We start from the raw sequence: 57671 nt of genomic DNA, 5'->3' as shown, positions 1-57671 counted from the left end.
GGCAAGTTGTCGCGCAAGAAGATCGAAGACCTGCGCATCGGTGCGCGGATCGAGGTCGACGAAGCCAAGGAAGATCCGCTGGACTTCGTGCTGTGGAAAGGCGTCAAGCCGGGCGAGCCGAGCTGGGAATCGCCGTGGGGCGCCGGGCGTCCGGGCTGGCACATCGAGTGCTCGGTGATGTCGACCTGCTGCCTCGGTGAGACGTTCGACATTCATGGCGGCGGCAGCGATCTCGAGTTCCCGCACCACGAAAACGAAATCGCCCAGAGCGAAGCGGCCACCGGCAAGACCTACGCCAACGCGTGGATGCATTGCGGCATGATTCGTATCAATGGCGAGAAGATGTCCAAGTCCTTGAACAACTTCTTCACCATTCGCGACGTGCTCGACAAGTACCACCCGGAAGTCGTGCGGTACCTGCTGGTGTCGAGCCACTACCGCAGCGCGATCAACTACTCGGAAGACAATCTCAAGGACGCCAAGGGCGCCCTGGAGCGTTTCTACCACGCGTTGAAAGGCCTGCCGAACGTGGCGCCGGCTGGCGGCGAAGCGTTCGTCGAGCGTTTCACCACGGTGATGAACGACGACTTCGGCACGCCGGAAGCCTGCGCGGTGCTGTTCGAGATGGTCCGCGAGATCAACCGTCTGCGCGAGAGCGACCTCGAGGCAGCGGCGGGTCTGGCGGCGCGCCTGAAAGAACTGGCCAGCGTGCTGGGTGTGTTGCAGCTCGAAGCCGATGACTTCCTGCAGGCCGGCGCCGCAGGGCGTGTCGATGCCGCCGAGGTCGAGGCGCTGATCGCTGCGCGTCTGGCGGCACGTGCCGGCAAGGACTGGGCCGAATCCGATCGCATCCGCGACCAGCTCACCGCCATGGGTGTGGTGCTGGAAGACGGCAAGGGCGGCACGACCTGGCGTCTGGCTGACTGATCCGCTCGGCATGTTTGTTCCCACGCTCAGCGTGGGAATGTTTCAAGAAAACAAAACCCGCCCAGTGCGGGTTTTGTTTTTTGCGGCGGGCCTCAGCTCAAGAGCCCGGTGCTGACCGCGACGATCAGGAAAATCCCGAGTACAGCGCGGTAAATCACGAAAGGCCAGGTGGAGAACTTCTCCAGAAAGCGCATCAGGCCCCAGATCGCGAAAAACGCCGAGATACTGGCAATCACCAGACCGAAAATCAGGTGCGCCCAGGCTTGCGCCGGCAGTTGTGCATGGAACAACACCCACAACTCCTTCAAACCCGCCAGCGCGATGGCCGGCAATCCGAGCAGGAAGGAGAAGCGCGCGGCTTCTTCACGTTTGAAATTAAGGAATAGCGCCGCCGTCAGCGTCGACCCGGAGCGCGAAACGCCCGGAATCAGTGCCCCGATCTGAGCAATACCCACGATCAGCGCATCGCGCAGACGCATTTCGCCAACGGTGCGGCGGTGGCGGCACGTAAGTTCAGCGATGGCCAGCAATGCCGCCATCACCACGCAGGAAATCCCGATCACCATCAAGCCGCGCAACGGCGAGTTGCAGGCGTTGAGCGTCGAGGACAAGGCGATGCCGGCAATACCGATGGGGATGGTCGCCAGCACGATGGCCACCGCAAGGACGAACCACTGATTGTTGAAATCCCGTTGTCGCACCGCCGCCAGACTGCCCGTCGCGACCTGTCTGACGTCCCGCCAGAAATAACTCACCACCGCGGCCAGTGCGGCCAGTTGCATGGCGGCGGAAAACGCCGAGCCGGGATCCGGCCAGCCGAGCAGGGCCGGGACGATGCGCATGTGGGCGGTGGAAGAAACGGGCAATAACTCGGTGATGCCTTGAATGATGCCGAGGATGCCGATTTGCAGGTAATCGAGAGAAGCAAAGCCGGTATCAAGGCCGGTGGTGCAGATGTTGGTCAAAGAGCTTGTCCTGTGAGGGGCAGGAGGAGGGAGGTGTCTGGATCAAAGGTGCGCAGCGAAAATCTGAAACATTTCGTCACAGTCTGGTCGGTGTGGTCAATGGGTGGGCTTGATGGTTGTTGATGGCCACACTGGCGTCATCGCGAGCAGGCTCGCTCCCACAGGGGATTCGTGTCGTAGACAAAACCGCAGATGACGAAAATTTAATGTGGGAGCGACGATTTGACGTGCCTTCGGGCGACGATCACTCAGCCTGACGCAAGCGCTTGTAGAGCGTATTGCGACTGACCCCCAACCGCCGCGCCAGATGAGAAATATTGCCCCCGGCCGCCTGCAGTTCCCGATTCAACGCCTCGCTGTCATTCAGATCGATCCCCAACGGTTCTGGCATTTCCAGCGGCTCCATCTCCAGATCGACAAAGAAATCATCCGGCAGATGCTCAGGTCTTACCGGTTGCTCTTCGGCCATGGCCAGCGCGACCTGCATCACGCTACTGACCTGGCGCAGATTCCCCGGCCACGGATGACGATCGAACAACTCCAGCACTTCGCGACTCAATCCCGCCCATTGCGTCGGTTCGCGATGCTGTTCCCACAAGCGTTTGAACAGCGCTTGCTTGTCACTGCGCTCGCGCAGCGGTGGCAATTCAAGGGTCAAACCGCCGATGCGGTAATACAAATCCTCGCGGAATCGCCCCAGTTGCACCTGTTCCCTGAGCGAGCGGTTGGTAGCGGAGATGATCCGCAGATCCACCGGGAACAACTCACTGCTGCCCACCGGTTGCACACAGCGTTCCTGCAGTACCCGCAGCAATCGGGCCTGAGTCGGCAGCGGCATGTCGCCGATTTCATCGAGAAACAGCGTGCCTTTGTCGGCCTTGCGGATCAGGCCGATACTGCCTTTCTGGTTGGCGCCGGTGAACGCACCTTTCTCGTAGCCGAACAGCTCGGACTCCACCAGTTCGGCGGGAATCGCCGCGCAGTTGACGGCGATGAACGCTTGTTTGCTGCGAGAGCTGGCCTGGTGCAGGGCCTTGACGAACACTTCCTTGCCGACCCCGGTTTCCCCGTGAATCAGCAGCGGAATGTCCTTTTCCAGCAGACGTTCGGCCTGGCGCACGGCTTTTTCCACGCGGCTGTCGCCGAAGTGCAGACTGCTCAGACTGATGGCCGTGGAGGTCGTAACTTGCGGTTCGGTGACTTTGGCTTCAGCAAACACCCGCGCCTGAATGGGCGCCTGTTTAGGTCGTTTCAACAGACACTGGAAACGATTGCGCCCGGAGGTCTGCAAGGCAAACGGCAAACCGTCCGGCTGATTGATCAACTCCAGCAATGACACCTTGAACAGGCTCTCGACACTCACCCGCGACAGTCGCACGCCCAACAGATTGTCGGCCCGGCGGTTGGCCGACAGCACCTGGCCGCTCTCATCGAAAATCAGCAAACCGGCCCATTGACTGTCGAGGTTGTTCAACCCGGTGTTGAAGGTCAGTTGGAAGTGCTGGCCATGGAACAGGTTGAGGATCAGCCGGTTTTCCACGGTCTGGCTCATCATCTTGACCATGCCGAGGGTGTGCGAGGGCGGCAGGTAGCTGTCGCTGGACACATCGAGTACGGCGATGACTTTGCGCTCGGCGTTGAAGATCGGTGCGGCGGAGCCGGTCATGAAACGGTTGGCCTTGAGGAAATGCTCATCGTGCTCGATGTGCACTGCCTGTTCGCAGGCCAGCGCTGTGCCGATTGCATTGGTGCCGCTGGCGTGTTCCATCCAGCTTGCCCCGGCCTGGAAGCCGCGCGCCAGGTTCGGCTCGATAAAGCGTTGGGTGCCCCAGGACGTCAGGACCTGGCCCTGATTGTCGGCCAGCATGATCAGGCAGTTGGAATTGCTCAGGATGTTTTCGTAGTACGGCAGCACTTCCTGATGGGTGGTCTGCACCAGCGAATGGTGACTGTCGAGCAACTGCGCAATGCCGGAGGCGGGCAACTGGTCGAACGCCGGAGCACTTTGATGCTTGAGACCGAAGGCGCGGCAACGGGACCAGGAGTCCTGAACGATGGCCTCGTGAGAAAGCGGCGGGACAGGTGCGGCCATGACAGTCAGCCTCTGAAAGCAGCGTTTTTATTATTGTTATGAGGCCCGTCGGGACCTGAAAGCATCGATAGAGTGTTGTTCACTATTGTTCATTGTCAATCGTTGAACTGTTCAAATGTGTTCAGCAATGAAGGTGGTTTGCCCGTGTTTTCGGCGATTTTCGCGGCGAATCAACGGCTTGGGATTTCTGGCACGAATGTCGCTCTACTGCACACGTCGCTTGACTCCAATAATAAAAAGGCCGAGCCATGTCACTCACCCTGGAGCACGTCAGCCGCATCGTCGAGGGCCAGACCTGGATCGACGATGCGAACCTGAAATTCGAAGCCGGATCCTTCAACGTCCTGCTCGGACGGACGCTGTCGGGCAAGACCAGCCTCATGCGTTTGATGGCCGGTCTGGACAAGCCCGACAGCGGTCGCATTCTGATGAACGGCGTCGACGTCACCCAGCGTCCGGTGCGTCTGCGCAACGTGTCGATGGTCTATCAGCAGTTCATCAATTACCCGACCATGACGGTGTTCGAAAACATCGCCTCGCCGTTGCGTCAGGCCGGGATCTCCAACGAGCAGATCCAGAGCAAGGTGCAGGAAACCGCGAAGATGCTGCGCATCGAGAAATTCCTGAAGCGCTATCCGCTGGAACTGTCTGGCGGCCAGCAACAGCGCACAGCCATGGCCCGGGCGCTGGTCAAGGATGCCGAACTGATCCTGTTCGACGAGCCGCTGGTCAACCTCGATTACAAACTGCGCGAAGAATTACGCCAGGAAATGCGCGAGCTGTTCAAGGCGCGCCACACCATCGCCATCTACGCCACCACCGAACCCAACGAAGCGCTGGCGCTGGGCGGCACCACCACCATTCTTCATGAAGGCCGGGTGATCCAGAGCGGCCCGTCGACCGAGGTCTATCACCAGCCGCAAACGGTGCTGGCGGCCGAATTGTTCTCCGAGCCGCCGATCAACCTGATGCCGGGGCGTATTGCGGGCAACGAAGTGAGCTTTGCCAATTTCGTGCACTTCCCGTTGAACGTCGATCTGCGGCCGGTGGGCGAGGGCGAGTTCCGTTTCGGTGTGCGTCCGAGCCACATCTCACTGGTCCCGAGCAACGACGATGACCTCGAATTGGCCGTGACCGTCGAGGTGGCGGAAATCAGCGGTTCGGAAACTTTCCTGCATGTGCGCAACGAGCATTTCCTGCTGGTGCTGCACTTGCCCGGCGTTCACGAATACGACGTCGATGCGCCGATCCGCATCTACATCCCGACCCATAAACTGTTTGTGTTCGATGCGCAGGGCCGTCTGGTGCAGGCACCGGGCCGGCGCGTCGCGAGGGTTGCCTGATGGCCGAAATCCGTTTGCAACACCTCGCCCACAGTTACAGCAAGAGCCCGAGCGGGGCGGAAGACTACGCGATCCGCGAAATGGACCACATCTGGGAGCAGGGCGGCGCCTATGCCTTGCTCGGGCCGTCGGGTTGCGGCAAGTCGACCTTGCTCAACATCATTTCCGGCTTGCTCAGCCCGTCTCAGGGTCATGTGTTGTTCGACGGCAAAGCGGTCAACGACCTGACTCCGGAGAAACGCAACATCGCCCAGGTTTTCCAGTTTCCTGTGGTCTACGACACCATGACGGTGTTCGACAATCTGGCCTTCCCGCTGCGTAATCAGGGCATGGCCGAGGCGAAAGTCCACAGCAAGGTGCAGGAAATCGCCGAAGTCCTTGACCTGCAAAACCTGTTGAGCAAAAAGGCACGCAACCTCACCGCCGACGAAAAACAGAAAGTTTCCATGGGCCGTGGTCTGGTGCGCGACGACGTCTCGGCGATCCTGTTCGACGAGCCGCTGACGGTGATCGACCCGCACCTGAAATGGAAACTGCGGCGCAAGCTCAAGCAGATTCACGAGCAGTTCAACATCACCATGGTCTACGTCACCCACGATCAACTGGAGGCCTCGACCTTCGCCGACAAGATCGCGGTGATGTACGGCGGCCAGATCGTCCAGTTCGGCACGCCACGGGAATTGTTCGAGCGGCCGAGTCATACCTTTGTCGGTTATTTCATCGGCAGTCCGGGGATGAACCTGATCGAGGTGCAGCCGCAACCGGGCGGGGTCGGTTTCAACTCGACCCACCTGCCGCTTTCCGACGCCTTGCAGCGCCATATCGAACACGGACAGTGGAAAAACCTGAAGGTCGGCATCCGCCCCGAGTTCATTCATGTGTGGGACGAGCCGTTTGATGACGCGATGCAGGCGCGGGTCGTACACGTCGAAGACCTTGGCACCTACAAGATCATGACCCTGGATCTGGACGGCGCACCGCTGAAGGTGCGTCTGGCCGAAGACAAACCGGTGCCGCAGGGCACGGCGTACATCAGTTTCCCGGCGCAGTGGCTGATGGTCTACGCCGACGAATTTCTGCTGGATGCCACCGAAAGCGAGGTACAGCCATGAACAAGGTGCAGAACAACAAGGCCTGGTGGCTGGTGTTGCCGGTGTTTCTGCTGGTGGCCTTCAGTGCGGTGATCCCGATGATGACCGTGGTCAATTATTCGGTGCAGGACATCTTCGACCAGTCGAGCCGCTACTTCGTCGGTGCCGACTGGTACAAGCAGGTGCTGCTCGATCCGCGTCTGCACGATTCGTTGCTGCGCCAGTTCATCTATTCGGCGTGCGTGCTGCTGATCGAAATCCTACTCGGGATCGCCATTGCCCTGACCATGCCGACCAAGGGCCGCTGGTCGTCGGTGGTGTTGATCGTGCTGGCGATTCCGTTGCTGATTCCCTGGAACGTGGTCGGCACCATCTGGCAGATCTTCGGCCGTGCCGACATCGGTCTGCTCGGTTCGAGCCTCAACGCCATGGGCATCAGCTACAACTATGCGGCCAACACCATGGACGCCTGGGTCACGGTTCTGGTGATGGATGTGTGGCACTGGACCTCGCTGGTGGCGCTGCTGTGTTTCTCGGGGTTGCGGGCGATTCCCGATGTGTATTACCAGGCGGCGCGGATTGATCGGGCCTCGGCCTGGGCGGTGTTCCGTCACATTCAATTGCCCAAGCTGAAAAGCGTGCTGCTGATCGCGGTGATGCTGCGCTTCATGGACAGCTTCATGATCTACACCGAGCCCTTCGTGCTCACTGGCGGCGGACCGGGCAATGCCACGACCTTCTTGAGTCAGACCTTGACCCAGATGGCTGTAGGCCAATTCGACCTGGGGCCGGCGGCAGCCTTTTCGCTGGTGTACTTCCTGATCATCCTGCTGGTGTCCTGGCTGTTCTATACCGCCATGACCCACAGCGATGCCAACCGCTGAGGCCCGGCCATGAGCAAAAGAAAGCTTGTTCCACTGCTGCTCTACATCCTGTTCCTGCTGGTGCCGATCTACTGGCTGCTGAACATGTCGTTCAAGAGCAACACCGAAATCCTCGGCGGCCTGACGCTGTTCCCCCAGGATTTCACCTTCCACAACTACAAGGTGATCTTCACCGATCCGAGCTGGTACACCGGTTATCTCAACTCGCTGTACTACGTGAGCCTGAACACGGTGATTTCCCTGAGCGTGGCGTTGCCGGCGGCTTATGCGTTTTCCCGTTATCGCTTTCTCGGCGACAAGCACCTGTTCTTCTGGCTGCTGACCAACCGCATGGCGCCGCCGGCGGTGTTCCTGCTGCCGTTCTTCCAGCTGTATTCGTCGATCGGTCTGTTCGACACCCACATCGCCGTGGCACTGGCGCACTGCCTGTTCAACGTGCCGCTGGCGGTTTGGATTCTCGAAGGGTTCATGTCCGGGGTGCCGAAGGAAATCGACGAAACCGCCTACATCGACGGCTACAGCTTTCCCAAGTTCTTCGTAAAGATCTTCATTCCGCTGATCGGCTCCGGCATCGGGGTGACGGCGTTTTTCTGCTTCATGTTTTCCTGGGTCGAACTGCTGCTGGCGCGCACGCTGACCTCGGTGAACGCCAAGCCGATCGCGGCGGTGATGACGCGCACGGTGTCGGCGTCCGGCATCGACTGGGGCGTGCTGGCCGCGGCGGGGGTGCTGACCATCCTGCCGGGCATGCTGGTGATCTGGTTTGTTCGCAACCACGTGGCCAAGGGCTTTGCCCTGGGCCGGGTCTGAGGAACTGATGATGGAATGGATGAGCTGGACCGTCCCGACGGCGGCGTTTTTCATCGTTATAGGTTTGATCCTGGTGGGCATGACCACCTGGGAACTGCGCTCGCCAAGCATCCTGCGGCGCGGGTTTCTGCCGATTGCCACCACCCGTGGCGATCGCTTGTTCATCGGTCTTCTCGGCAGCGCCTACCTGCATCTGCTGGTCATCGGCGTGACCGACTGGAGCATCTGGGTGGCGTCCGCGTTGTCCCTGGTGTGGCTGTTGGCTGTGATGCGTTGGGGCTAGTCGAATCGCTCGGCAATCTTGCTCCGAAAAACTAACAGGAGGTCTCTATGTTCGACAAAAACAATAAGCTGCGACATAGCATTTCATTGGCAGCCATGCTGGCACTCAGCGGTTTGAGCGCAACCGCCTGGGCCGATGCGTACGAAGACGCGGCAAAAAAATGGATCGGCAGCGAGTTCAAGCCGTCGACCCTGACACCCGAGCAGCAACTTGAAGAACTGAAGTGGTTCATCAAGGCCGCCGAGCCGTTCCGCGGGATGGACATCAAGGTCGTCTCGGAAACCCTGACCACCCACGAATATGAATCCAAGGTGCTGGCCAAGGCCTTCAGCGAAATCACCGGGATCAAGCTGACCCATGACCTGCTGCAGGAAGGCGACGTCGTGGAAAAAATGCAGACGGTGATGCAGTCGGACAAGAACATCTACGACGGCTGGGTCAACGACTCGGACCTGATCGGTACGCACTTTCGCTACGGCAAGACCGAATCGATCACCGACCTGATGGCCAACGAAGGCAAGAACTTCACTTCGCCGACCCTCGACATCAAAGATTTCATCGGCATCTCCTTCACCACTGCGCCGGACGGCAAGATCTATCAATTGCCTGACCAACAGTTCGCCAACCTGTACTGGTTCCGTGCCGACTGGTTCGAACGTGCCGACCTGAAAGCCAAGTTCAAGGAAAAGTATGGCTATGAACTGGGCGTGCCGGTGAACTGGTCGGCCTATGAAGACATCGCCAAATTCTTCAGCGAAGACGTCAAGGAAATCGACGGCAAGCGCATTTACGGGCACATGGACTACGGCAAGAAAGACCCGTCGCTGGGCTGGCGTTTCACTGATGCCTGGTTCTCCATGGCCGGTGGCGGCGACAAGGGCTTGCCCAATGGCTTGCCGGTGGACGAGTGGGGTATCCGCGTCGAGGACTGCCATCCGGTGGGCTCCAGCGTGACCCGCGGCGGCGACACCAACGGCCCGGCGGCGGTGTTCGCTACCACCAAATATGTCGACTGGCTGAAGAAGTACGCGCCACCGGAAGCGGCGGGCATGACCTTCTCCGAGTCCGGCCCCGTACCGTCCCAGGGCAACATCGCCCAGCAGATTTTCTGGTACACCGCGTTCACGGCCGACATGACCAAACCGGGCCTGCCGGTGGTCAACGCCGATGGCACGCCGAAATGGCGCATGGCGCCGTCGCCGCGCGGACCGTACTGGGAAGAGGGCATGAAGTTGGGTTATCAGGACGTGGGTTCCTGGACCTTCATGAAGTCCACGCCTGAGAAACAGAAGCTCGCGGCCTGGCTGTACGCGCAGTTCGTCACCTCGAAAACCGTGTCGCTGAAGAAAACCATTGTCGGCCTGACGCCAATCCGCGAGTCGGACATCAACTCGCAAGCCATGACCGACCTGGCACCGAAACTCGGTGGTCTGGTCGAGTTCTACCGCAGCCCGGCCCGGGTGCAATGGACGCCGACCGGCACCAACGTGCCGGACTATCCACGTCTGGCACAACTGTGGTGGAGCCACATCGCCGAAGCCGCCAGCGGCGACAAGACCCCACAACAGGCGCTGGATGGTCTGGCCAAGGATCAGGACGCGATCATGACCCGTCTCGAGCGCTCCAAGGCCCAAGCGGTGTGCGCCCCGAAAATGAACCCGGAGCGCGACGCGCAATACTGGTTCGACCAACCGGGCGCACCAAAACCGAAACTGGCCAACGAGAAGCCGAAGGGCGAAACCGTGAGCTACAACGAACTGCTCAAGTCGTGGGAGGCGGCGCGCAAGTAAGCGTTTTTGCGGGACGGAACGGCACCTTCGGGTGCCGTTTTTTTCAGCCCTCGATTTCACGTTTCACCGCCCGGCGCACCGCTTTGAGGATGGCGTTTTCAAAGGCGTTGTGCCCGGCGTGCAGCAAACGGCAGTGAATGTCCATCCGTTGCCTGAGCCAGCGCACGCTGGCCATGCCGAAGGTATCGCGGATGCCCTGGATCAGCAGGGTGTTGTCATCGAGGATCAGGTCATGGTCCCGTGGCCGGAAGAAATAGCCTTGGAGGTGGTAATGCAGCTCCAGACGGATCGCGAGCACCGCTTCCTGATCGACAAAACTCTCCAGCGTACCGGGGCAAACCGTCTGCCCCGTACGGCGCAAAAGAGCATTCAACCATTCGATGGCGGCGACGCGCTGTTGCAGTGGACAGCCTTCGCCGAGTATCCGGAAGATGTCCCTGGCGCGATGGCCTGACGCAGTTTGCGGCGATTGCGTCAGCCCCTCATTGAGTGCCCGGTCGTACGCCCGGACATTGGCGGCGAAAGGTACGAACACCGAAACCAGTGTGGTTTTCAGAAGGTGCTGCGGATAGCGCTGCTGGTACTGGATCGCCAGCCAACTGCCCCAGGAAACACCGAGCACACTGATTTTTTCGAAGCCGAAGTGCTGGCGCAGGGCGTCAATGTCTTCGACACAAAGGCCGGTGGTGTTGTCGCGCAGTTCGCCGTAGGGCGTCGAGCGCCCGCATCCGCGCTGATCGAACAGGATGATGTCGAAACGGCGCAGATCGAAGAAGTCCAGATGATGACGGCTGCAGCGCCCGCCGGGACCGCCATGCAGGAAAAACACCGGTTCGCCTCCCGTAATGCCATGGCGTTCCCAATAGAGTTGATGGCCATCGCCGGTCGGGTAATAGCCTCTGCTTTGCAGGGAAAAGGTCATGCTGACAGGACCTTCAGACGATAGAACTGGAACAGTTCGACCTGCCCCGGGCGCGCTGCAACGCTGGACTCCAGTTGCAGGTGATGGGTGGCAGCGAGCCAGGCGACAGGGATCAGCACCGGCGTGTGACCAAAGACGAGGATCGTGCCGCCAGGATTGACGCAGCGGATCAGCGACTCGAATGCGGTTCGGGCTTCTCGGCGGGTCAAGACCTCGGCGTTCAGGAAACGCAGGATCAGCACATCGCAGTGAATCCCGGCATCGAAGGCCTCACTCGCGTCGAGCAAGCGGAACTCGACGGGTGTCCTCCCATGAGCTCGTCGGGCGTGTTCGATCATCGAGGCTGAGCGATCAGTCCCCAGGCACAGACAGTCGGGGAGGGCGCGGGCGACATGGGCGATGAATTCACCCGTGGAGCAGGCCGGGTCGTAAATCAACGCGCCGGTTTTTGTGATCGCCTGGAGCAATCCGGCACAGTGCTCGCGCAAGTGTTGTTCATCGGTGTTCAACTGTTCGGCCAGTGATTCGTTGCATTGCCAGAACTCGGCCGGACAGACTGCTTCCCGGCCTGCTGCGTCAACGATCGGAAACGGAAACAGAATCTCGCTGTCAGCCTGACGTAGTGCTCGTTCGAAGGTTTGCACTTTCTGTTCGACGGAGACCGTCCGATAGCCGATCGACAAACCTTCATCCCCCCACAATGAGTGGAGATGCGGACCCAGCAACATGCAGGGTTCAAGTACGCTGCCGGCCTGCCATCGAAACTGCCGGTCACGTTGCAGGCGTTTGCGGCCAACCCAGACTTCGTCGTGCAACCGCAGGAAAAAAAGGTGGTGCAATCCGTTGCCTGGCGGTTCGAGGTAATGGCCGACGCCACCGTTCTCGTTCAGGTGACGGGGCATGGAACGGGCCAGTGCCAGCTCACGGGTTTGATCGAGTCGGTTCATAGGACTGATCTTTCCAGCGTTCGTCCCCGGGCCTGCGGGATGACAACATTGCCGCTGGAAACAACAAAGAAACGCTCCAGCCCGGGAATCACCACGTTGAGCAGGGTTGTGCCGAACTCGGTTTGCTGCAGGATCGAAGCACCCAGCGTACGACCGTGGTTTTGCAGGTCTTGAGTCAGCAAGTGAAGTTGATCGTCCACCGACAGCTCTTCAATTGAACCGGGCAGTTTCACTTCGTGCTGCGGGCAGCGAAGCAACAGCGTCTGCGGATCGAATTGCGCACAGCGCAGCAGGCGCGGGAAGGGCTGCAGGTTGCGCAGTGCATTGGTCAGCGTCTGATGGTATTCGGGCTCGGCGGCGCTCAATTGCAATTGCACCAGTTCACTGAGCGCACGCGATGCAGCGTGACGCGGATCAAGTGAACAGCCACTGCCGTAGACCTGTGGATGAGACCCCGGCTGCGTCGTGAAGGCCAGAAAGGTTCGTGCCTTGAATTCGCTGCTGATATCCACCAGCACGATTTCTCCGCCGATTTCCTGTTCGGCATCGGCCCACAGACGGCCGAGGTCGTCGTGGTCACTGAGACGAGCCACTCTTCGCAGGGGCGGGTGATTCTCGTAATAGAAATGGTTGAGCAGAAACAGCGATACCGCATCGCGCTCGATACATTCGTTGGCGGCATGCAACAACGCCTCGCTGTAAGTGGCGCCAATGGCGGTGCCGCTGTTGCTGGCGTAGCGTCGCACGGCGCTGCAGTCCGCAGTGCCCGGTGACGAAGGCTGACGTGAACCGTTTGGCAAAGTCAGCGCCACCGGATAGGAAAAACGGTCATGCCACGGAGGACAGACATAGGTCCTGCAGATGATGCGCGCGTTTTGCTGACAGGTGAGCCTGTGCACAAGCGAGTCATCGGCAAAGATCGGTGTGTCTTTGAAGTAATGCTCTGTCTCGTGGTGAACCTCGGTCGCGAAGTGTTCATCCGTCCAATAATGCTCAAGCGCTTCATAGAGTGCGCCCAGGTGTGCCTGATCCGCATAACCCTTGCCGCAGCCACGGGCATGACGGTTGTCGCTGCCGTGAAGAATCGCCTCAACGGCAACGACCTTGCTGCCGAGTGTACGGGTTACCGGCGAGAGGCCCAGTCGTGAAAGCTCGGCCTGAATACGTCGCTCTGCCTGATCGGCCGTCAGCTCACGCTCGGCCATCCATGTCTTGTCCATGATGTCTTTCCTGGAAAGTCCGCAGGGGCGCGAGGCCCCTGCGGGTCATGTCACTCGGCGCTCAGTTCCGCCCGTTCTTCTTCGGTCAGTTGCAGTGCTTCAATCTGCTCCGCCGAGGGCGTTTCCTGCTCTTCAAGTTCATCGATAGGGTTTGCGTTCCAGCTGCCCATGTAGCCCATGAGGTTTCTCCTTGGTTATTGTTTGAGTGTGCTGTTGCAAGCACGAGTCGAATCTAAGAGCGCAGCGACGGTGGGGTCAAAAATGTCCAGACGTTTCCGTTCGCGGTTTTTAACCGCCCTGAAATACGTACTGATAAATCTTGAAGGGATGCGTCGGGATCACCGAAACGCTTGTTTTAGAGGGGGGCGGCTGAGTGTAAAAAGGCGAACGAAACGATCAGGAACCTACCGTCTGCGAAGTTTTTTCCCTGTCCTTGTCAGACGTTTCATCGTGAGGCTGCCGCAAAGTCCCACCGAAAGATTTACACGGCGCTATGGCGTACTTGTGCGGTGATTTTTCCGACGGAAATTGAGAAAACACCGCACAAATCTGTTTGAGGGTTTTAGTGCTTTTCCGCGAACACGGGGAACACCAGGCTGAATACCGTCATCGCCCCCGGTCGGCTTTGCACCTGCGTGGTGCCCTGATGCAGGGTCATGATCGAGCGCACGATGGCCAGCCCCAGACCGGTGCTGCCCTGCGAGCGGGTGCGACTGCTGTCGACGCGGTAAAAACGGTCGAACAGATGCGGCAAGTGCTGCGCTTCGATGCCTGCGCCGGGATTGCTCACTCGCAGTGCCACCTGTGTCGGCGCCTGTTCAATGAACAGCGAAACGGTTTTGCCGGCGGGGCAGTGGCGCAGGGCATTGGACAGCAGGTTGGAGATCGCCCGCTGGATCATCAAGCGGTCGCCCGAAACCTGAGCACTGCCGACCACCTTCAGATGGATTTGCTTGTCTTGCGCCGGGAGGGAAAACAGATCGGCCACCCGTAACGCCTCGTTTTCCAGCGCAATCGGCTCGAACGACGCGTGTGCCATCGGCTGGCTGGCCTGGGCCAGGAACAACATGTCCGAGACAATCCGCGCTACCCGCTCCAGCTCCTCGGTGCACGACACCAGAACGTCGGTGTATTCCTCGACCGTGCGCTCGCGTGAAAGCGTTACCTGAGCCTTGCCCATCAAATTGTTGATCGGCGTGCGCAGCTCGTGGGCCAGATCATCGGAGAACTGCGACAACTGCTGCACACCGTTGTCCAGGCGATCGAGCATTACGTTGATGCCTTGCGCCAGTTCGCTCAGTTCCTGAGGCATGTTCACCACCGCCAACCGGTGGTCGAGGTCCTGGGTGGTCACCCGGGCCGCCACTTTGCGAAACTCGCGCAGCGGCGCCAGTCCGCGCTGCACCGCGCCCCAGGCGGTCAGGCCGATGAACACCAGCAGCAACGGCAAGGCAATCAGCGTCGAGCGCAGGTAGGCGCTGAGCAACGCCTGATCGTGGGCATTGTCCATCGACAACAGCACCGGCACGTTGCTGCCGTCCTTCAGGCGAATCAGCTTCGAGGCGGTGAGAAATTTCGCACCTTCGGCATCGAAGCTGTCGGTATAGGACAACTGATCGGTCGTCGCCCGCACCGCTTTCAATTCAATCCGTGGGTCCGTCAATCCCGACCCGGACTTGAGCAGCGGCGAGCGCAGGTTGCCCCGGTCATAAATCGTCAGCGTCAGGTTGTCATGCCCCATGACCTGATCGAGCAGAATGTGCGGCTTGCTACTGACTTCATTGGCATCGACGTACAGCGAGAGGCTGTGTTCCACCTGCGCCATCTTCTTTTCCAGGCTGTCCCGGGACAATGCATCGAGCTCATGAGTCAGGGCGAAATACGCAAGGATCGCCAGGAACACCACCAGCAACGCGCCAAGAGTGCTGACGGTCAGACCCAATCGCAGCGACAGGCTGGCGGGCTTCATTCCCGTGCCTCCAGCACATAGCCGACACCGCGCAGGGTGTGGATCAGTTTGCTGTCGAACGGGTCGTCGATCTTCGCCCGCAAGCGGCGGATCGAGACTTCGACCACGTTGGTGTCGCAGTCGAAGTTCATGTCCCATACCAACGAGATGATTTGAGTGCGGGTCAGCACTTCGCCGGACTGGCGCATCAGCAGATGCAGCAGGGCGAATTCCTTGGTGGTGAGGTCGATACGCTGGGTGCCACGAAAGGCCCGGTGACGGCCCGGATCGAGTTCCAGATCGGCGACCTTGAGTACTTGCGGCACCGGGATGTTTTCGCTGCGGCGCATCAAGGTGCGTACCCGCGCCAGCAATTCCGGGAATTCGAACGGCTTGACCAGATAGTCGTCGGCGCCCAGATCCAGGCCCCGGATCTTGTCCGCCAGGCGACCGCGTGCGGTGAGCATCATCACTCGCGTGGAATGGGTGCGGCGCAGTTGCTCCAGCACGCCCCAACCGTCGAGTTCCGGCAGATTCACATCCAGAATGATCAGGTCATAAACCTGTTGTTGCGCCAGGTGCAAACCATCCGCGCCATTAATGGCGTGGTCAACGATATAACCACTTTCGGTCAGGCCCTGATGCAAGTATTCGGCAGCTTTAAGCTCGTCCTCGACGACAAGGATTCGCATGATCTTTCACCACTTTTATTCAATGGATATTTAATTAAGGTGGCCGGGAAAGTTATTGTTTTTGTTGGGGCTTCCGGACGGTTTCAATAACGGGATGGCGTGCAAGGTAAAGGCTGTAGTGGCTACAGAGTCAACGCCTGAGTCCTTTAAAACAGCCATCCGCGACAGCCTGTCGCAGCGAAGTGGTCAATTTTTCATGACTTCCATTTCGGCAAGTGCTGTTCGGCTGATAACTAACGTGCATTTGTTTCGGTGTGTTGCAGCAAAGCCATTCGAACTTCGAATCCTAGAGCAAAACAACTTCGATTAACCGTGGATAACGGATTTGTAATGTTCACGTCACCTTGTCGATAAGTTCAAAACCCTACCGTGGCGCCATCAACGATTCTTGATTGAAGGAAGTCTTCCATTGCCCGGTTTAATTGAACTGACGGCGCGCTCACGCCTGAAAAAAACCGCCAGCGGCCTCTTGTTGCTGGCCTGCACAGGCCTTGCCAGTGCATCGACCCTGACGCTGGATCAGGCGCTGCAAACCGCGTTCGCCGGCAACCCGGAGCTGGCCGCCGCGCAGTGGGAAATCGGCATTGCCGAAGGTGACCGCAAACAGGCCGGGCTGATCCCCAATCCCGAGGTTTCGTGGGAGGCCGAAGACACTCGGCGCCAGTCACGCACCACCACGGTGATGCTCAGCCAGCCGATCGAGCTGGGCGGCAAGCGTGGTGCGCGGATTGATGTGGCGAGTCGTGCGCAGGATGCCGCCGGCATCGAGCTGGAACGCAAGCGCAACGCACTGCGCGCCGACGTGCTTCAAGCGTTCAACGGTGCGCAGACCGCGCAGCAACGTTTGCAACTGGCCCGGCAGTCGCTGCAACTCGCCGAGCACGGTTTGCGCGTGGCGCTGGGACGGATCGAGGCGGGCAAGTCGTCGCCGGTCGAAGGCACTCGGGCGCAAGTGCAGCTTTCGGAAGTGCGCCTGGAATTGAGCCGCGCTGAGCGCGATCAGACCAATGCGTACCAGCAATTGGCCCAGGTCATGGGCGCACCGTTGCCGACGTCGACCACGGTGCAGACCGCGACTCAAAGCCTGCCCAGCGTACCGACGCCCACCCGTTTGCTTGAGCGCCTGAACGAGACGGCGGAGCTGCGCCTGGCCAGGTTGCAGATCGATCAGCGCGAGGCGTCGCTGGGGCTGGAAAAGTCCCAGCGGATACCCGATCTCACCGTCAGCATCGGCAGCCAGTACAGCGAAACCGAGCGCGAGCGGGTCAACGTGGTCGGGCTGTCGATGCCGATTCCGCTGTTCAACCGCAATCAGGGCAATGTGCTGGCGGCGGCGCGGCGTGCCGATCAGGCACGGGACCTGCGCAACGCCACTGAGCTGCGCCTGCGCACGGAAATCCAGACCACGCTGGAGCAGTGGCAGACCGCCAACGGCGAAATCAAGGCGTTCAATCAGACCATCCTGCCCGCCGCGCAACGTGCGGTGGACAGCGCCACTCGCGGTTTCGAAATGGGCAAGTTCGGCTTCCTCGACGTGCTCGACGCCCAGCGCACATTGATCGCCGCTCGCAGCCAATACATCCAGGCGGTGAGTGAGGCGACCGACGCCCGGGTCCGCATCGAACGCATCTTCGGCGACCTCAGCGCCAACCCTTGAATTTCAACCTTCTGATCACTGCGCGACGGTACGGCGCAGAGGAGTTTCCATGGATAAAAAACTGATCGTGGTCGCTGCGGCGACCTTGGCGCTGGGCATTGGCATCGGCTCGATGTGGGGCGGCAATGGGTCTATCGATGCGCATGCCGATGAAGCGGCGGAACACGCCGATCACGCCGAGGAAGGCGCCGCCGCTGACGGCGAGCATGGCGAAGAAGGGCACATCGAATTGACTGCCGAGCAGATCGCGGCGGCGGGGATTCAACTGGCCGCCGCCCAGGCGCAGAACTTCAGCCTCGGTCTGTCATTCCCCGGCGAAGTGCGCTTTGACGAAGACCGCACCGCGCATGTGGTGCCGCGCGTACCGGGCGTGGTCGAGTCAGTGTCGGTCAATCTCGGGCAGTCGGTGAAGAAAGGTCAGTTGCTGGCCGTGATCGCCAGCCAGCAGATCTCCGATCAGCGCAGCGAGCAGGCGGCCGCGCAACGCCGTCTGGCTCTGGCCCGCACGACGTTCGAGCGCGAGAAAAAACTGTGGCAGGACAAGATTTCCGCCGAGCAGGATTTCCTTCAGGCACGTCAGGCCCTGGAAGAAGCCGAAATCGCCGTGAGCAACGCCCGGCAAAAGATCAGTGTGCTCAGCGGCAGTGTGGTCGCCACTGGCGGCAATCGTTATGAACTGCGGGCGCCATTCGATGGCGTGGTGGTGGAAAAACACCTGACGCCGGGGGAGGTGGTCGATGAAACCACGGCGGCGTTCACGCTCTCGGACTTGTCCCGGGTGTGGGTCACGTTCGGCGTTTCGCCCAAGGAGCTGAACAAGGTGCAAGTGGGCAAACCCGTCACCGTCAGTGCGGCGGAACTGAATGCTGATGTGACCGGCACCGTGGCTTACGTCGGCAGCCTGCTCGGCGAACAGACCCGCACCGCGACCGTGCGCGTCACCCTGGAAAACCCGCAAGGCTCATGGCGCCCGGGCCTGTTTGTCACCGCGCTGGTCGCCACCGACAGCCGCCAGGCCAAAGTCGCCGTGCCGGAAACCGCGATCCAGACCGTCGAGGACAAACCCACGGTATTCGTGCGCACCGACGACGGCTTCAAAGCGCAAGCGGTGGAGCTGGGCAGTCGGGCGGCGGGGCAAGTGGAAGTCACCGCCGGGCTGGAGCCGGGCGTGCAAGTCGCCAGCGCCGGCAGCTTCGTCCTCAAATCGGAGCTGGGCAAAGCCTCGGCCGAGCACAGTCATTAATCGCGGAAGACTCCCATGTTCGAACGCCTGATCCAGTTTGCCATCGAGCAGCGCATCATCGTGCTGCTCGCCGTTCTGCTCATGGCCGGCCTCGGCATCGCCAGTTATCAGAAGCTGCCGATCGACGCTGTGCCTGATATCACCAACGTCCAGGTGCAGATCAACACCGGTGCGGCGGGGTTCTCGCCGCTGGAGACCGAGCAGCGCATCACCTTCCCGATTGAAACCGCGATGGCCGGTCTGCCGGCGCTGGAGCAGACCCGCTCGCTGTCGCGCTCGGGGTTGTCCCAGGTCACGGTGATCTTCAAGGACGGCACTGATCTGTTCTTTGCCCGGCAATTGGTCAACGAACGCTTGCAGTCCGCCAAGGAGCAATTGCCCGAAGGTGTGGAAGCGGTGATGGGGCCGATCTCAACAGGACTCGGCGAGATCTTTTTGTGGACGGTCGAGACCAGGGAAGGTGCGCTGAAGGACGACGGCACGCCCTACACGCCGACCGACTTGCGGGTGATTCAGGACTGGATCATCAAGCCGCAACTGCGCAACGTCCCCGGCGTGGCCGAGATCAACACCATCGGCGGTTTTGCCAAGGAATACCAGATCGCGCCCGACCCCAAAAAACTTGCGGCCTACAAGCTGACCCTCAGCGATCTGGTAACGGCGCTGGAGCGTAACAACGCCAACGTCGGCGCCGGCTACATCGAACGCAGCGGCGAGCAATTGCTGATTCGCGCGCCGGGGCAGGTGGCGAGCACCGAGGACATCGCCAATATCGTCATGGCCAATGTCGACGGCACCCCGATCCGCATCAAGAATGTCGCCACCGTGGATATCGGTCGTGAGCTGCGCAGCGGCGCCGCCACGGAAAACGGCCGTGAAGTGGTGCTCGGCACCGTGTTCATGCTGATCGGCGAAAACAGCCGCACGGTTTCCCAGGCAGTCGCCGCCAAGCTCGATCAGATCAACAAATCATTGCCCGACGGCGTGATTGCGGTGCCGGTGTACGACCGCACGCACCTGGTCGACAAGGCCATCGCCACGGTGAAGAAGAACCTCGTTGAGGGCGCGATTCTGGTGATCGCGATTTTGTTTCTGTTTCTCGGCAACATCCGCGCCGCGCTGATCACGGCGATGGTGATTCCGCTGTCGATGCTGTTCACCTTCACCGGCATGTTCAGCAACAAGGTCAGCGCCAACCTGATGAGCCTCGGCGCGCTGGACTTCGGCATCATCGTCGACGGCGCGGTGGTGATCGTCGAAAACACCCTGCGACGGCTGGCCCACGCGCAGCAGCATCACGGGCGCCTGCTGACGCGATCCGAGCGTTTCCATGAAGTGTTTGCGGCGGCAAAAGAGGCGCGGCGACCGCTGATTTTCGGCCAGTTGATCATTATGGTGGTGTACCTGCCGATCTTCGCCTTGAGCGGTGTCGAAGGGAAAATGTTCCACCCGATGGCGTTCACCGTCGTCATCGCACTGCTCGGTGCCATGCTGTTGTCGGTGACGTTTGTACCGGCGGCGATTGCGCTGTTCGTGACCGGCAAGGTCAAGGAAGAAGAGGGCGTGGTGATGCGCGGCGCACGTCGTGTCTATGCACCGGCGCTGGCCTGGGTCATGACCCATCGCACGGTGGCGGTCGGCGCGGCGCTGGGTGTGATCGTGCTCAGTGGCGTGGTCACCAGCCGCATGGGCAGCGAGTTTGTGCCGAGCCTCAGCGAAGGTGATTTTGCCTTGCAGGCATTGCGCGTGCCGGGCACCAGCCTGACGCAATCGGTGGACATGCAGCAGCGTCTGGAAACGCTGATCCTGAATAAAGTACCGGAAGTCGAGCGGGTGTTCGCCCGCACCGGCACCGCCGAAATCGCTTCCGACCCGATGCCGCCGAACATCTCCGACAGCTACGTGATGCTCAAGCCCAAAGAGCAATGGCCGGACCCGGACAAATCCCGGGAAACCCTGATGGCCGAACTGCAACAGGCCGCCGCGACGTTGCCGGGCAGCAACTATGAACTGTCGCAGCCGATCCAGTTGCGCTTCAACGAACTGATCTCCGGCGTGCGCAGCGACGTGGCGGTCAAGGTGTTCGGTGATGACATGGACGTGCTCAACGCCACGGCGGCAAAGATTGCCGCCGCGATGCAGAAGGTCAACGGCGCGTCCGAGGTCAAGGTCGAGCAAACCAGCGGTCTGCCGGTGCTGACCATCAACATCGATCGCGATAAGGCGGCGCGCTACGGGCTCAACGTCGGTGATGTGCAGGACACCATTGCGGTGGCTGTCGGGGGGCAGAAGGCCGGGACAATGTACGAAGGTGATCGCCGGTTCGACATGGTCGTGCGGTTGTCCGACGCGATGCGCAAGGACATCGACGGGCTGTCGGCGCTGCTGATTCCGGTGCCGGCGGCGGGTGATGATGCCTCCAGTCTGATCGGCTTCATTGCGCTCAAGGACGTGGCCAGCCTCGATCTGGTGCTGGGGCCGAATCAGGTCAGCCGCGAGAACGGCAAGCGCCTGGTGATCGTCAGCGCCAACGTGCGTGGGCGTGACATCGGTTCTTTCGTCGCCGAGGCGGGCGAAGTGATCGAGCGTGATGTGCAGGTGCCGGCGGGTTACTGGACCACCTGGGGCGGGCAGTTCGAGCAATTGCAATCGGCGGCCAAGCGCTTGCAGATCGTGGTGCCGGTGGCGTTGCTGCTGGTGTTCGGGTTGCTGTTCATGATGTTCAACAACCTCAAGGACGGCTTGCTGGTGTTCACCGGGATTCCGTTTGCGCTGACCGGCGGGGTCATGGCGTTGTGGCTGCGGGACATTCCCCTGTCGATCTCGGCGGGCGTCGGTTTTATTGCGTTGTCCGGTGTGGCGGTGCTTAACGGGCTGGTGATGATCGCGTTCATTCGTAACTTGCGGGAGGAGGGGCGCTCGCTTGCCGACGCGATCAACGTCGGTGCACTGACACGGTTGCGCCCGGTGTTGATGACGGCGCTGGTGGCGTCCCTGGGCTTCATTCCGATGGCCCTGGCGACCGGCACCGGGGCCGAGGTGCAGCGACCGCTGGCGACGGTGGTGATTGGCGGGATCCTGTCCTCGACCATTCTCACGTTGCTGATCCTGCCGGCGCTGTATCAGATTGCGCACCGTCGGGACGAGGAATCGCCCACCGCGGTCTAGTCACTTTTTGCCTCAACAACAGGCCCGCCCATGCGGGCCTTTTTACATGACGGATATGTAATTTCGGCGCCACCGTCACGAAAGGTTCGGATTGTTACCTTGATCCCGTCAGTGACTTGAATGAGGAATCAACGATGAAACTTGCACAGATTGGCGCGTTTGCCGTGGCTCTGATGATGTCTTCCCTGGTGTTGGCCGAAGGTGGCGGCGACCGCACTTTCGAAAAAATGATGGCTGCCAATGGCCGCTCGATGGAGGTGTTTGCCGCCAAGGAAAAGGCCCGTGATCCGGTCGTTGTGAACGACAAGAAGGACGACAAGACCCAAGACCTGTAAGCGTGCTGCCAGTGAATGAGCCCGTCATCGCGCATCGATGGTGGGCTTTTTTATGAGTTTGTTTTGAGGGAGATGGATATGAAGCTTCTCAAGTGGATGGCGTTCACCGGTGTCATGGCAATGTCTTGGAATGCGCTGGCCGAAGGCGGTGGCGACAGAACGTTCGACCGGGCGCTCAGCGCCAACACCAAAGCCATGGAGCAGTACGCGGCCAGTCAGGGCAAAGCGGCACCGGTGGTCAAGGAATACGAGTACGGAATGAAGCTGGACGTGAAAAAAGTGGTGAGTGTTGTCCGGCCGAAAAATGAATGTGCGGTGGTGCCGGCCGCGATGACTTACGAAGACTCCAAGGGACAGCTCAATACGGTCACCTACAGCGTGATGGGCAACTGTCGTCAGCAGGGGGGATAGCGTCTGTAACGGCTCAAGCGCCCGGTTCATGTTCAGTGAGTCGGGCTTTTTTTCAGGCATAAAAAAGGCGTCCCGAAGGACGCCAAAGATTCACCTCTTACCAAAGGAGCAAGGAGCTTCTAAAGGTGAATGGGCATTGCTCGTGAAACTCAGAGAATCGCCAGCGGGTATTCGACGATCACCCGCACTTCATCCAGGTCTGACTCGAATGCGGTGGCCCGGGTGGTGGCCTGGCGCAGACGCAGCGACAGATCCTTCATCGAACCGCTTTGCACCACGTATTTGACTTCGATGTCACGCTCCCAGCGTTTCTGATCGGTCAGCGGATTACCGTCGGCATCACGGCGCATGTACACGGCGTTGGCGTTGGAGTAGTCGGCGTCGGTGCCGCGTGCGTAACGGGTCATGAACGACAGGCCCGGTACACCATAGGTGGTCATGTCGACGTCGTAGCGGACCATCCAGGAGCGCTCTTTCGGCGAGTTGAAGTCGCTGTACTGGATCGAGTTGTCGAGGAAGATCGAGTCGGACTGGCGCAGGTAATCGAAGTCGTCGTTGCCGTTGTTGCGCTGGTGGGAGAGCGCGACCGAGTGGGCGCCAAGCTTTACGCCGACGCGGCCGCTCCAGATGTTGTTGTCGAACTGACCGAGCAACTGTTTGCCTTCATCGACTGCCTTGTAATAGTTCAAGCCACCGAACAGCGACAGGTCATCCGACAGCGGATACGTCCAGGCGGTGCCGGCGTAATACTGGTTCCAGGCATCTTTGAGGCGACTGGAGTACAGGCTGAAACTCAGGTTTTTGTTCAGCGCATAATCGCCGCCGCCGTAAGCGATCCAGGGCGAGTTGACCGGGCCGGCATAGAAGGTCGCGAAGTTTTCGCGCATGTCGCTGGACACCGGTTGGCTCATCGCATGCAACCGGCCGCCCTGGATCGACAGACCTTCGATGCTGGTGTTGGTCGCCGTCACGCCGCGAAAGCTTTCCGGCAGCAGTCGCGAATCACCTGCTGCAACCACCGGGTTGGCCGGGAACACGTCGCCGACTTTCACCACCGTATCGAAGGCCCGCACTTTGGCGGCACCACCGATCTTGGTGTATTCGTCCCGTGCTTTGCCTTCGCTGTCGACCGGCAATACATCGAACGAACTGCGGCCACCGTTGCGTCCGTCACCGGTGTCGAGTTTCAGGCCGATCATCGCGAAAGCATCCACCCCGATCCCGACAGTGCCTTGGGTGAAGCCAGATTCGAACTTGCTGATGACCGCATGGGCCCAGGCCTCGGAATAACCATTGCCGGTGGGACTGGACTGGCCGTTGCGGTGATCACGATTGAAATAGAAGTTGCGGTTGAGTACCGACAGGCTGCTGCCTTCGATAAACCCTTCGGGTTTGTCTTCTGCAAACACCATGGACGGCCCGGCGCCGACGACCACTGCTAAAGCGGCCATCGATATTTTTGTGTTGTTAACCATCAATCACTCCTGAGTTCGGCAGAACGGGAACGTGCTTCGGCGTGGGTTTTATTGTTCGACGGGCAAGGGCCCGCCTGTAGGGTCGCCGGGTGACATCGTTGCAGGCGGCGGATAACGCGGAGGTGATTGGGGGATTACAATTTTGTTAGGTGGATGCGGGCGAAACTCACACCAAGGGTCGGTCTGATCGTTTCATATATGCAGATGTTCGTTTCTACCGTTCGAAGCTATCCAGCACGTCCTCTGGCAGAGTGGTATCGATGTCATTGGTAAGTGTGAGTTTGCCCTTCATGGTTCCGATTCGTTGGGCGCGCGTTTTTTTCAAAGTAACTTTGCCTTTGCGTTCTTCGGCTAAGGCCTCGAGGCCGTCCATCAACTCTGAAAAAATATCTCGCTTCATGGTTCGCCATCTCCTCTTGAAAATTGATCCTCGAATTTACTGGAAAATGACTCCTTTCGAGTGTCATACATTGCCCAGCGCCTTGCAGGAAAACACCTAAAGAGGGGATGACGTTTACGATCAAAGGATCGCTACCTTCGTCAACTCCTACAGAAACTCAGCCGCCCAGATGCAGGCTTCAGCCGATGTCGGAGACTTTTGAAGTGAAACCGCAGAAAAGAACAACGGCATCCGAAGATGCCGTTGTTTTGAGTGATAGATATTGGTCGAGTGGCTTCGATTGTTGGTCACCTGTTATCTAGCGCTATTTCCTTTCTATTGATAACTCTCTCGTTGACAACACGGCGTACCACTGGTGCAGAAGGCTTCTTTGGTGGTGTCGGTTTAGTCGAATTTTCTGGTTTGGACGGGCCGTTGGTCGCTTTCATTTCTGATTCCTATTGGGACCGCCGTTAACATCGTCGTACGTCTTTCTGGATGGTGGAGCAGACGGTTTTACAGGTGCCTGGGGCAGAGCTTTTTGTTCGCTCAATGCTGGTTTGTTGGGTTCGCTCAATTTTTCCGCCCCTTTTTCAAGAACTATATTTTCGAGAATTATAGTCCTTTTTTTCAGGTCTGCTACCGCGTCAGATTTAGAGTCATTTAACAGCTGAGTTTTTAAAGCGGCTATTTGATCTCCCACGTATGTATCTTTTATTGCAAAATTTTTCCTGGGTGAGGAGGTGTCCATGTCAAAGAGAACAAATAGCAAACTACCTATAGCGAGGGGGATGCAGGCCATCAGAAAAGTTGACAGCGCTTTAAATACCCAGCGGGATCGCTCTTCGTTGACTAGAGCGTTATGTGTAGAGCAGCTAATGTAGGTGTTTGATATAAAGCTCGCGGTTTCCTTGGCAGGGTTGATCAAGGGTATTTGTTCGTGTTGAGCTACTTGGGCATTATATTTGGCGAGCTCATCGTTGTACTCTATTTGGCTTTCGTAGTATTCCTTGATTTTTTCTGCGTATGGCATTCGGTTGAATTCGGAACCGCTAAAAGCTTTGCAGTTGAAATATGTGGATATTGCTGAAATTATTAAGGTTGTTGCTACAAAAAATGAAATGACATATGCAATTTTAGGGTTGAAGGTGAAGTCTAGAAAGCGCGCGAGATAGATTGTTGCTGATGCAAGGGCGAATATTGCTGTAAATATTATCTGGGTTTTTATTGAAATGCTGTTTTTTATCTCTTCTTCATATGCATACATTTTTTCATAAGTGGTATGTATATTGTGAATGTTCAATATGATTTCCCTGTGTCCTGTCGATCGGCAAGTGTATTCAATGTGCCTGCGAAGCTGCTTTATCCCGCTCACACACGATAGCTCTAAGAGCCGAATACGGGTTGTAGGACGAAACCGACAATTCAGCCGGAGCTTTCTGGAGTTTAAGCAGGAAGGGCAGGGCACTCGTAATGAATTCCCCAAACGCAAAAACGGCACCCGAAGGTGCCGTTTCTGTTTGTAGCCATTCCAGCAGAGCAATCAGCCCGCCAGACCCGCCTGCTGAACCAGGGTCAGCAACGGCTGCGGGTAAACACCCAGGAAGAACGCAACCACAGCGATCGCCAGCAGCATCACGCCGCCTGCTTTCTGTTCCCAGTGCAACTGGGCGTCGTGGCGGCGCAGGTTCGGTTCGATCAGGTACAGGGTGACCATCACGCGCAGGTAGTAGAACACGCCGATGGCGCTGCCCAGTACCAGCGAACCTACCAGCCACCATTGGTGAGATTCGACACCGGTGGCGATGATGTAGAACTTGCCGATGAAGCCAGCAGTCAGCGGGATACCGGCCAGGGACAGCATCATCACGGTCAGTACGGCGGTCAGGTACGGACGGCGCCAGAACAGGCCGCGGTATTCGTACAGGGCGTCTGCGTCACGGCCGTTGTACGGTGAGGACATCAGGGTGATCACACCGAAGGCGCCGAGGCTGGTGATCACGTAGGTGACCAGGTACACGCCGATGGCTTCCACCGCCAGACCCTTGCTCGCCACCAGTGCGATCAGCAGGTAGCCGAAGTGCGCGATGGACGAGTAACCGAGCAGACGCTTGAGGTTGCTCTGGGTCAGGGCCAGCAGGTTACCGAACAGGATCGAGGCGATGGCGATGATGGTCAGCACGTTGCTCAGAACGCCACTGCTGGCGGCAGGGGAGATCTGGAACAGACGAACCATGACCGCGAACACAGCCACTTTCGACGCGGTGGCGAGGAACGCGGCCACCGGTGCCGGAGCACCTTCGTACACGTCCGGCGTCCACAGGTGGAACGGTACCAGCGACAGCTTGAATGCCAGACCGATCAGCATCATGCCCAGGCCCAGTTGCGCCAGCGAGCTTGGCAGGCCGGTCGCGGCCAGTGCCTGACCGATACCGACGAAGCTCAGCGAACCCGAGTCGGCGTACAGCAGCGCCATACCGAACAGCAGGAACGCGGAACCGGCGGCCGACAGCACCATGTACTTGATGCCGGCTTCCAGCGAACGCTTGTTGAAGAAGGCGTAGGCCACCAGACCGTAGACCGGCACCGACAGCAGTTCCAGACCGATGAACAAGCCGGCCAGGTGCTGCGCGCTGACCAGAACCAGGCCACCGGCGGCGGCCATCAGGATCAGCAGGTACAGTTCTTCACGGTTGCCCGGGTAACCCGAACCGCCATCGCCGAGGTAGGCGTGGGCGAGGGTGACGCAAGCGAGGGTGGCGACCAGGATCAGCGCCATGTACAGGCAGGCAAAGGTGTCGATCTGCAGCAATGGAGTCACGGCCAGAGGCGCGACTTTCAGGGCCGGCAGGATCGACAGCAAGGCCAGGTTCAGACCCGCCACCGAAATCAGGAAGGTCTGCGAGTGGTTGCGGCGCCAGGCGATTGCCAGCATCACCACGATAATGGTGAGGCTGGTGATCAACAGTGGCGCAAGCGCAATAAAGTGTTGAATCGTGAATTCCATAGCGCTCTTACCGGGCCGAAGCGAGTTGAGTGAAGGCGGTGCCGAGCCACTGCTGCACGCCATGCATCGTGGCGGCAGAAGTGTCGAGGAACGGTTGCGGGTAGACGCCGAGGTAAATCAGCAGTACCGCAAGGCCCAGCACCATGATCAGTTCGCGACCGTCCATGCCGTGCAGGATCGAATCCGATTTCGACGGACCGAAGTAGGCACGGTGGATCATGATCAGCGAGTAGACCGAACCGAACACCAGACCGGAGGTAGCGATGGCGGTGATCCATGGAGCACTGGCGAACGTACCGATCAGGATCAGGAACTCGCCGACGAAGTTGCCGGTACCCGGCAGACCCAGAGAGGCGGCTGCAAAGAACAGGCTGATCGCCGGCAGGTAAGCGATACGCGACCACAGGCCGCCCATCTCGCGCATGTCACGCGTGTGCAGACGCTCGTACAGCTGACCGCTGAGGATAAACAGTGCCGCGGCCGACAGACCGTGCGCCAGCATCTGGATCACTGCACCTTGCAGGGCCAGTTGGCTGCCGGAGTAGATGCCGATCAGTACGAAGCCCATGTGGGAAACGGACGAGAAGGCGATCAGACGCTTGATGTCGGTTTGTGCGAACGCCAGGAACGCACCGTAGAAGATCCCGATCAGACCGAGGGTCATGGCGATCGGCGCGAACTCGACCGAGGCGTTCGGGAACAGCGGCAGGGCGAAACGCAGCAGACCGTAGGCCGCGGTTTTCAGCAAGATACCGGCGAGGTCGACGGAACCTGCAGTCGGCGCCTGGGCGTGAGCGTCAGGCAGCCAGGAGTGAAACGGAACCACTGGCAGCTTGACCGCGAAGGCGATGAAGAAGCCGAGCATCAGAATGTACTCGGTGGTCATCGACATCTTGGTCTTCAACAGGTCGGCGTAGTTGAAGGTGATCACGCCGGTGCTGTTGTAGTTGACCAGCACCAGACCGAGGATCGCCACCAGCATGATCAGGCCGGAAGCCTGAGTGAAGATGAAGAACTTGGTCGCCGCGTAGATACGGGTTTTCTTGCCGTCCGAAGAACTGTGACCCCAGAGCGCGATGAGGAAGTACATCGGCACCAGCATCATTTCCCAGAAGAAGAAGAACATGAACAGGTCGAGGGCGAGGAACACGCCGACAACGCCGCCCAGAATCCACATCAGGTTCAGGTGGAAGAAGCCAACGTGACGTTGAATCTCTTTCCACGAGCAGAGTACCGACAGGATACCCAGCAGGCCGGTCAGCAGGATCATCAGCAGCGACAGGCCGTCGAGGGCCAGGTGCACGTTGATGCCGAAGCGCTGGATCCAGACGTGCTTGAACTCAAGCGCCCAGGTCGGATCGGCGCCAGGCGCCGGTGCAAATGAATAGTCACCGTGGGCCCACAGCCAGAGGCCGAGGGCGAGTTCCAGGGTCATGGTCAACAGCGCAATCCAGCGGGGGAGGGTAGCGCCGAAGCGCTCACCCATCCAGCACAGCAGGCCGCCGATGAAGGGGATCAGGATTAGCCAAGGCAGAATCATGACGGGCTCGTTTCCTTTCGCAAATTCGCAAGGTTCATATCAGACCGCTACCAGCACGACAGCGCCGATGACCAACACGGCACCAGCAGCCATCGAAGCAGCGTACCAACGCAGTTGACCGGTTTCGGTACGGCTCAGGGCGGTGTGACCCCCCTTGGCCATGCGCGGGATCAGACCGATGGTCTGGTCGAGCGGGTCTTTGCGCAGCATGTGGCTGATCGCAAGGTACGGCTTGACGAACAGTTTGTCGTAGATCCAGTCGAAGCCCCAGGCAGCGAACCACCAGGCCGAGAGGAGACGGCCGATGCCGCTGTTGGCGATCGCGGTCACGAAGCGACGCTTGCCGAGGAACAGCAGGGCCGCCAGCAGGATACCGGCCAGGGCGATGGCGCCCGAGGCGATTTCCAGACTGTGCTTGGCTTCGCCACCGGCATGGCCAACGCTCTCGGGCAGTACGCCGTGCAGCGGTGGAACGATCATGGCGCCGACGAAGGTCGACAGCACGATCAGCACCGACAGTGGCAGCCAGTGAGCGATGCCGTGACCGGCGTGAGCTTCGGTCTTGGCTTCACCGTGGAACGCGATGAAGATCAGGCGGAAGGTGTACAGCGAGGTCATGAACGCACCGACCAGACCGGCGTACAACAGACCGTTGTGGCCGCTGGCGAACGCTTCCCAGAGGATTTCATCCTTGGAGTAGAAGCCTGCGGTCACCAGCGGCAGGGCGGCCAGAGCGGCACCACCGACGATGAAGCTGGCGTAGGCCAGTGGCAGTTTCTTCCACAGGCCGCCCATCTTGAAGATGTTCTGCTCGTGGTGGCAGGCAACGATCACCGCACCGGAAGCGAGGAACAGCAGGGCCTTGAAGAAGGCGTGGGTCATCAGGTGGAAGATCGCGCCTTCCCAGGCGCCAACGCCCAGCGCCAGGAACATGTAGCCGATCTGGCTCATGGTCGAGTAGGCGAGGATACGTTTGATGTCGGTTTGCACCAGTGCCGCGAAACCGGCCAGAACCAGCGTCACACCGCCAACGATGCCGACCAGGTGCAGGATGTCCGGCGCCAGGGCGAACAGACCGTGGGTACGGGCGATCAGGTAGACACCGGCGGTCACCATGGTTGCGGCGTGGATCAGTGCCGAAACCGGGGTAGGACCGGCCATCGCGTCCGCCAGCCAGGTCTGCAGCGGCAGTTGAGCCGATTTGCCGACCGCACCACCCAGCAGCATCAGGGTCGCCAGCACGATCCAGAAATCGCCGACCTTGAAGTGCTCAGGCGCTTTCACCAGCAGTTCCTGGACGTTCAGCGTGCCCAGTTGCTGGAATAGGATGAACAGGCCGATCGCCATGAACACGTCGCCGATACGGGTGACGATGAAGGCTTTCAGCGCGGCGTTACCGTTGTTGCGGTTGCTGTAGTAGAAACCGATCAACAGGTACGAGCACAGGCCCACGCCTTCCCAACCGAAGTAGATGAACAGCAGGTTGTCGCCCAGGACCAGGAACAACATGCTGGCGATGAACAGGTTGGTGTAGGCGAAGAAGCGCGAGTAACCGGCTTCACCGCGCATGTACCAGGAGGCGAACAGGTGGATCAGGAAACCCACGCCGACCACCACACCGAGCATGGTCACGGACAGACCATCCAGGTACAGGGCGAAGTTCGGCTGGAAGCCTTCCACCGAGATCCATTTCCACAGTACGTGGACGTACACGCCACCTTCCGGTGGAGCGACGTTGAACTGCCAGATCACGTAGGCCGCGACGATGGCAGACAGGCCGATGGAGCCGACACCGATCAGCGCCGACAGGTTTTCCGAGAGGCGGCCGCGCGAGAACGACAGCAACAGGAACCCGATCAGAGGGAATACGAAAGTCAGAAAGAGTAGGTTCATCCGCGCATCTCACTGGCAGCGTCGATATCGAGCGTGTGGAAGCGGCGATACAGTTGCAGCAGGATCGCCAGGCCAATACTGGCTTCGGCGGCTGCAAGGCTGATCACCAGGATGAACATGATCTGTCCATCCGGTTGCGCCCAGCGGGCGCCCGCGACGATGAAGGCCAGTGCAGAGGCGTTCATCATCACTTCCAGACTCATCAACACGAACAAAATGTTGCGGCGGACCATCAGGCCGACCAGACCAAGGCAGAACAGGATGCCGGCAACGGCCAATCCATGCTCGAGAGGGATAGCAGGCATGTCTTACTCCTTCGCCTCGTTACGGCCCAAATGGAACGCCGTGACGGCTGCAGCGAGCAGCAGCATCGAGGCGAGTTCGACCACCAGCAGGTACGGACCGAACAGGCTGATGCCCACGGCTTTCGCGTCAACGGTGGTTTGACCGATGGCCTGACCGCTCTGGTGAGCGAACAGCACATACAGCAGTTCGGCCAGCAGCAGGGCGGCGAGAATCACCGGTCCTGCCCAGATGCCGGGCTTGAGCCAGGTGCGTTCCTGCTGAACCGAGGCAGGCCCCAGGTTCAGCATCATCACCACGAACACGAACAGCACCATGATGGCGCCGGCGTAGGCGATCACTTCCAGCACGCCGGCGAACGGTGCGCCGAGAGCGAAGAAGGTCATGGCCACGGAGATCAGCGAAATGATCAGGTAGAGCAGGGCGTGCACAGGATTGGTGTTGGTGACCACACGCAGTGTGGACACAACAGCGATACCCGATGCGAAATAGAAAGCGAATTCCATCGTTCTTCCTTAAGGCAGCAAGCTCTTCACGTTGATCGGCTCGGCTTCGTTTTGTGCGGCGCCTTTCGGCTTGCCCGCAACGGCCATACCTGCAACACGATAGAAGTTGTAATCAGGGTTTTTGCCGGGGCCGGAGATCAGCAGATCTTCTTTCTCGTACACCAGGTCCTGACGTTTGAACTCGGCCATCTCGAAATCCGGCGTGAGCTGGATCGCGGTGGTCGGGCAGGCTTCCTCGCAGAGACCGCAGAAAATGCAGCGCGAGAAGTTGATACGGAAGAAGTCCGGGTACCAGCGACCGTCTTCGGTTTCAGCTTTCTGCAGCGAGATGCAACCCACCGGGCACGCCACGGCGCACAGGTTGCAGGCTACGCAGCGTTCTTCGCCATCGGGGTCGCGGGTCAGGACGATACGGCCACGGTAGCGTGGCGGCAGGTAGACCGGCTCTTCCGGGTATTGCAGGGTGTCGCGCTTGCGAAAGCCATGACCGAAGATCATGACCAGGCTGCGCAACTGGGTACCGGTACCCTTAACGATGTCGCCAATATATTTGAACATGGGTCAAATCCTCACTGAACCGCAACCGCAGGCGTGTTCCACAACACGATTGCAGCGGTCACCAGCAAATTGATCAGGGTCAGTGGCAGGCAGAATTTCCAGCTGAAATCCATCACTTGGTCATAACGCGGACGCGGGATGGAGGCGCGCAGCAGGATGAACAGCATGATGAAGAACGCGGTCTTCAGTGCGAACCAGACGAAGGACAGTTGCGGCAGGATGCCGAACGGACCGTGCCAGCCACCGAAGAACAGGGTGACCAGCAGTGCCGAGATCAGGATGATGCCGATGTATTCACCGACGAAGAACATGCCCCATTTCATACCGGCGTATTCAATGTGGTAACCGTCGGCCAGTTCCTGTTCCGCTTCCGGCTGGTCGAACGGGTGACGGTGAGTCACGGCCACGCCAGCGATGAAGAAGGTACAGAAGCCGAAGAACTGCGGAATGATGAACCACAGGTTCTGCGCCTGGTACTCGACGATGTCGCGCATGTTGAACGAGCCGACCTGCACCACGATGCCCATCAGGGCCAGGCCCATGAACACTTCGTAGGACACGGTCTGCGCCGAGGCACGCAAGCTGCCGAGCAGGGCGAACTTGTTGTTACTCGACCAGCCGGCGAACAGTACCGCGTAGACCGAGAGACCGGCCATGGCGAAGAAGAACAGCAGGCCGATGTTCAGGTCCGCCACGCCCCAGGTCGGGGTGATCGGGATGATCGCGAACGCGATCAGCAGGGCGGACATGGCCACCACCGGCGCCAGGGTGAAGATCACCTTGTCGGCAAACGGAGGGGTCCAGTCTTCCTTGAAGAACATCTTCAGCATGTCGGCTGCGATCTGGAACATGCCGAACGGGCCAACGCGGTTCGGACCGTAACGGTCCTGCCACCAGCCCAGCAGGCGACGTTCGACAAAGCTGAGCAACGCGCCTGCGACCACCACGGCCAGCAGGATCACGATGGCCTTGATGACCGTCAGGATCACATCGATCACTTCAGGGGTGAACCAGGTCATTGCGCTGCCTCCTGCAGACCATCAACGGTTTGGCCGAAAATCGCCGGCGGAATGCCTGCCAGACCGGCCGGCAGTGCAACCAGGCCAGCGCCCAGCTCTTCATTGATACGCAGCGGCAGACGCAGGGTCTGGCCGGCAACATTGAGGCTCAGCAGTGCACCGTCGTTGACGCCCAGGCGATCCGCTTCGGACTTGGCCAGTGCAACGTAGGCGGCCGGAATGCGTTCCTGGACCGGAGCGGCTTTCGACGAGGTCTCGTCGCTGCCGAACAGGTGGTAGAACGGCACGGCTTGCCAGGTGCCCTGGGCCGGGTTGAACGCGCGCGGAACACTGGCGAACCAGTTCAGCGAATCACCGGTGCTTTCGATCAGGCGGGTGCCCGGATCGCCAGCGCGCAGGTGACCACCGACTTCGTCCTGGAACTTGTTCCAGGCCTGCGGCGAGTTCCAGCCCGGCGACCATGCAAAAGGAACCTGCTGACGCGGTTCGGCGGAGCCCGAGTAACCTTCCATCGAGAAGGCGAACGCGGTGTCCTTGTCTTGCGGGGTGCGTGGTTCGTGAACGCTGATGTCGGCGCGCATCGCCGTGCGACCGGAGTAACGCAGCGGTTCACGGGCCAGTTTCAGACCCTTGATGCGGAACGAGGCGGACGGTGCGGCGTCGACGATTCGGGCCAGTTGCGGGGTGCTCGAAGCAACGGCAGCGGTCACGTGGTCGAGTTGCGTCCAGTCGATCGGCTGGTTCAGCAGGGTAGCGCGCAGGGCGTGCAGCCAGCGCCAGCCTTCGTGGACCAGAATGCTCGCGTCCATGTATTGCGGGTCGAAAACCTGGAAGAAGCGCTGGGCGCGGCCTTCCTGGCTGACCAGCGTACCGTCGCCTTCAGCGAAGCTGGCGGCTGGCAGAACCAGATGCGCGCGGTCGCTGGTGGCGGTCTTCTGATGGTCGGCAACGATCACTACTTTCGCAGCGTTCAGTGCCGCATCGACCTTGGCCTTGGCGGTGCGGGTGTACAGATCGTTTTCCAGCACGACGATGGCGTCGGCCTTGCCGTCAATCACTGCTTGCAGCGCAGCATCAACCGATTCGCCACCGAGCATGGCCAGGCCGAGGCTGTTGGCTTCCGGCACGATCAGGCTGATCGAACCGTTCTTCTCGCGCAGCTTCAGGGCCTTGGCGATGTTTGCAGCCGCTTCGATCAAGGCTTTGGAGCCCAGCGAAGTACCGGCGATGATCAGCGGACGCTTGGCAGCGAGCAGGGCATCGGCGATGCGCTTGGCCAGTTCCAGGGCTTCGGCGTCCAGACCTTCGACGGCCGGTGCGCTGGCGTCCAGGGCGTGAGCCACGGCGAAACCGATGCGCGCCAGATCGTCGGGAGCGGCGTGTACACACTCTTCGGCGATGTCGTCGAGCTTGGTTTCAGCCAGGCTGGCGATGAACAGCGGGTTCAGTTCGTGCTGACCGATGTTCTTCACCGCCGCGTCGAGCCACGGCTGAACGCGCATGGCTTCGGCCATGTCTTCGGCCTTGCCTTTGACCGACTGACGCAGTGCCAGCGCCATACGGGCGGCGGTCTGGGTCAGGTCTTCACCGAGGACGAACACGGCGTCGTGGTCTTCGATGTCGCGCATGTTCGGCACGGGCAGCGGGCTGTCCTTCAGCACTTGCAGGACCAGACGGATGCGTTCCAGTTCGGACGCTTCGATACCGGAGTAGAAGTGCTCGGCGCCGACCAGTTCACGCAACGCGTAGTTGCTTTCGAGGCTGGCACGTGGCGAACCGATACCGACGATGTTGCGACCGCGTAGCAGGTCGGCGGCTTTGTCCAGCGCAGCATCCAGCCCAAGCTTGGTGCCATCGGCCAGCAGCGGCTGACGTGGACGGTCGGTGCGGTTGACGTAGCCATAACCGAAACGGCCACGGTCGCACAGGAAGTACTGGTTCACCGAACCGTTGTAACGATTTTCGATGCGACGCAGTTCGCCGTAACGCTCGCCCGGGGAGATGTTGCAACCGCTGGAGCAGCCATGGCAGATGCTCGGCGAGAACTGCATGTCCCACTTGCGGTTGTAGCGTTCGGAGTGAGTCTTGTCGGTGAACACACCGGTCGGGCAGACCTCGGTGAGGTTGCCGGAGAACTCGCTTTCGAGGGTGCCGTCTTCAACGCGACCGAAGTACACGTTGTCGTGGGCGCCGAATACACCCAGGTCGGTGCCGCCGGCGTAGTCCTTGTAGAAACGCACGCAGCGGTAGCAGGCGATGCAGCGGTTCATTTCGTGGGAAATGAACGGGCCCAGTTGCTGGTTCTGGTGGGTGCGCTTGGTGAAGCGATAACGGCGCTCGTTGTGGCCGGTCATCACCGTCATGTCTTGCAGGTGGCAGTGACCGCCTTCCTCGCACACAGGGCAGTCGTGCGGGTGGTTGGTCATCAGCCATTCAACAACACTGGCGCGGAACGCCTTGGATTCTTCATCGTCGATGGAGATCCAGGTGTTGTCGGTGGCAGGCGTCATGCAGGACATGACGATACGACCACGGGTGTCGTTCTCATCGGTGTACTGCTTGACCGCGCACTGGCGGCAGGCCCCGACGCTACCAAGCGCGGGGTGCCAGCAGAAATAAGGGATGTCGAGGCCCAGCGACAGACATGCCTGTAACAGGTTGTCTGCCCCGTCGACTTCGAGCGCTTTGCCGTCTACGTGGATAGTGGCCATGGTTCAAAGGTCTTCGTTGGCCCGGTGTCAGCGGGCGTGGCTAATGGAATCTTGTTATCCGTCCGAATCCAGTCAGCCCCGAAAGGCGTCATCGGACGAAAGGCGAAGGGCACGGACCCTTCGCCTTTTTTAAGCGTTTACGCGCCGACTGTGATCGGCTTCGCCAGAGGCGGGACGGCGGCGCTTGCAGGCGCGATACCGGCTTCGAACTCTGGACGGAAGTATTTGATGGCACTGCCCAATGGTTCCACGGCACCCGGTGCGTGAGCACAGAAGGTCTTGCCCGGGCCGAGGAAGTTGACCAGACCCAGCAGGGTCTCGATGTCACCCGGCTGGCCGCGGCCTTGTTCGATGGCCATCAGCAGCTTGACGCTCCATGGCAGGCCATCACGGCAAGGAGTGCAGAAACCGCAGGATTCGCGAGCGAAGAACTGTTCCATGTTGCGCAGCAGGGACACCATGTTGACGCTGTCGTCCACCGCCATGGCCAGGCCGGTACCCATACGGGTGCCCACCTTGGCGATGCCGCCGGCGTACATTTGGGCGTCGAGGTGTTCCGGCAACAGGAAACCGGTACCGGCGCCGCCCGGCTGCCAGGCCTTGAGCTTGTAACCGTCGCGCATGCCGCCGGCGTAGTCTTCGAACAATTCGCGACCGGTCACGCCGAAGGGCAGTTCCCACAGGCCGGGGTTCTTGACCTTGCCGGAGAAGCCCATGAGCTTGGTGCCCATGTCTTCGCTGCCGTCGCGGGCCAACGATTTGTACCAGTCCACGCCGTCGGCGATGATCGCCGGCACGTTGCACAGGGTTTCAACGTTGTTCACGCAGGTCGGCTTGCCCCACACACCAACGGCGGCAGGGAAGGGCGGCTTGGAGCGCGGGTTGGCGCGGCGGCCTTCGAGGGAGTTGATCAGTGCGGTTTCTTCACCGCAGATGTAACGCCCGGCGCCGGTGTGGACGAACAGCTCGAAATCGAAGCCGCTGCCCAGGATGTTCTTGCCCAGCAGACCGGCTGCCTTGGCTTCTTCCACGGCACGGTTCAGGTGCTTGGCGGCGGTGGTGTACTCCCCGCGCAGGAAGATGTAGCCACGGTAGGTTTTCAGCGCGCGGGCACTGATCAGCATGCCTTCGATCAGCAGATGGGGCAGTTGCTCCATCAGCATGCGGTCTTTCCAGGTGTTCGGCTCCATTTCATCCGCGTTGCACAGCAGGTAGCGGATGTTGATGGATTCGTCCTTTGGCATCAGGCCCCACTTCACGCCAGTGGGGAAGCCTGCACCGCCGCGACCCTTGAGGCCGGCGTCTTTCACGGTCTGGACGATGGCGTCCTGATCCATGTCGGCGAAGGCCTTGCGCGCGGCGGCGTAACCGTTCTTGGCCTGGTACTCGTCGAGCCACACGGCTTCGCCGTCGTCGCGCAGGCGCCAGGTCAGCGGGTGAGTCTCGGCCGAACGCTGGATGCGGTTGGCAGGACCGAAAGAAGTCAGGGTCATACGTAGCCCTCGAGCAGTTTGGCGACGCCGGCAGGCTGGACATCGCCAAAGGTGTCGTCATCGATCATCAGCGCCGGTGCCTTGTCGCAGTTGCCGAGGCAGCAGACCGGCAGCAGGGTGAAGCGACCGTCGGCGGTGGTCTGACCCAGGCCGATACCCAGGTTGTTCTGGATTTCGCTGACCACCGACTCGTGGCCACCGATGTAGCAGACCATGCTGTCGCAGACGCGAATGATGTGACGGCCGACCGGCTGACGGAAGATCTGGCTGTAGAACGTGGCCACGCCTTCAACGTCGCTGGCCGGGATGCCGAGGATCTCGCCAATGGCGTACAGAGCGCCGTCCGGCACCCAGCCGCGTTCCTTCTGGACGATCTTCAGGGCTTCGATCGACGCCGCGCGCGGGTCTTCGTAGTGATGCAGCTCGTGCTCGATGGCCGAGCGCTCGGTTTCACTCAAGGTGAAACGGTCTGTCTGGATAAGCGTGCTGTTCATGCTTAGCGGTCCACGTCGGCCATAACGAAATCGATACTACCCAGGTACGCAATCAGGTCCGCGACCATGCTGCCTTTGATCACCGAAGGGATCTGCTGCAGGTGGGCGAAGCTCGGAGTGCGGATCCGGGTACGGTAGCTCATGGTGCCGCCGTCGCTCGTCAGGTAATAGCTGTTGATGCCCTTGGTCGCTTCGATCATCTGGAAGGATTCGTTGGCCGGCATGACCGGGCCCCACGAAACCTGCAGGAAGTGCGTGATCAAGGTTTCGATGTGCTGCAGCGTGCGCTCTTTCGGCGGCGGCGTGGTCAGCGGGTGATCCGCCTTGTACGGGCCTTCCGGCATGTTGCGCAGGCACTGGTCGATGATCTTGACGCTCTGGCGCATCTCTTCGACGCGAACCATGCAGCGGTCATAGGCATCGCCGTTGGCGGCCAGCGGCACTTCGAACTCGAAGTTCTCGTAGCCGGAATATGGACGCGCTTTACGCAGGTCGAAGTCGCAACCGGTGGACCGCAGGCCGGCACCGGTGACGCCCCATTCCAGGGCCTCTTTGGTGTTGTACTGGGCAACGCCGATGGTACGACCCTTGAGGATGCTGTTCTGCAGGGCGGCCTTGGTGTATTCGTCGAGGCGCTTTGGCAGCCATTCAACGAAGTCTTTCACCAGTTTTTCCCAGCCACGCGGCAGGTCGTGGGCAACACCGCCGATGCGGTACCAGGCCGGGTGCAGACGGAAGCCGGTGATGGCTTCGATCACCGTGTACGCCTTCTGGCGGTCGGTGAAGGTGAAGAACACCGGGGTCATCGCGCCGACGTCCTGGATGTAGGTACCCAGGAACAGCAGATGGCTGGTGATCCGGAAGAACTCGGCCATCATGATGCGGATGACATCGACCTTCTCGGGCACCTTGATGCCGGCCAGCTTCTCGACCGAGAGCACGTACGGCAGGTTGTTCATCACGCCGCCGAGGTAATCGATACGGTCGGTGTACGGAATGAAGCTGTGCCAGGACTGACGCTCGGCCATCTTCTCGGCGCCACGGTGGTGGTAACCGATGTCCGGGACGCAGTCGACGATCTCTTCGCCGTCCAGTTGCAGGATGATGCGGAACGCACCGTGCGCCGAAGGGTGGTTCGGCCCCAGGTTGAGGAACATGTAGTCCTCGTTCGGGCCGGAACGCTTCATGCCCCAGTCTTCCGGACGGAAGCGCGCGGCTTCTTCCTCGAGCTGTTGCTTGGCCAGGTTCAGGCTGAACGGATCGAATTCGGTGGCGCGCGCCGGGAAGTCCTTGCGCAGCGGGTGACCTTCCCAGGTCGGCGGCATCATGATGCGCGACAGGTGAGGGTGACCTTTGAAGTCGATACCGTACATGTCCCAGACTTCACGCTCGTACCAGTTGGCGTTCGGCCAGATGCTGGTGACGGTCGGCAAGCTGAGGTCGCTCTCGGACAAGGCGACCTTGATCATCACGTCACTATTACGTTCCAGCGACATGAGGTGATAGAACACGGTGAAATCGGCACCGCTTGGCAGCCCTTGACGCTTGGTCCGCAGACGCTCGTCCACGCCGTGCAGGTCATAGAGCATGACGTACGGCTTGGGCAGGTTGCGCAGGAAGGTCAGGACTTCGACGAGCTTGGCGCGGGCCACCCACAGCACCGGCATGCCGGTGCGGGTCGGCTGGGCGGTGAACGCCTCGGCACCAAAACGGTTGTTCAGTTCGACGACCACATCCTGGTCGTCTGCCTTGTAAGGCGGGATGTACAGAGCACTGCCTGTAGTCATGGTTATTTTTTCGCTTTCGGTCAACGTAAAGAATGAAGCCAGCTTCTCGTTTCTTTGAAACAGATCTGGATCAGACTTCGTCAGGGCTGCGCAGATTGGTGACTGCGATTCGCTGTTCGCGGCGCTGTTCCTTCTGCGAAGGCATGTCGGCGCGATAAACGCCTTGATCGCCAACGACCCAGGAAAGTGGGCGACGCTCCTGGCCAATGGATTCCTGCAGCAGCATCAAGCCTTGCAGAAATGCTTCTGGACGGGGCGGGCAGCCAGGTACGTAGACGTCCACGGGCAGGAACTTGTCCACCCCTTGAACCACGGAGTAGATGTCGTACATGCCACCGGAGTTGGCGCACGAACCCATGGAGATAACCCATTTCGGCTCGAGCATCTGCTCGTAGAGACGCTGAATGATCGGCGCCATCTTGATGAAGCAGGTCCCGGCGATAACCATGAAGTCGGCCTGACGCGGTGATGCCCGGATAACTTCGGCGCCGAAGCGCGCGATGTCGTGGGGCGCCGTGAAGGCGGTGGTCATTTCCACGTAGCAGCACGACAGACCGAAGTTGTACGGCCACAGGGAGTTCTTACGTCCCCAGTTGACCGCGCCACTCAGCACGTCTTCCAGCTTGCCCATGAAAATGTTTTTGTGGACTTGATCCTCTAACGGATCGGAAACGGTTTCCCGCTGGCCGATCGGATACTGCTCGTTAGGAGCATCGGGGTCGATTCTGGTGAGATTGTATTGCATTGCCAAAGCCTCATTGTTTCAGCTTCGCCTGCCGCTTGCGACGAGCTTCCGGAGCCCAGTCAAGGGCGCCCACTCGGAACAGGTAGACAAGACCTGCCAACAGAATTGCTATGAAAACGAGAGCTTCGACGAATCCGGTCCAGCCGCTTTCGCGGACGGACACAGACCATGCAAAGAGAAAGAGGGCTTCGATATCGAAGATCACGAACAGCATCGCGACCAGATAGAATTTGGCTGAGAGCCGCAAGCGGGCGCCACCGGTAGGTAGCATGCCGGACTCGAACGGTTCGTTTTTGCTGCGGCCCCAGGCTTTTGACCCGAGGAGGCTGGAGACGCCGAGCATGAAGGCACACAGGCCGACTACACCCAGAAGGAAAATGGCAAAGCCCCAGTTGTGGGCCATGAGTCCTGTCGCTTCGGGCATGCTGGAAATCCTTAACAGAGAGCAAAGGTCTCTGAGCTTGATAAAGAAATAAGGCAGTGACGATATGTCGCAGCAATCAATCGCGCTGATTTTATGGCTAAACACCCTGCAAGTAAAATTCCTATAGCGAAATTATTTATTGGAATAAGGACATAGCGCACCTCTATGGCCCTGTAGCCCATGCGTTGCGGGCATTAGCCGGGATTTCACGAATTATGTTTTGTCGAAAATGTAACGAATATAGTTGCCGCTAAATGATAATTAATATCGTTTGTGATGGTTTTGTAACTGTTTAGCGATTGGGCAGTTGGGAAGTTGTCTTATATCCGCGTTACTGCAAGTAGCGGCGGCACACGTTTTAACCGATTTTTGTGACGTGGATAGCGCTCTGGATCAATGTTTTGCCTGACGGACTGTGCCAGCCCTGGGTTGGTCAGAAGGTCGCAGGCAAAAAAACGCCCCGAACCAGTCGGGGCGTCAGTTCTTCGGCAATGCGGTTAGCTTTCTACACGGTCCGCAAAGGCCGTTCGCTCAGGCGAAGTCGATCAGTGGAACTGTTCTTCTTCGGTCGAACCGGTCAGCGCGGTCACCGAGGACGTGCCGCCCTGGATTACGGTGGTCATGTCGTCGAAGTAGCCGGTGCCCACTTCCTGCTGGTGAGCCACGAAGGTGTAACCCTTGGCGGCATCAGCGAATTCCTGCTCCTGCAGCTTCACGTAGGCAGTCATGTCGTTGCGGGCGTAGTCGTGCGCCAGGTTGAACATGCTGTGCCACATGTTGTGAATGCCGGCCAGGGTGATGAACTGGTGCTTGTAACCCATGGCGGACAGTTCGCGCTGGAACTTGGCGATGGTCGCGTCGTCCAGGTTTTTCTTCCAGTTGAAGGAAGGCGAGCAGTTGTACGACAGGATCTGGTCCGGGTATTCCTTCTTGATCGCTTCGGCGAAGCGACGGGCCTCGTCCAGATCCGGCTTGGCGGTTTCGCACCAGATCAGGTCGGCGTACGGCGCGTAGGCCAGGCCACGGGCGATGGCCTGGTCCAGACCTGCACGAACCTTGTAGAAGCCTTCCTGGGTGCGGGTGCCAGTCACGAACGGCTGGTCGTACGGGTCGCAGTCGGAAGTCAGCAGGTCGGCAGCGTTGGCGTCGGTACGGGCCAGGATGATGGTCGGTACACCGGCAACGTCGGCAGCCAGACGAGCAGCGGTCAGTTTCTGCACGGCTTCCTGGGTTGGAACCAGAACCTTGCCGCCCATGTGGCCGCATTTCTTCACGGAAGCCAGCTGGTCTTCGAAGTGAACGCCGGCGGCGCCTGCTTCGATCATGCTCTTCATCAGCTCGTAGGCGTTCAGTACGCCGCCGAAGCCGGCTTCGGCGTCAGCCACGATCGGCGCGAAGTAGTCGATGTAGCCCTCGTCGCCCGGGTTCTTGCCGGCTTTCCACTGGATCTGGTCGGCACGACGGAACGAGTTGTTGATGCGCTTGACCACGGTTGGAACCGAGTCCACCGGGTACAGCGACTGGTCCGGGTACATCGATTCGGCGGAGTTGTTGTCCGCAGCGACTTGCCAGCCCGACAGGTAGATCGCCTGGATACCGGCTTTAACCTGTTGAACAGCCTGGCCACCGGTCAGGGCGCCCATGCAGTTGACGAAATCTTTCTCTGGGCGGAAAGACGGCTTGGCACCCTGGGTGACCAGGTTCCACAGTTTTTCGGCGCCCATTTTTGCAAAGGTGTGCTCTGGTTGAACCGAGCCACGCAGACGGACGACGTCAGCAGCGGAGTAATTGCGAGTCACGCCTTTCCAGCGCGGGTTTTCAGCCCAGTCTTTTTCAAGGGCTGCAATTTGCTGTTCGCGTGTCAGTGCCATGGAGATAAACCTCGTCGCGTCTTTATGAAAAGTTGTTCTGCGGTGGAAAATTCCTTGCGCTCGCTGACCAGAAGCTTAGGTGGTCAGGTCGGGTTCGGCGGGGCAGGCGACGGGATGAACGATAGGCTCGAGGGGAAGTGAGCAGGTAAAGGCGAACTGGCGGGCGCATTCGGGCGTCGTGGGCCTTTATGCGAACTACAGTGTAAAGCCGGGTTACCTAATTACGCTTCCGTCCCTCGGGACAACTTCGTTCCAGTCGGCAACCTCGTCAAACACACCTTGTGGGCGGTACAGACACGAAACGGCTCGCGGGGATGGTTGCGAGCAGCGCTTCGAAGGCCCTTGCCAGGGCCTCTGATTAGCGGGAGCGAGGCCATCATGCCTTCGCTTTTTTGGCTCGTCAAACGTTTTGTAGTGCTTTTTTTCACGCACTACATCTTTCGTCTAATACGACTAATCAGTCAGTTTTCGGTGCTTTAGTCCAGCGTGTCGACTTTCACCCGCAACGTCATGTCATCCCGGCCTTGAGTCGAGTAGCTGCGGGCCAAGCCCTGTTTGTCGGCCTGAGTCTCACGGTTCACGCCGGCGAGGGTGATCCATTCGCCCAGGCGTCCTGTGACAGTTGTGTCGGTGCTTTGCACGTTCACTACATCGGGACGTTCCTGGCTCATTCGGTCACGGTTGGTACTGATGGCCAGGTGAACGGTGTCACCGGTGACGCTGGCAGTGACGTAGAAACCCTGAGTGACGTTGCGATACTGGGTCTGGCTGCTGTAATCGCCCCAGGAATTGCTCTGGCTGCTGGTGATCGGCACGCTCTGTCCGACCTGGATCAGCGCCGGTGCACCCTCGCTGGCCTGTACCTGTTGAATGCCGCCGTCACGGCTGGCGGTGCTGTAGTCAATGATCCTGGTTTGCTGGTCGCCCGTGTTCTGTTGGTTGTTTTCGTTGGTGTCGACGGTGATCAGCAAGCGTTTGGGGGCGGTATCGAGCTGCGTGAGCAGGGCTTTCAATTCCTGGATCTTGTCCGGCTCGGCCTTGACGATCAGTTGATTTCCATAGGCGCTGACCTGACCGTCCTTGCCGATGAAATCCTGAGCCACCGGCAGCATGTCGGCGCTGGTGTGGTATTTGAGGGGCACGATTTCTGTGGCTGCCATCACCGAAAAACTGCAGCCGAGCAGCAGGGGGGTGAGCAGGGTGCGTAGGGACATGTCCGTTATCTCCGCGTTCGAAAGGCTTGATATTGCCAGTTTGTCGGCCCGGGGTGGGGCAAGTTGAATCGTAGACAGCAAAACGCCCCGGCATCCGAAAATGGCGGGGCGTTTTGTGGTGTTCTGAAGGGCCTCTTCGCGAGCAAGCCCGCGAATGCCGCGACGCGGACTTAAGCCGAATGACGAACCATGTCGACATGCGGAATCCCTGCTTCCAGGAATTCCTCGCTGACCAGATTGAACCCCAGGCGCTCATAGAACGCCGTGGCCTGCACCTGGGCGCTGAGCATCTGCTGCTTCAGGCCCCGTGCTTCCGCTTCGGCAATCACCGCGTGCATCAGCGCATCGCCGACCTTTAGCCCGCGCCAGTCCTTCAGTACCGAAACCCGGCCAACATGCCCGTCGGGCAGCAGGCGGGCGGTGCCGATCGGAAAGTCGCCTTCGAAGGCCAGAAAATGCACGGCGGTGGCGTCATCGGCGTCCCACTCAAGCTCGGGTGGAACCGATTGTTCGGCAATGAACACCGTTTCGCGAATGCGGCGGATCTCGGCGTTGTCCTTTTGCCAGTCTGCAACGCGTACGCGAATCTTATTCATCGTCGGCGAACCCCAGGCTTCCCTGTTTGACCAGTTCGCACAGCAGGCCGCGGCCATCTTCGTCGCTCAGCCAGTCGCCGAGGTTGTCGGTGTGCAGGGCGTCAGCCGAGCAGATCAGCTTCAGCAGCTCGCGCAACTTGCCAGGCAGGTAACGGCTCTGGCCGCTGGCGAACAGCAGCAGATCGTCATCGACGTTGGACCATGCCAGGCGTGCACTCGGGTTGCGGATCAGGATGGCACCGTCTTCGAGGGCGCTGAGGAGGTCTTCCTCCTCGACTTCCTCCGGGCCGACGACCAGCTCTGGATAACGCGGCTCGGTCATGTACTGGCCGAACCAGGTCAGCAGCAGGCGTTCGTCGCTCATGTGCTCGGCGAGCAGTGCCTTCAGGCGGCCAAGAGCATCGTGCTGGATCTGGTGCGGGTCATCGCTGACCGGCTTCGCATCGGCGTCGGTGTAGCGCTCTTCGTCAGTCAGGAACTGGCTGAGGAAGTCGGTGAAGTGGGTCAGCACTTCAGCGGCGCTTGGTGCGCGGAAGCCGACCGAGTAGGTCATGCAGTCATCGACGGCCACACCGCAGTGAGCCAAGCGCGGCGGCAGGTACAGCATGTCGCCCGGTTCCAGAACCCACTCTTCGGTTTCGTTGAATTCGGCGAGGATGCGCAGGTCCGCGTGCTGCAGCAGCGGGCTTTCGGAGTCGCACATCTGGCCGATTTTCCAGTTGCGCTTGCCGTGGCCTTGCAGCAGGAACACGTCGTAGTTGTCGAAATGCGGGCCAACGCTGCCACCCGGGGCGGCGAAGCTGATCATCACGTCATCGACGCGCCAGCTCGGCAGAAAGCGGAAGTTTTCCAGCAGTTCGCTGACTTCCGGCACGAACTGATCGACAGCCTGCACCAGCAGGGTCCACTCGCGTTCCGGCAGTTTGCTGAATTCGTCTTCGGCGAACGGGCCGCGACGCAGTTCCCAAGGACGCTCGCCGTGTTCGATCACCAGGCGCGATTCGACTTCTTCTTCCAGGGCCAGGCCGGCGAGTTCGTCGGCGTCGATCGGGCTTTCGAAATCAGGAATCGCCTGACGGATCAGCAGTGGTTTTTTCTGCCAGTAATCGCGCATGAATTCGCGCGCCGTAAGACCACCCAGAAGTTGAAGAGGAATATCGGGATTCATATGTAACCTATTGAAAAAAAGCATTTTTCAGACGGGAATAAAAACGCCCGGCGCGGCCGGGCGTCTCAAACGGGTCAAGCAGTCGATCAGATGCGTTTGGCTTGCGCTACAGCGTTGCCGATGTAGTTGGCCGGGGTCAGTTGCTTGAGCTCGGCTTTCGCAGCGGCCGGCATGTCCAGGCCATCGATGAAAGTCTGCAGCGCTTCAGGGCTGATGCCCTTGCCGCGCGTCAGTTCTTTCAGCTTCTCGTACGGGTTTTCGATGTTGTAGCGGCGCATCACGGTCTGGATCGGCTCGGCCAGGACTTCCCAGCAGGCGTCCAGATCGGCAGCGATCTTGTCAGCGTTCAGCTCGAGCTTGCTGATGCCTTTGAGGCTCGCTTCGTACGCGATCACGCTGTGGGCGAAGCCGACACCGAGGTTGCGCAGAACGGTGGAGTCGGTCAGGTCGCGCTGCCAGCGGGAGATCGGCAGTTTGCTCGCCAGGTGCTGGAACAGCGCGTTGGCGATGCCCAGGTTGCCTTCGGAGTTTTCGAAGTCGATCGGGTTGACCTTGTGCGGCATGGTCGACGAACCGATTTCGCCGGCGATGGTGCGCTGCTTGAAGTAACCCAGGGAGATGTAGCCCCAGATGTCACGGTCGAAGTCGATCAGGATGGTGTTGAAGCGCGCAATGGCGTCGAACAGCTCGGCGATGTAGTCGTGCGGCTCGATCTGCGTGGTGTACGGGTTGAAGGCCAGGCCCAGCTCGTCTTCGATGAAGGCGCGGGCGTTGGCTTCCCAGTCGATCTGCGGGTAGGCCGACAGGTGAGCGTTGTAGTTGCCGACAGCGCCGTTGATCTTGCCCAGCAGCGGAACGGCAGCGACCTGAGTGATCTGGCGCTCGAGACGGTAAACCACGTTCGCCAGCTCTTTACCCAGGGTGGTCGGCGAAGCCGGCTGGCCGTGGGTGCGCGACAGCATTGGCACGTCGGCGAAGCGCAGGGCCAGTTCGCGGATGGCGTTGGCGGTCTGGCGCATCAGCGGCAGCATCACGTCGTCACGACCTTCGCGCAGCATCAGGGCGTGGGACAGGTTGTTGATGTCCTCGCTGGTGCAGGCGAAGTGGATGAACTCGCTGACCTTGGCCAGTTCCGGCAGCTTGGCCGCCTGTTCCTTGAGCAGGTACTCGATCGCTTTCACGTCGTGGTTGGTGGTGCGCTCGATCTCTTTCACGCGCTCGGCGTGTTCCAGCGAGAAGTTTTCGGCCAGTTCGTTCAGAACGGCGTTGGCTTCGGCGGAGAAGGCTGGCACTTCCGGGATGCCGGCGTGAGCGGCCAGGCGCTGGAGCCAGCGCACTTCAACCAGGACGCGGGCACGGATCAGGCCGTACTCGCTGAAAATCGGGCGCAGGGCCTGGGTTTTGCCGGCGTAGCGGCCGTCAACAGGGGAAACCGCAGTGAGCGAAGAGAGCTGCATGGGGTGTTCTCGGACAGTCGGGCAACGAAATGGGGCGCGTATCATACATGAAAAAATCCGCCGGTCCGTCGCCAACTGACCGGCGTATTACGCGTTACAGACTACAAAGCTTTTATTGCGCGGCGATTTACTCGCTGCGCATCAACGGATACAGCTCTTTGAGCAGCTTGCGACGACTGATCACCAACTGCCAGCGATGGCCGCCGAGTTGGCGCCACAGGCGTGCCGAACGAATACCGGCGAGCAGCAGGGCGCGAATCTTCGACGCGTTGCTCGGCTGCTGCAGGTTGCGCATGTCGCCGTGCACCTGGATGCGTTGGCGCAGCGTGCTCAGGGTGTCCTGATACAGCGCACCGCAGGCCGCGATCACGTTTTCATGGGCCGGGCCGAAATGCTCGACCTGCGACTGAATCTGCGGCAGACGCTTGCCGATCACGTCGAGCATGTCGTTGCGCTTGGCCAGTTGCCGCTCGAGGCCGAGCATCGACAATGCGTAGCGCAATGGCTCGCGCTGCAAGGTGCTCGGGTCGCGTTCTAGGGCGCCGATCAGCGCACGGTAACCCTCGCGCAGATTGATGTCGTCGCCACCGTACACGTCCAGCGTGTCCTTCGGATCGCGGACCAGCAGGCTGCCGAGCATGCAGCTCAGGCCGGCCTCGTTGGTCTGGCCGGTCTTGGCGATCCGGTCGACCAGTACGGCGGCAAGAAACACGCCACCCAGAGCCGTCAGTTGCTCCTGAGTCGGGCTCATGCGTGGCCGCTCCACGGCTCGGCGACTTCGATCACGCCGCCGCCGAGGCAGATTTCACCGTCATAGAACACCACCGACTGACCCGGCGTGACCGCGCGTTGCGGTTCGTCGAACACAGCGCGATAGCCGGTCTCGGTTTTTTCCAGCGTGCAGGTCTGATCGCTCTGGCGATAACGAACCTTGGCGGTCAGGCGCAGCGGCTGGCTCAAATCGATCGGGTTGACCCAGTAGATTTCCGAAGCGAGCAGGGCGCTGGAGAACAGCCATGGATGGTTGTTGCCCTGGCCGACGATCAGCTCGTTGGTGTCCAGATCCTTGCGCAGCACGTACCACGGCTCATCACCGGCGTCTTTCAGGCCGCCGATGCCCAGGCCCTGGCGCTGACCGATGGTGTGGTACATCAGGCCGTGGTGACGGCCGATGACTTCGCCTTCGGTGGTCTTGATCTCGCCCGGTTGCGCCGGCAGGTATTGCTTGAGGAAATCGCTGAAACGGCGCTCGCCGATGAAGCAGATCCCGGTGGAATCCTTCTTCTTGGCAGTCGCCAGCTCGTATTTCTCGGCAATTGCACGGACTTCCGGTTTTTCCAGCTCGCCGACCGGGAACAGGGTCTTGGCGATCTGTTCGCCGCCGACAGCGTGCAGGAAGTAGCTCTGATCCTTGTTCGGATCCAGGCCCTTGAGCAGTTCGGTGCGGCCATCAATGTCGCGGCGGCGCACGTAGTGACCGGTGGCGATCAGGTCGGCGCCGAGCATCATGGCGTAGTCGAGGAACGCCTTGAACTTGATCTCGCGGTTGCACAGGATGTCCGGGTTCGGCGTGCGGCCGGCCTTGTATTCGGCCAGGAAGTGCTCGAACACGTTGTCCCAGTACTCGGCGGCGAAGTTGGCGGTGTGCAGCTTGATACCGATCTTGTCGCACACGGCCTGGGCATCCGCCAGGTCGTCCATGGCGGTGCAGTATTCCGTTCCGTCGTCTTCTTCCCAGTTCTTCATGAACAGGCCTTCCACTTCATAGCCCTGCTCGATCAGCAGGAGAGCGGAAACGGAAGAGTCCACGCCGCCGGACATGCCGACAATGACGCGCTTCTTGGATGTGTCAGAAGGGGCTGGATCACGCATAGGGATTCAATGAGTGTCTTGAAAAAGGACGCGATTCTATCAGGCTCACGGCCTCAAGGCTAAAGGGAAGGGCGGATCAGTTCGAGGCCGAAGCGATTGCCGGCCAGATAATCGTCGATGCAACGGATGATCAGCTCGCTGCGCCAGTTATCGCGCTGGGCCAATAATTCGTCGCGGGTCAGCCACTTGGCGCCGACGATGCCGTCGTCCAGCTGATATTCCGGGTGATGTTTCACGGCTTTGGCGCTGAAGCACACGCGCTGGTAAGTCACGCCGTTGCTCGGGGCGGTGTACAGATAAATGCCGATCACGGCGGTGGGTTCGACGTCCCAGCCGGTTTCTTCGAGGGTTTCGCGCACGGCGGCTTCGATCAGGGTTTCGTCCGGATCCAGATGGCCGGCGGGCTGATTGAGCACGTTACGCCCGGCTTTGTGTTCCTCGACCATCAGGAAACGGCCGTTATCCTCGACGATGGTGGCGACGGTGATGTGGGGGAGCCATTGCATTGATTGAATCTCCTGGGCGAAAGGCAGAAACACAAACCCCGGCGCATGGCCGGGGTTTGTGATGTTCCCTTTACAACCTTATACCAGCGCAGCAATCGCCGCGTTGAAGGTTGCGCTTGGGCGCATGGCCTTGCTGATCAGCTCGGCATCGGCGTGGTAGTAACCACCGATGTTCACTGGCTTGCCTTGAACGGCGTTGAGCTCGGCGACGATGGTCGCTTCGTTCTCGGTCAGGGTCTTGGCCAGGGTCGCGAACTGCGCTTGCAGTGCAGCGTCTTCGGTCTGGGCGGCCAGGGCTTGTGCCCAGTACATCGCCAGGTAGAAGTGGCTGCCGCGGTTGTCGATGTTGCCGACTTTGCGCGATGGCGACTTGTTGTTGTCGAGGAATTGGCCAGTAGCCTGGTCCAGGGTCTTGGACAGCACCAGCGCTTTCGGGTTGTTGTAGTTCACACCCAAGTGCTCGAGAGAAGCGGCCAGGGCCAGGAATTCGCCCAGCGAATCCCAGCGCAGGAAGTTCTCTTCGACCAGTTGCTGCACGTGCTTCGGAGCCGAACCGCCGGCGCCGGTTTCGAACAGGCCACCGCCGTTCATCAGCGGCACGATCGACAGCATCTTGGCGCTGGTGCCCAGTTCCATGATCGGGAACAGGTCGGTCAGGTAGTCGCGCAGTACGTTGCCGGTCACCGAAATGGTGTCCTTGCCTTCGCGGGTGCGCTGCAGGGTGTACTTCATTGCGTCGACCGGTGCCATGATCTGGATGTCCAGACCAGCGGTGTCGTGATCCTTTAGATAAGCCTGAACCTTCTCGATCACTACGCCGTCGTGGGCGCGCATCGGGTCCAGCCAGAAGATGGCCGGGGTGCTGCTTGCGCGAGCACGGTTGACGGCCAGTTTGACCCAGTCCTGGATCGGCGCGTCTTTGGTCTGGCACATGCGGAAGATGTCGCCGGCTTCAACAGCCTGTTCCATCAGCAGGTTGCCTTTGCTGTCGGTCACGCGAACCACGCCGTCGGCCTTGATCTGGAAGGTCTTGTCGTGGGAGCCGTACTCTTCAGCCTTTTTAGCCATCAGGCCAACGTTCGGCACGCTGCCCATGGTGGTCGGATCGAAAGCGCCATTGGCTTTGCAATCTTCGATCACGGCCTGGTAGATGGTGGCGTAGCAACGGTCCGGGATCACAGCCTTGGTGTCGTGCAGCTGGCCGTCGGTGCCCCACATCTTGCCGGAGTCACGGATCATGGCCGGCATCGAGGCGTCGACGATGACGTCGCTCGGCACGTGCAGGTTGGTGATGCCTTTGTCGGAGTTGACCATCGCCAGCGACGGACGAGCGGCGTAGACCGCCTGAATGTCAGCTTCGATCTGCGCTTGTTGCTCGGCCGGCAGGGATTTGATGCGGGCGTACAGGTCGCCGATGCCGTTGTTCAGGTTGAAGCCGACCTCGGCCAGCACGTCGGCGTGCTTGGTCAGGGCGTCTTTGTAGAACTCGGCAACGATCTGGCCGAACATGATCGGGTCGGAGACCTTCATCATGGTGGCTTTCAGGTGAACCGACAGCAGCACGCCTTGTTGCTTGGCGCTGTCGATTTCAGCGGCGATGAACGCGCGCAGGGCCTTTTTGCTCATCACGGAGCAGTCGAGGATCTCGCCCGCCTGAACGTTGGTTTTTTCTTTCAGGACGGTGGCGGTGCCGTCTTGGGCGATCAGCTCGATCTTCACGGTGTCAGCGGCGTCGATCAGGGCGGCTTTTTCGCTGCCGTAGAAATCGCCGGTGCTCATGTGAGCGACGTGGGACTTGGAGTCTTTGGCCCAGGCGCCCATTTTGTGCGGGTGCTTGCGAGCGTAGTTCTTGACCGACAGCGGAGCGCGACGGTCGGAGTTGCCTTCACGCAGAACCGGGTTCACGGCGCTGCCCTTGACCTTGTCGTAGCGCGCCTTGGCGTCTTTGTCGGCGTCGCTGGTCACGGTTTCCGGGTAGTCCGGCAGGTTGTAGCCCTGGGCTTGCAGTTCTTTGATCGCGGCTTGCAATTGCGGAACCGAGGCGCTGATGTTCGGCAGCTTGATGATGTTGGCTTCAGGCGTAACGGCCAGGTCGCCCAGTTCGGCGAGGTGGTCGGCTACGGCTTTGTCGCCCAGTTGCTCGGGGAAGCTGGCCAGAATACGTGCTGCAAGAGAGATATCGCGGGTTTCCACGGCGATATCGGCCGAGGCGGTGTAAGCCTCGATGATTGGCAGCAGGGAATAGGTGGCGAGGGCTGGAGCTTCGTCGGTGAAGGTATAGATGATCTTCGAGCGGGTGGGCATATTCGGATTAACTCTCTCTTCTTTGCTAAAGCGTGCGCAGAAACTCGAGGGGCGCCGGGTAAGCGCGTTCGTTCAAAGTCATCCATGAACCGAATGTCGAGAATCTTCGCGGTGATGTTGGGTGCATCAGTAGAGCGTCAAGCAGTCGGACTGCGGTAACAACCCGACCAATCAGGCGGAAAGTCTCGTGCTAGAGAGGCCAGCCGTCGTGACCCTTTGGTCAGCGGGCGGCATTATACATAGGTAGCTGGCAATCTGCCGATGCTTCATATGCAACGATTCTCGTCCATTGGTCTAAAGGTCGCAGGGCGGGGTGGGGCGTAGAGTCGCCGTGAATGCTTGAGATTGGCGCTTTTCCCTTTGCTTTCAGGCTTGTACGAAGCGAGATGTGGCCGCGCCCGGAACAGAGGGTTTGCGTGTTGATTCAACTGGGTTACGCTCGAACCAAGCCAGATGTTCAATCCAAACAATGGAGTTCAGCATGGGTTACAAGAAGATTCAGGTTCCAGCCGTCGGCGACAAAATCACCGTCAACGCAGACCATTCTCTCAATGTCCCTGATAACCCGATCATTCCCTTCATCGAAGGTGACGGCATTGGCGTCGACGTCAGCCCTGTGATGATCAAAGTGGTTGATGCTGCCGTGGCCAAGGCCTACGGGGGCAAGCGCAAGATTTCCTGGATGGAGGTTTATGCTGGCGAAAAAGCAACTCAGGTCTATGACCAGGACACCTGGCTGCCCCAGGAAACCCTGGACGCCGTCAAGGATTACGTGGTCTCCATCAAGGGCCCGCTGACCACCCCGGTCGGTGGCGGCATCCGTTCCCTTAACGTTGCCCTGCGCCAACAGCTCGATCTCTATGTCTGCCTGCGCCCTGTGGTGTGGTTCGAAGGCGTGCCGAGCCCGGTGAAAAAGCCCGGCGACGTCGACATGGTGATCTTTCGCGAGAACTCCGAAGACATTTATGCCGGTATCGAATGGAAGGCCGGTTCTCCTGAGGCCACCAAGGTCATCAAATTCCTGAAAGAAGAAATGGGCGTCACCAAGATCCGTTTCGACCAGGATTGCGGCATCGGTATCAAGCCGGTTTCGAAAGAAGGCACCAAGCGTCTGGTGCGCAAGGCCCTGCAATACGTGGTGGACAACGACCGCAAGTCGCTGACCATCGTGCACAAGGGCAACATCATGAAATTCACCGAAGGTGCCTTCAAGGACTGGGGTTACGAGGTGGCGAAAGAAGAATTCGGCGCCGAGCTGCTCGATGGCGGCCCATGGATGAAATTCAAGAACCCGAAAACCGGCCGCGAAGTCGTCGTCAAGGACGCCATCGCCGACGCCATGCTCCAGCAGATCCTGCTGCGTCCGGCCGAATACGATGTGATCGCCACCCTCAACCTCAACGGTGACTACCTGTCCGACGCCCTGGCGGCGGAAGTGGGCGGTATTGGTATCGCGCCGGGTGCCAACCTGTCCGACACCGTGGCCATGTTCGAGGCGACCCACGGTACCGCGCCGAAGTACGCCGGCAAGGATCAGGTCAACCCGGGTTCGGTGATTCTGTCGGCCGAGATGATGTTGCGTCATCTGGGCTGGACCGAGGCGGCGGACCTGATCATCAAGGGTACCAATGGCGCGATCGGGGCCAAGACGGTGACCTATGACTTCGAACGTCTGATGGACGGCGCCACGCTGGTGTCTTCTTCGGGCTTCGGTGAGGCGATCATCAAGCACATGTAAGTCGTGCAGGTACAAAAAAACCGCCTTCGGGCGGTTTTTTCATGACCAGGTGACGGTTGAGTCAGCCTGACACTTTTTCTGTATGAGGGGCATGCGTAGCCGCTTCACTTGCCACGGTTGCCGCCGTGATATTCACCGCATGCAGTCCCTTGGGGCCCTGGACGATGTCGAAGGTCACGATCTGTCCGGCCTTGAGGGTCTTATACCCGTCCATCTCAATGGCGGAGTAGTGGGCAAAGAAATCAATGTCTTTGCCATCCTCGTCACGTCCTTCGCGGGCATCGGTATTGATGAAGCCGAATCCCTTGGCATTGTTGAACCACTTGACCTTGCCGACAGCCATGCTCAAATCCCTCTGCAACAGACTCCATCGCTGGAGTATCATCCAAGACATCCGCTATCTAATCCGTTAAAAGGATTGACTCTGCGGATCTTTTTTCCCCACTGTGGGTTCTATTGGTTGTAACACCGTTTTCCCGATAGTCAAGGTGACCGGGCAGTCGGAGTTGAAAACGTGTCAAGCCGCCCCCACCACTGTATTTGCACAACTGACGAACCTTTCTTTCCATGCATGCAATCAGCCAGATTCGACTAACATTCAATCAGGATCGCCCGCTTCTCCAAAAGGATCTTCCACAGGAGCACGACGACGATTCGGCAGGCGTTGCTGTTCAGGAAGCAAAGCCTGCGTTACAGGCGCCGCCGATGTACAAGGTGGTTTTGTTCAACGATGACTACACACCGATGGATTTCGTCGTCGAAGTGCTCGAGGTGTTTTTTAACCTGAATCGCGAGCTGGCGACCAAGGTCATGCTGGCCGTCCACACAGAAGGACGGGCAGTATGTGGAGTGTTTACCCGCGACATCGCCGAGACAAAGGCCATGCAGGTCAACCAGTACGCCAGGGAAAGCCAGCATCCGCTACTCTGTGAAATCGAGAAGGACGGTTAATCGCCGACCACTTGGGTATGAGGTGAAGCTATGTTAAACCGCGAGCTCGAAGTCACCCTCAATCTTGCCTTCAAGGAGGCTCGTTCGAAGCGTCATGAGTTCATGACCGTCGAACACCTGCTGCTGGCCCTATTGGATAATGAGGCTGCCGCCACCGTATTGCGTGCCTGCGGCGCAAACCTCGACAAACTCAAGCACGACCTGCAGGAGTTCATCGACTCCACCACGCCGCTGATCCCCGTCCATGACGAAGATCGCGAAACCCAGCCAACCCTGGGCTTCCAGCGTGTGTTGCAACGTGCTGTCTTCCATGTGCAGAGCTCGGGCAAACGCGAAGTAACCGGCGCCAACGTGCTGGTTGCAATCTTCAGTGAGCAAGAGAGTCAGGCGGTGTTCCTGCTGAAACAGCAGAGCGTTGCACGCATTGATGTCGTCAACTATATCGCCCATGGCATTTCCAAGGTGCCGGGGCATGGCGATCACTCTGAAGGTGAACAAGACATGCAGGACGACGAGGGCGGTGAGTCTTCTTCTTCAGGCAATCCGCTGGATGCGTATGCCAGCAACCTTAACGAACTCGCACGCCAGGGCCGGATCGATCCGCTGGTCGGGCGAGAGTCGGAAGTCGAGCGCGTTGCGCAGATTCTCGCGCGTCGCCGCAAGAACAATCCGTTGCTGGTGGGCGAGGCGGGCGTGGGCAAGACCGCGATTGCCGAAGGCCTGGCCAAACGCATTGTCGACAACCAGGTGCCGGACCTGCTGGCCAACAGCGTCGTTTATTCCCTCGATCTGGGTGCCTTGCTCGCAGGCACCAAATATCGCGGCGATTTCGAGAAGCGCTTCAAGGCGCTGCTCGGCGAACTGAAAAAACGTCCGCAGGCGATCCTGTTCATCGACGAGATTCACACCATTATTGGTGCGGGCGCTGCGTCCGGTGGCGTCATGGACGCCTCTAACCTGCTCAAGCCGCTGCTGTCGTCGGGTGATATCCGCTGCATCGGGTCGACCACGTTCCAGGAATTCCGCGGCATCTTCGAGAAGGATCGGGCTCTGGCCCGCCGCTTCCAGAAGGTCGATGTGGTCGAGCCGTCGGTGGAAGACACCATCGGTATCCTGCGTGGTCTGAAAGGGCGTTTCGAACAGCACCACAACATCGAGTACAGCGATGAGTCGCTGCGCGCCGCTGCGGAACTGGCATCGCGCTACATCAATGACCGGCATATGCCGGACAAGGCCATCGATGTGATCGACGAGGCGGGCGCCTACCAGCGCCTGCAACCGGTCGACAAACGTGTGAAGCGCATCGACGTGCCGCAGGTCGAGGATATCGTGGCGAAGATCGCACGTATTCCACCAAAACACGTCACCAGTTCCGACAAGGAGCTGTTGCGTAACCTGGAGCGCGACCTGAAGCTGACGGTGTTTGGTCAGGATGCGGCGATCGATTCGTTGTCGACTGCGATCAAGCTGTCCCGTGCCGGTCTGAAGTCGCCGGACAAGCCTGTCGGTTCGTTCCTGTTTGCAGGGCCGACCGGTGTTGGTAAAACCGAAGCCGCGCGGCAATTGGCCAAGGCGCTGGGGATCGAGCTGGTTCGTTTCGACATGTCCGAGTACATGGAGCGCCACACCGTATCGCGTCTGATCGGTGCGCCTCCGGGCTATGTCGGTTTCGACCAGGGCGGTCTGTTGACCGAAGCGATCACCAAGCAACCGCATTGCGTATTGCTGCTCGATGAAATCGAGAAGGCGCATCCGGAAGTCTTCAACCTGCTGCTGCAGGTGATGGATCACGGTACGCTGACCGACAACAACGGGCGCAAGGCGGACTTCCGCAACGTGATCGTGATCATGACCACCAATGCCGGTGCTGAAACGGCGGCACGTGCTTCGATCGGTTTCACCCATCAGGATCACTCGTCCGATGCGATGGAAGTGATCAAGAAGAGCTTCACGCCGGAATTCCGTAACCGTCTGGACACCATTATTCAGTTTGGTCGCCTCAGTCATGAGGTCATCAAAAGCGTGGTGGACAAGTTCCTCACCGAACTTCAGGCGCAGCTGGAAGACAAGCGTGTACTTCTGGAGGTTACCGACGCAGCGCGCAGTTGGCTGGCGGCCGGTGGTTACGATTCGGCCATGGGCGCTCGTCCGATGGCGCGTCTGATCCAGGACAAGATCAAGCGTCCGCTGGCGGAGGAGATTCTGTTTGGCGAGCTGGCCGAGCATGGCGGTGTGGTGCACATCGACATCAAGGATGGTGAGCTGACGTTTGACTTCGAGACTACTGCGGAAATGGCTTGATAGCCGGGAAGTGGAAAGGCGCCTTCGGGCGCCTTTTTTATTGTCTGTTTGTTTGGTGTGAATATCCTTTGTTGCGGTAACGGCTTCTTAGGGTTCCGCCCTTACGGCGGGTCACTTTTTCCAAACGCCGAAAAAGTAACCAAAAAGGCTTTACCCTGACGTACGGCCCTCGCTGTGGCTCGGGTTCCTTCGCTCCGGGATTGATCCGGGGGCATCGCCTACGGTTTGCTTCGCTGCACCTCCTCTCGATGCATGCGGCTGCGCCGCACGGTCGCTGCGCTCCCACCCCCGGATCAATCCCTCCACTCAGCCTGCCGACGGGCCCTGCGATCAAAAGCGGTACTCGAGCTAACGCTCATTGTGTTGAGTGGGGAGGGGGCGTGGCGTGTTTGGCTTTTGCTCTGGCTCTGGCTCTGGCTCTGGCTCTGGCTCTTTATCTGCTTTTGATCTCAAGCCTCTTCGGCAGGCCGAGCGGAGGTGTCCATCAGGGGGTAGGCGCGCAGCGCCGTGCGGCGCAGCCGCATACATCGAGAGGAGGTGCAGCGAAGCAAACCGTAGGCGATGCCCCCTGATGGACACCGTAGCGAGGGAACGCTGAGCCTAAGCGAAGTGCCGTACGCCGGGGCGTAGA

Annotated in this window: 48 protein-coding genes and 1 pseudogene (1 of these 49 only partly in view); 15 read left to right on the top strand and 34 right to left on the bottom strand. The window is 59.7% G+C overall.

The genetic code is table 11. The annotated features are described in order from the left end of the window. Nucleotides 1-927: the 3' portion of a cysteine--tRNA ligase gene (gene cysS, locus J5M72_RS02850; RefSeq protein WP_169430965.1), read on the top strand. Its footprint begins 456 nt before the window's first position; only the last 927 of its 1383 coding nucleotides appear in the window; its start codon lies beyond the left edge, outside the window; it ends in the stop codon at nt 925-927. A gap of 92 nt (nt 928-1019) precedes the next feature. On the opposite strand, the gene J5M72_RS02845 is transcribed toward cysS, so the two are convergent. Then, nucleotides 1020-1892, bottom strand: coding sequence for an undecaprenyl-diphosphate phosphatase (locus tag J5M72_RS02845; RefSeq protein WP_207863957.1), 873 nt, complete (start codon nt 1890-1892; stop codon nt 1020-1022). A 244-nt stretch (nt 1893-2136) separates the two neighbouring features. Further along, nucleotides 2137-3984 carry a sigma-54-dependent Fis family transcriptional regulator gene (locus tag J5M72_RS02840; protein WP_207863956.1) on the bottom strand — a complete coding sequence of 616 codons (1848 nt, stop codon included), beginning with the start codon at nt 3982-3984 and terminating at the stop codon, nt 2137-2139. Nucleotides 3985-4232: 248 nt separating this feature from the next. On the opposite strand from J5M72_RS02840, the gene J5M72_RS02835 reads away from it, so the two are divergent. From J5M72_RS02835 to J5M72_RS02810, 6 genes are read left to right on the top strand one after another with little or no spacing between them, the layout of a single operon-like run. Continuing rightward, complete coding sequence (locus J5M72_RS02835; RefSeq protein WP_169430962.1) at nt 4233-5327, top strand: ABC transporter ATP-binding protein; 1095 nt, start codon at nt 4233-4235, stop codon at nt 5325-5327. Then, on the top strand, nt 5327-6439 hold the full coding sequence (locus J5M72_RS02830) for an ABC transporter ATP-binding protein (RefSeq protein WP_207863955.1): 1113 nt from the start codon (nt 5327-5329) through the stop codon (nt 6437-6439). The genes J5M72_RS02835 and J5M72_RS02830 overlap by 1 nt, the downstream gene beginning before the upstream one ends. After that, nucleotides 6436-7302, top strand: coding sequence for a sugar ABC transporter permease (locus tag J5M72_RS02825; protein ID WP_207863954.1), 867 nt, complete (start codon nt 6436-6438; stop codon nt 7300-7302). Before J5M72_RS02830 ends, J5M72_RS02825 begins: the two co-directional genes overlap by 4 nt. A gap of 9 nt (nt 7303-7311) precedes the next feature. After that, nucleotides 7312-8112: a carbohydrate ABC transporter permease gene (locus J5M72_RS02820; RefSeq protein ID WP_169430960.1), complete on the top strand. Its 801-nt coding sequence runs from the start codon at nt 7312-7314 to the stop codon at nt 8110-8112. A 10-nt stretch (nt 8113-8122) separates the two neighbouring features. Further along, a complete protein-coding gene (locus tag J5M72_RS02815) occupies nt 8123-8395 on the top strand; it encodes a DUF2160 domain-containing protein (protein WP_039767461.1) in 273 nt (90 codons plus the stop codon). Between the two features lie 47 nt (nt 8396-8442). Further along, a complete protein-coding gene (locus J5M72_RS02810; protein WP_169430959.1) occupies nt 8443-10185 on the top strand; it encodes an ABC transporter substrate-binding protein in 1743 nt (580 codons plus the stop codon). 43 nt (nt 10186-10228) lie between these two features. Here J5M72_RS02810 and J5M72_RS02805 read toward each other — a convergent pair whose 3' ends face one another. From J5M72_RS02805 to J5M72_RS02785, 6 genes are all read right to left on the bottom strand, one after another. Then, nucleotides 10229-11107 (bottom strand): alpha/beta fold hydrolase, encoded by an 879-nt coding sequence (locus tag J5M72_RS02805; protein WP_207863953.1) that lies wholly within the window; start codon nt 11105-11107, stop codon nt 10229-10231. Beyond that, entirely contained in the window at nt 11104-12054 is a 951-nt protein-coding gene (locus tag J5M72_RS02800) for a class I SAM-dependent methyltransferase (protein ID WP_207863952.1), read from the bottom strand. The genes J5M72_RS02805 and J5M72_RS02800 overlap by 4 nt, the downstream gene beginning before the upstream one ends. Beyond that, entirely contained in the window at nt 12051-13274 is a 1224-nt protein-coding gene (locus tag J5M72_RS02795; RefSeq protein WP_207863951.1) for a YcaO-like family protein, read from the bottom strand. The genes J5M72_RS02800 and J5M72_RS02795 overlap by 4 nt, the downstream gene beginning before the upstream one ends. A gap of 50 nt (nt 13275-13324) precedes the next feature. Further along, nucleotides 13325-13453, bottom strand: a complete 129-nt coding sequence (locus J5M72_RS29140) for a hypothetical protein (RefSeq protein WP_279382152.1) — start codon at nt 13451-13453, stop codon at nt 13325-13327. Between the two features lie 383 nt (nt 13454-13836). Continuing rightward, complete coding sequence (locus J5M72_RS02790; RefSeq protein WP_207863950.1) at nt 13837-15243, bottom strand: heavy metal sensor histidine kinase; 1407 nt, start codon at nt 15241-15243, stop codon at nt 13837-13839. Then, entirely contained in the window at nt 15240-15914 is a 675-nt protein-coding gene (locus J5M72_RS02785) for a heavy metal response regulator transcription factor (protein ID WP_169430954.1), read from the bottom strand. Before J5M72_RS02785 ends, J5M72_RS02790 begins: the two co-directional genes overlap by 4 nt. Before the next feature lie 409 nt (nt 15915-16323). Between J5M72_RS02785 and J5M72_RS02780 the strand changes: the two genes are divergently transcribed. The 5 genes from J5M72_RS02780 (at nt 16324) to J5M72_RS02760 (ending at nt 22728) form a co-directional block, all read left to right on the top strand. Then, a complete protein-coding gene (locus tag J5M72_RS02780; RefSeq protein WP_207863949.1) occupies nt 16324-17571 on the top strand; it encodes a TolC family protein in 1248 nt (415 codons plus the stop codon). 49 nt (nt 17572-17620) lie between these two features. Next, nucleotides 17621-18814, top strand: a complete 1194-nt coding sequence (locus J5M72_RS02775) for an efflux RND transporter periplasmic adaptor subunit (protein ID WP_207863948.1) — start codon at nt 17621-17623, stop codon at nt 18812-18814. 15 nt (nt 18815-18829) lie between these two features. Further along, nucleotides 18830-21982: a CusA/CzcA family heavy metal efflux RND transporter gene (locus J5M72_RS02770; RefSeq protein ID WP_207863947.1), complete on the top strand. Its 3153-nt coding sequence runs from the start codon at nt 18830-18832 to the stop codon at nt 21980-21982. 134 nt (nt 21983-22116) lie between these two features. Next, nucleotides 22117-22317 carry a co-regulatory protein PtrA N-terminal domain-containing protein gene (locus tag J5M72_RS02765; RefSeq protein WP_041475587.1) on the top strand — a complete coding sequence of 67 codons (201 nt, stop codon included), beginning with the start codon at nt 22117-22119 and terminating at the stop codon, nt 22315-22317. Between the two features lie 78 nt (nt 22318-22395). Then, nucleotides 22396-22728, top strand: coding sequence for a DUF2790 domain-containing protein (locus J5M72_RS02760; protein ID WP_169430949.1), 333 nt, complete (start codon nt 22396-22398; stop codon nt 22726-22728). Nucleotides 22729-22877: 149 nt separating this feature from the next. On the opposite strand, the gene J5M72_RS02755 is transcribed toward J5M72_RS02760, so the two are convergent. The 25 genes and pseudogenes from J5M72_RS02755 to J5M72_RS02635 all read right to left on the bottom strand — a co-directional run bounded on the left by J5M72_RS02755 (nt 22878) and on the right by J5M72_RS02635 (nt 52050). Next, a complete protein-coding gene (locus J5M72_RS02755; protein ID WP_207863946.1) occupies nt 22878-24203 on the bottom strand; it encodes an OprD family porin in 1326 nt (441 codons plus the stop codon). Between the two features lie 319 nt (nt 24204-24522). Then, nucleotides 24523-24603: pseudogene (locus tag J5M72_RS29235) on the bottom strand (transcriptional regulator); the annotation flags it as partial. Between the two features lie 424 nt (nt 24604-25027). Next, nucleotides 25028-25885: a hypothetical protein gene (locus J5M72_RS02745; protein ID WP_207863944.1), complete on the bottom strand. Its 858-nt coding sequence runs from the start codon at nt 25883-25885 to the stop codon at nt 25028-25030. A gap of 240 nt (nt 25886-26125) precedes the next feature. Further along, nucleotides 26126-27589 (bottom strand): NADH-quinone oxidoreductase subunit NuoN, encoded by a 1464-nt coding sequence (nuoN, locus tag J5M72_RS02740; protein ID WP_169430947.1) that lies wholly within the window; start codon nt 27587-27589, stop codon nt 26126-26128. A gap of 7 nt (nt 27590-27596) precedes the next feature. After that, nucleotides 27597-29129 carry an NADH-quinone oxidoreductase subunit M gene (gene nuoM / locus J5M72_RS02735; RefSeq protein WP_207863943.1) on the bottom strand — a complete coding sequence of 511 codons (1533 nt, stop codon included), beginning with the start codon at nt 29127-29129 and terminating at the stop codon, nt 27597-27599. A 39-nt stretch (nt 29130-29168) separates the two neighbouring features. Next, nucleotides 29169-31022, bottom strand: a complete 1854-nt coding sequence (gene nuoL, locus J5M72_RS02730; RefSeq protein ID WP_085712395.1) for an NADH-quinone oxidoreductase subunit L — start codon at nt 31020-31022, stop codon at nt 29169-29171. Beyond that, nucleotides 31019-31327 carry an NADH-quinone oxidoreductase subunit NuoK gene (gene nuoK / locus J5M72_RS02725; protein ID WP_003180046.1) on the bottom strand — a complete coding sequence of 103 codons (309 nt, stop codon included), beginning with the start codon at nt 31325-31327 and terminating at the stop codon, nt 31019-31021. The genes nuoL and nuoK overlap by 4 nt, the downstream gene beginning before the upstream one ends. A 3-nt stretch (nt 31328-31330) precedes the next feature. Beyond that, nucleotides 31331-31831: an NADH-quinone oxidoreductase subunit J gene (gene nuoJ, locus J5M72_RS02720; protein WP_085690004.1), complete on the bottom strand. Its 501-nt coding sequence runs from the start codon at nt 31829-31831 to the stop codon at nt 31331-31333. 9 nt (nt 31832-31840) lie between these two features. Beyond that, nucleotides 31841-32389, bottom strand: coding sequence for an NADH-quinone oxidoreductase subunit NuoI (gene nuoI / locus J5M72_RS02715; protein ID WP_085690002.1), 549 nt, complete (start codon nt 32387-32389; stop codon nt 31841-31843). Nucleotides 32390-32400: 11 nt separating this feature from the next. Further along, the gene (gene nuoH / locus J5M72_RS02710; RefSeq protein WP_007951460.1) at nt 32401-33408 is read right to left on the bottom strand and encodes an NADH-quinone oxidoreductase subunit NuoH; all 1008 of its coding nucleotides are present in this window, start codon (nt 33406-33408) and stop codon (nt 32401-32403) included. Then, nucleotides 33405-36119: an NADH-quinone oxidoreductase subunit NuoG gene (nuoG, locus tag J5M72_RS02705; protein ID WP_169430946.1), complete on the bottom strand. Its 2715-nt coding sequence runs from the start codon at nt 36117-36119 to the stop codon at nt 33405-33407. The genes nuoH and nuoG overlap by 4 nt, the downstream gene beginning before the upstream one ends. Before the next feature lie 137 nt (nt 36120-36256). Next, nucleotides 36257-37612, bottom strand: coding sequence for an NADH-quinone oxidoreductase subunit NuoF (gene nuoF, locus J5M72_RS02700; protein WP_064597744.1), 1356 nt, complete (start codon nt 37610-37612; stop codon nt 36257-36259). Next, nucleotides 37609-38106 carry an NADH-quinone oxidoreductase subunit NuoE gene (nuoE, locus tag J5M72_RS02695; RefSeq protein ID WP_003223804.1) on the bottom strand — a complete coding sequence of 166 codons (498 nt, stop codon included), beginning with the start codon at nt 38104-38106 and terminating at the stop codon, nt 37609-37611. Before nuoE ends, nuoF begins: the two co-directional genes overlap by 4 nt. 2 nt (nt 38107-38108) lie before the next feature. Then, nucleotides 38109-39893: an NADH-quinone oxidoreductase subunit C/D gene (gene nuoC, locus J5M72_RS02690; protein ID WP_115078470.1), complete on the bottom strand. Its 1785-nt coding sequence runs from the start codon at nt 39891-39893 to the stop codon at nt 38109-38111. Between the two features lie 70 nt (nt 39894-39963). Then, nucleotides 39964-40638, bottom strand: coding sequence for an NADH-quinone oxidoreductase subunit B (locus tag J5M72_RS02685; RefSeq protein ID WP_007951456.1), 675 nt, complete (start codon nt 40636-40638; stop codon nt 39964-39966). Between the two features lie 10 nt (nt 40639-40648). Further along, entirely contained in the window at nt 40649-41062 is a 414-nt protein-coding gene (locus J5M72_RS02680) for an NADH-quinone oxidoreductase subunit A (RefSeq protein WP_003223812.1), read from the bottom strand. A gap of 545 nt (nt 41063-41607) precedes the next feature. Next, nucleotides 41608-42933, bottom strand: coding sequence for an isocitrate lyase (aceA, locus tag J5M72_RS02675; RefSeq protein ID WP_011334956.1), 1326 nt, complete (start codon nt 42931-42933; stop codon nt 41608-41610). Between the two features lie 476 nt (nt 42934-43409). Beyond that, nucleotides 43410-44147 (bottom strand): secretin N-terminal domain-containing protein, encoded by a 738-nt coding sequence (locus J5M72_RS02670; protein WP_207863942.1) that lies wholly within the window; start codon nt 44145-44147, stop codon nt 43410-43412. Nucleotides 44148-44317: 170 nt separating this feature from the next. Next, entirely contained in the window at nt 44318-44743 is a 426-nt protein-coding gene (locus tag J5M72_RS02665; protein ID WP_169430944.1) for a GNAT family N-acetyltransferase, read from the bottom strand. Beyond that, nucleotides 44736-45911, bottom strand: coding sequence for a cupin domain-containing protein (locus J5M72_RS02660; protein WP_207863941.1), 1176 nt, complete (start codon nt 45909-45911; stop codon nt 44736-44738). Before J5M72_RS02660 ends, J5M72_RS02665 begins: the two co-directional genes overlap by 8 nt. 86 nt (nt 45912-45997) lie before the next feature. Further along, a complete protein-coding gene (gene purB / locus J5M72_RS02655) occupies nt 45998-47368 on the bottom strand; it encodes an adenylosuccinate lyase (protein WP_207863940.1) in 1371 nt (456 codons plus the stop codon). A gap of 127 nt (nt 47369-47495) precedes the next feature. Further along, nucleotides 47496-48119, bottom strand: a complete 624-nt coding sequence (gene hflD / locus J5M72_RS02650; protein WP_064380694.1) for a high frequency lysogenization protein HflD — start codon at nt 48117-48119, stop codon at nt 47496-47498. After that, complete coding sequence (mnmA, locus tag J5M72_RS02645; RefSeq protein ID WP_207863939.1) at nt 48116-49240, bottom strand: tRNA 2-thiouridine(34) synthase MnmA; 1125 nt, start codon at nt 49238-49240, stop codon at nt 48116-48118. Before mnmA ends, hflD begins: the two co-directional genes overlap by 4 nt. A 59-nt stretch (nt 49241-49299) precedes the next feature. Then, nucleotides 49300-49746, bottom strand: a complete 447-nt coding sequence (locus J5M72_RS02640; protein WP_207863938.1) for an NUDIX hydrolase — start codon at nt 49744-49746, stop codon at nt 49300-49302. Between the two features lie 78 nt (nt 49747-49824). After that, nucleotides 49825-52050, bottom strand: a complete 2226-nt coding sequence (locus J5M72_RS02635) for an NADP-dependent isocitrate dehydrogenase (protein ID WP_169430940.1) — start codon at nt 52048-52050, stop codon at nt 49825-49827. Between the two features lie 481 nt (nt 52051-52531). On the opposite strand from J5M72_RS02635, the gene icd reads away from it, so the two are divergent. Further along, entirely contained in the window at nt 52532-53788 is a 1257-nt protein-coding gene (gene icd, locus J5M72_RS02630) for an NADP-dependent isocitrate dehydrogenase (RefSeq protein ID WP_207863937.1), read from the top strand. Nucleotides 53789-53849: 61 nt separating this feature from the next. On the opposite strand, the gene J5M72_RS02625 is transcribed toward icd, so the two are convergent. Continuing rightward, a complete protein-coding gene (locus J5M72_RS02625; RefSeq protein ID WP_207863936.1) occupies nt 53850-54131 on the bottom strand; it encodes a cold shock domain-containing protein in 282 nt (93 codons plus the stop codon). A 224-nt stretch (nt 54132-54355) separates the two neighbouring features. Between J5M72_RS02625 and clpS the strand changes: the two genes are divergently transcribed. Further along, nucleotides 54356-54739, top strand: a complete 384-nt coding sequence (gene clpS, locus J5M72_RS02620; RefSeq protein WP_011334948.1) for an ATP-dependent Clp protease adapter ClpS — start codon at nt 54356-54358, stop codon at nt 54737-54739. 30 nt (nt 54740-54769) lie between these two features. Then, nucleotides 54770-57040, top strand: a complete 2271-nt coding sequence (clpA, locus tag J5M72_RS02615; protein ID WP_169430937.1) for an ATP-dependent Clp protease ATP-binding subunit ClpA — start codon at nt 54770-54772, stop codon at nt 57038-57040. Nucleotides 57041-57671: the final 631 nt, after the last annotated feature.

Origin of the sequence: Pseudomonas sp. 58(2021), assembly GCF_017491585.1 — a bacterium.
GTDB lineage: Bacteria > Pseudomonadota > Gammaproteobacteria > Pseudomonadales > Pseudomonadaceae > Aquipseudomonas > Aquipseudomonas fluorescens_BT.
Note: the sequence above shows the minus strand (reverse complement) of the source record. Positions and strands in the feature narration are given on the sequence as shown.

Coding starts and splice junctions, on each gene's coding strand:
- J5M72_RS29140 (WP_279382152.1), bottom strand. CDS start 13,453: ATGGGCTACATGGGCAGCTGGAACGCAAACCCTATCGATGAACTTGAA.
- nuoM (WP_207863943.1), bottom strand. CDS start 29,129: ATGATTCTGCCTTGGCTAATCCTGATCCCCTTCATCGGCGGCCTGCTG.
- mnmA (WP_207863939.1), bottom strand. CDS start 49,240: ATGCGTGATCCAGCCCCTTCTGACACATCCAAGAAGCGCGTCATTGTC.
- nuoN (WP_169430947.1), bottom strand. CDS start 27,589: ATGGAATTCACGATTCAACACTTTATTGCGCTTGCGCCACTGTTGATC.
- nuoJ (WP_085690004.1), bottom strand. CDS start 31,831: ATGGAATTCGCTTTCTATTTCGCATCGGGTATCGCTGTTGTGTCCACA.
- J5M72_RS02760 (WP_169430949.1), top strand. CDS start 22,396: ATGAAGCTTCTCAAGTGGATGGCGTTCACCGGTGTCATGGCAATGTCT.
- J5M72_RS02830 (WP_207863955.1), top strand. CDS start 5,327: ATGGCCGAAATCCGTTTGCAACACCTCGCCCACAGTTACAGCAAGAGC.
- icd (WP_207863937.1), top strand. CDS start 52,532: ATGGGTTACAAGAAGATTCAGGTTCCAGCCGTCGGCGACAAAATCACC.
- J5M72_RS02785 (WP_169430954.1), bottom strand. CDS start 15,914: ATGCGAATCCTTGTCGTCGAGGACGAGCTTAAAGCTGCCGAATACTTG.
- J5M72_RS02635 (WP_169430940.1), bottom strand. CDS start 52,050: ATGCCCACCCGCTCGAAGATCATCTATACCTTCACCGACGAAGCTCCA.
- J5M72_RS02775 (WP_207863948.1), top strand. CDS start 17,621: ATGGATAAAAAACTGATCGTGGTCGCTGCGGCGACCTTGGCGCTGGGC.
- J5M72_RS02755 (WP_207863946.1), bottom strand. CDS start 24,203: ATGGTTAACAACACAAAAATATCGATGGCCGCTTTAGCAGTGGTCGTC.
- clpA (WP_169430937.1), top strand. CDS start 54,770: ATGTTAAACCGCGAGCTCGAAGTCACCCTCAATCTTGCCTTCAAGGAG.
- nuoK (WP_003180046.1), bottom strand. CDS start 31,327: ATGCCTGCTATCCCTCTCGAGCATGGATTGGCCGTTGCCGGCATCCTG.
- J5M72_RS02795 (WP_207863951.1), bottom strand. CDS start 13,274: ATGGACAAGACATGGATGGCCGAGCGTGAGCTGACGGCCGATCAGGCA.
- J5M72_RS02665 (WP_169430944.1), bottom strand. CDS start 44,743: ATGAATAAGATTCGCGTACGCGTTGCAGACTGGCAAAAGGACAACGCC.
- J5M72_RS02835 (WP_169430962.1), top strand. CDS start 4,233: ATGTCACTCACCCTGGAGCACGTCAGCCGCATCGTCGAGGGCCAGACC.
- J5M72_RS02680 (WP_003223812.1), bottom strand. CDS start 41,062: ATGCCCGAAGCGACAGGACTCATGGCCCACAACTGGGGCTTTGCCATT.
- J5M72_RS02825 (WP_207863954.1), top strand. CDS start 6,436: ATGAACAAGGTGCAGAACAACAAGGCCTGGTGGCTGGTGTTGCCGGTG.
- J5M72_RS02815 (WP_039767461.1), top strand. CDS start 8,123: ATGGAATGGATGAGCTGGACCGTCCCGACGGCGGCGTTTTTCATCGTT.
- J5M72_RS02805 (WP_207863953.1), bottom strand. CDS start 11,107: ATGACCTTTTCCCTGCAAAGCAGAGGCTATTACCCGACCGGCGATGGC.
- nuoI (WP_085690002.1), bottom strand. CDS start 32,389: ATGTTCAAATATATTGGCGACATCGTTAAGGGTACCGGTACCCAGTTG.
- J5M72_RS02840 (WP_207863956.1), bottom strand. CDS start 3,984: ATGGCCGCACCTGTCCCGCCGCTTTCTCACGAGGCCATCGTTCAGGAC.
- nuoG (WP_169430946.1), bottom strand. CDS start 36,119: ATGGCCACTATCCACGTAGACGGCAAAGCGCTCGAAGTCGACGGGGCA.
- nuoC (WP_115078470.1), bottom strand. CDS start 39,893: ATGACTACAGGCAGTGCTCTGTACATCCCGCCTTACAAGGCAGACGAC.
- J5M72_RS02820 (WP_169430960.1), top strand. CDS start 7,312: ATGAGCAAAAGAAAGCTTGTTCCACTGCTGCTCTACATCCTGTTCCTG.
- J5M72_RS02800 (WP_207863952.1), bottom strand. CDS start 12,054: ATGAACCGACTCGATCAAACCCGTGAGCTGGCACTGGCCCGTTCCATG.
- J5M72_RS02790 (WP_207863950.1), bottom strand. CDS start 15,243: ATGAAGCCCGCCAGCCTGTCGCTGCGATTGGGTCTGACCGTCAGCACT.
- J5M72_RS02640 (WP_207863938.1), bottom strand. CDS start 49,746: ATGCAATGGCTCCCCCACATCACCGTCGCCACCATCGTCGAGGATAAC.
- nuoL (WP_085712395.1), bottom strand. CDS start 31,022: ATGAACCTACTCTTTCTGACTTTCGTATTCCCTCTGATCGGGTTCCTG.
- J5M72_RS02765 (WP_041475587.1), top strand. CDS start 22,117: ATGAAACTTGCACAGATTGGCGCGTTTGCCGTGGCTCTGATGATGTCT.
- J5M72_RS02660 (WP_207863941.1), bottom strand. CDS start 45,911: ATGAATCCCGATATTCCTCTTCAACTTCTGGGTGGTCTTACGGCGCGC.
- J5M72_RS02810 (WP_169430959.1), top strand. CDS start 8,443: ATGTTCGACAAAAACAATAAGCTGCGACATAGCATTTCATTGGCAGCC.
- clpS (WP_011334948.1), top strand. CDS start 54,356: ATGCATGCAATCAGCCAGATTCGACTAACATTCAATCAGGATCGCCCG.
- J5M72_RS02670 (WP_207863942.1), bottom strand. CDS start 44,147: ATGTCCCTACGCACCCTGCTCACCCCCCTGCTGCTCGGCTGCAGTTTT.
- J5M72_RS02685 (WP_007951456.1), bottom strand. CDS start 40,638: ATGCAATACAATCTCACCAGAATCGACCCCGATGCTCCTAACGAGCAG.
- hflD (WP_064380694.1), bottom strand. CDS start 48,119: ATGAGCCCGACTCAGGAGCAACTGACGGCTCTGGGTGGCGTGTTTCTT.
- nuoE (WP_003223804.1), bottom strand. CDS start 38,106: ATGAACAGCACGCTTATCCAGACAGACCGTTTCACCTTGAGTGAAACC.
- nuoH (WP_007951460.1), bottom strand. CDS start 33,408: ATGACCTGGTTCACCCCTGAAGTGATCGATGTGATCCTGACGGTCATC.
- nuoF (WP_064597744.1), bottom strand. CDS start 37,612: ATGACCCTGACTTCTTTCGGTCCTGCCAACCGCATCCAGCGTTCGGCC.
- J5M72_RS02770 (WP_207863947.1), top strand. CDS start 18,830: ATGTTCGAACGCCTGATCCAGTTTGCCATCGAGCAGCGCATCATCGTG.
- aceA (WP_011334956.1), bottom strand. CDS start 42,933: ATGGCACTGACACGCGAACAGCAAATTGCAGCCCTTGAAAAAGACTGG.
- J5M72_RS02625 (WP_207863936.1), bottom strand. CDS start 54,131: ATGGCTGTCGGCAAGGTCAAGTGGTTCAACAATGCCAAGGGATTCGGC.
- purB (WP_207863940.1), bottom strand. CDS start 47,368: ATGCAGCTCTCTTCGCTCACTGCGGTTTCCCCTGTTGACGGCCGCTAC.